This window comes from Streptomyces sp. NPDC088350 (assembly GCF_044753545.1).
Taxonomy (GTDB): domain Bacteria; phylum Actinomycetota; class Actinomycetes; order Streptomycetales; family Streptomycetaceae; genus Streptomyces.
In genome coordinates this window covers 766,298-821,584 of record NZ_JBIVNL010000002.1, presented here as the reverse complement: position 1 = coordinate 821,584, position 55,287 = coordinate 766,298, and the positions used below count along the sequence as shown (strand labels likewise).

The following is a 55,287-nucleotide window of genomic DNA, read 5'->3' as shown; positions in this document are numbered from 1 at the left end:
GCCGAGCAGACGCGTTTGCCGGCGAGGTCCTGCGGGCCGTGGATGTCGTGCTCGTCGGCGCGGACGAGGAGCGACTGGCCGGCCAGGTAGTAGGGGCCGGCGAAGCCGACGAGTTTCTTGCGCAGGTCGTTGATGGTGTAGGTGCCGACGTAGTAGTCGATCTGGCCGTTCTGCAGGGCGGTTTCGCGGTTGGCGGAGGCGATCGTCTTGAAGCGGACGGTCTGCGGGGCGAGGCCGAGGGAGGCCGACATCATCTTGGCGATCTCGATGTCGAAGCCGGAGTAGGTGCCCGTCGCGGGGTCCTTCTCGCCGAGGTAGGGCTGGTCCTCCTTGGCGCCGACGGTGAAGTGGCCGCGCTTCTTCGCCCGCTTCCAGGTCGGCGAGTCGGGGAGCTGAAAGCCGTGCGCCACTTGGTAGTTGGGGAGTTGCCCGGCGGCCGGGCCCTTGACGGGCGGGCTGCCCTCCTTGCCGCAGGCACTCGCGAGCAGCGCGGTGAGCGTGACGACGGCGAACGACACACGGGTGGTACGGGACATGGATCGCACTCCCCCGCTCAGTGCTTGAGGATCTTGGACAGGAAGTCCTTGGCCCGGTCGGTGCGCGGGTTGGTGAAGAACTCCTCGGGGGTGCGGTCCTCGACGACGCGGCCGTCGGCCATGAACACGACGCGGTTGGCGGCGGAGCGGGCAAAGCCCATCTCGTGGGTGACGACGACCATCGTCATGCCGTCGTGGGCGAGTTGGCGCATGACTTCGAGGACTTCGTTGATCATCTCCGGGTCGAGGGCCGAGGTCGGCTCGTCGAAGAGCAGGGCCTTGGGTTCCATGGCGAGGGCGCGGGCGATGGCCACGCGCTGCTGCTGGCCGCCGGAGAGCTGCGCGGGGTACTTGGGCGCCTGGGAGGCGAGGCCCACGCGGTCCAGGAGTTCCAACGACCGCTTGTCGGCGTCCTCCCGCCTGCGCTTGCGGACTTTGATCTGGGCCAGCGAGACGTTCTGCAGGACCGTCCTGTGGGCGAACAGGTTGAAGGACTGGAAGACCATGCCGACCTCGGCGCGGAGCTTCGCGAGGGCCTTGCCCTCCTCGGGCAGCGGCTGCCCGTCGAGCCGGATCGTCCCGGACTCGATGGTCTCCAGCCGGTTGATCGCCCGGCACAGCGTCGACTTTCCCGACCCCGACGGGCCGATGACCACGACCACCTCCCCCTTGCCGACGGTGAGGTTGATGTCCTGCAGGACATGCAGCTCCCCGTAGTACTTGTTGACGTCACGCAGTTCGATCAACGGATCGACGGCCATGCCCAGCCCTACTCACTCTCAGCTGTGTCGTGGTTGCCGCAAACTATCCACACAAGAGCGGAGCCAAGGCACGACACGCACTTTTCGGGCATTAGCCGTATTTAACCTCCAGTTACTCCTCGGCGACCTCGGCGTACAGCTGCGAGAGCTCGGGCACACCACTGGCGGCCCACTCATGACCGGAGGCCACGACGTCGAACTCGCGCCCGGAGACGAGCCGTACGACGGGCTGGCCGTTCGCCCAGATCTCCCAGGCGGCGCCCGGCACCGTGCGCACGATGACGGTCCCCAGATACAGACCGGCGTCGTTGCCGAGCCAGGACAGGGTCTCCTCGTCGTCCCGCCAGCGCGGCACCAGTTGGTCGAGCGCCTCCAACGAGCTTGCGGTGTCGTCGAGTCGGATGCCCTCCCGGGCCGCGTGCGCGCGGAGCAGCTCGCACTCTGCCAGCAGTTCGGCGATGCCCTCGGGGTCGTGAGTACGGTGCTTCTCGCCCCGGTCGCCCAGGAATGGGATGTTCATCCGTCCAGCGTGTCATTCGCACCGCCGTGCGCACCACAGGGCGTCGCCGGTGGCGTGTCAGCACCCCGTCCCGAGCGGGGGAAAGCCCTTCTCCCGAGGGCGGGTTGGCCGGATGGTGGGCGCGATGTCCGCTTCGTACGGTCGGGGTATGAAGCGGACAGGCAAGTTGATGGTGATGTCGTCGGTGGCCGTCGCCCTGATGGTGAGCGGGTCGGTGGCCGCGGAGGCCGCTCCGGTCGCGTCGGTTCGGGCGGCACCCGATACGACCCGGGGGCGGCTGGTGTCGGTCGTCCACCTGCGGACGCTGTCCGCGCGGCAGGTGGCCGCCGAGCTGAAGAGCGACGAGGGCGGTGCCTGGGACACCGGGACCGTCCGCTACGGCGTGGACACGTACCGGGTCGTGTACCGCACGGTGGACGCGAAGGGCCGGCCCACCACCGCCAGCGGGCTGCTGGCGTTCCCGCGCGGTGGTGAACGGCGGCTGCGGACGGTGTCGTTCACGCACGGCACCGAACTCTTCAAGGGCGATGTCGCCTCGGTGTCGGACGAGGTGTGGGGCCAGGCGCCCGCCCTGACCTACGCGTCGGCGGGCTTCGCCGTCGTACTCCCGGACTACCTGGGTCTCGGCCTCGGCCCCGGGCCGCAGGCGTGGATGGACGTGCCCTCCGAGACGACGGCCGCGCTGGATCTGCTGCGGGCCGCGGACTCCTTCGCGCCCGCGGTGGGGCGGCAGTTGGGGCACGAGGTGCTGGCCACCGGTTTCTCCCAGGGGGCGTCGGCGGCGCTCGGGCTGGCGCGGGCGCTGCGGGAGGGGGCCGATCCCCGTTTCCGGGTCGCGGCGGTGGCACCGATCAGCGGTGCGTACGCCTTCCGGGACGTGTCGCTGCCCGCCCTGCTGGACGGGCGGGCGGACCCGAAGGACGGCGTGATCTACGCCGCGCTCGCACTGGTCTCCTTCAACCGGCTCCATCACTTCTACGACAGCCCCGGCGAGGTCTTCCGGGCGCCGTACTCCCGCACGATCGAGGGCCTGTTGGACGGCACGCACACCGGGCAGGAGGTCGTGGCCCGCACCCCGGGCACGATCGACGGGCTGCTCACCCGGCACGGGCGGGCACTGCTCGCGCACCCGACGGGCGGACTGGCCGCCGCGCTGCGGGTGACCGACGGGGTGTGCACGGGCTGGACCCCGCGGGCGCCCGTCCGGCTGTACTACGCCGAGGGCGACGAGCAGGCCGTGAACGGGAACAGCGAGCACTGCCAGGCGTCGTTCCGGGCACGCGGTGTCGGGGTGCCGCTGGTCGACCTCGGCACTCCGGACTACGGCGGCTCCCGCCATCTGGGCTCCCAGCAGGCGGGAACGGCGGCCGTGGTGCGGTGGTTCGTGTCGCTGCGCTGACCGGGCGGGTCTCCTCGGGTCAGACGTCCAGGTCCACGACGACCGGCGCGTGGTCCGAGGCGCCCTTGCCCTTGCGCTCCTCGCGGTCGACGTAGGAGTCGGTGACGGCCTTCGCGAACGGTTCGTTGCCGTAGACCAGGTCGATGCGCATGCCGCGGTTCTTCGGGAAGGCGAGCTGGCGGTAGTCCCAGTACGTGTACGGGTGGTCGTACTTCAGGGGGCGCGGGACCACGTCGGACAGACCCGCGTCGCGCAGGGCGGTCAGGGCGGCGCGCTCGGCGGGGGTGACGTGGGTGAGGCCCTCGAAGGCGGCCACGTCGAAGACGTCGTCGTCCGTCGGTGCCACGTTGTAGTCGCCGAGCACCGCGAACGGGCGGCTGCCGTGGGCGTCTTTCGCGACGGCCGCCTTGAGGGCCTCGAACCACTGGAGCTTGTACGCGTAGTGGGGGTGGTCCACCTCGCGGCCGTTCGGCACGTACACCGACCAGACGCGGACCGGGCCGCAGGTCGCCGAGATGGCGCGGGGTTCCTGGACACCCTCGTAACCGGGGTCCCCGGGAAGGCCCTTGACCACCTCGTCGAGTCCTACGCGGGAGAGCACCGCCACGCCGTTCCACCGGCCGGTCGCGTTGACCGCCGCCTCGTAGCCCGCCTCGCGGAGCTGGTCGAACGGGAACTGCTCCTCGGCCAGCTTGGCCTCCTGGAGGCAGAGCACGTCGGTGCCACTGCTCTCCAGCCAGGCCAGGAGCCTCGGCAGACGGGCGGTGATCGAGTTCACGTTCCAGGTCGCGATGCGCATGACTCACAACCTACCGGGCGGGTCTGACACTCACAGGTCCGCTGCCTCGCCCGGCGCCAGTCGCAGGTGCTCCGCGCCGCCGAGCGCGCCGATCTGGTGGTCGTAGATCGGGCGGGCGAGGTCGGTGAGCAGGGCGTCGTGGATGTCGTAGGCGCGCTGCGGCTTGACCTCGCGGACGTAGTCGATGACCTCGGAGATCTTGCTCCAGGGGGCCATGACCGGGAGCATCAGGGTCTCGACGGTGTGGTCGGGGACGGTGAGGGCGTCGCCGGGGTGGAAGACGCGGCCGTCGTCGATGAGGTAGCCGACGTTGGTGATGCGCGGGATGTCGGGGTGGATCACGGCGTGCAGTTCGCCGTGGACCTGGACGTCGAAGCCGGCCGCCGTGAAGGTGTCGCCGTGGCCGACCGTGTGCACGCGGCCGGGGAAGGCGGCGGAGAGCTGGTCCGCGACCGACTTCAGCGTCCAGATCTCGGCGGCCGGGTTGGCCTCCAGGCCGGCCCGCAGGCGGTCCTCGTTGAAGTGGTCGAGGTGCTCGTGGGTGACCAGGATCGCGTCGGCACCGACCGCCGCGTCCTCCTCGGTGAAGGTGCCGGGGTCGATGACGAGCGCCCGGCCGTCCTTCTCCAGGCGGATGCAGGCGTGCGACTTCTTGGTGAGCTTCATGGGTCCATCCTGCCGTTGCGCGACTCCGGGCGGGCGCCTCAGGGTGGTGCTTTCGGTGCCAGTCTGAAGATCACTCCGTGGGGTTCTGGAGATCACTCCGTGGGGGTCGTCTCCTCGCGGATGACCTGCTGGGCGACCTTGAAGGCGCTGTTCGCCGCAGGCACCCCGCAGTACACGGCCGCTTGGAGGAGGACCTCCTTGATCTCGGCCGGGGTGAGGCCGTTGCGCAGCGCCGCCCGGGTGTGGAAGGCCAGCTCGTCCAGGTGGCCGCCCGCGACCAGCGCGGTGAGGGTGACACAGCTGCGCGAGCGCCGGTCGAGGCCGGGGCGGTCCCAGATCTCGCCCCACGCGTACCGGGTGATGAACTCCTGGAAGTCGCCGGAGAACTCGTCGGCCTGCGCCAGCGCCCGGTCGACGTGCGCGTCGCCGAGCACCTCCCGGCGGACCTTGATACCGGCGTCGTAGGGGTCCGGACGGCCCATGACCTGCGGCGGTACGAGGGGCGGCGGCGCGATCTCGGCGATGGGCGCGAGCTGCGGCGGCGCGGCGGGGAGCGATGCGACCGGGGCCGTCACGACGGCGACCTGCCCGGTGGACGGGTCGTAGGCCGGCTGCCAGCCGGTGGAGAAGTGCCGGACGAGGAGGTCGGTGACGGCGGCGGGCTGCTCGACCGGGACCAGGTGCGAGGCGCCGGGTACGACGGCGAGGCGGGCGTCCGGAATGCCGGCGACCAGGGTGCGGGCCTCGGCGGGGCCGGTGACCTGGTCGTCCGAGCCGACAAGGACGAGGGTCGGCACACCGATGCGGCCGAGTTCGGCCCGTACGTCGAACGCGGCCAGCGCCTCGCACGCGGCGATGTAGCAGCCGGGGTCGGTGGTGCGCACCATCTGCACGGCCCACTCGGTGATCGCGGGCTGCGCGGCGGCGAACCCGCCGGTGAACCAGCGTTCGGGCGAGGTGCGGGCGATGGGGTCGAGCCCGTTGGTGCGCACGATCACCCCGCGCTGGCGGAACTCGTCCGCCGTGCCGAAGCGGGGCGAGGCGGCGATCAGCGCCAGCGAGGCCACCCGCTCCGGGTGACGCAGCGCCAGTTCGAGACCTACGGCCCCGCCGAGCGCGCAGCCCGCGTAGCCGAAGCGCTGCACGCCGAGGGCGTCGAGGGTGGCCAGCAGCCGGTCGGCCAGCTCGGACACCGAGCCGGTCGGGTGGGCGGGCGAGCCGCCGTGGCCCGGCAGGTCGTACCGGAAGACCCGCCACTGTTTCGCCAGTTCGGGCACCTGGCGATCGAACATGTGCCAGGTCGTCCCGAGTGACGGGCCCAGGAGGAGAACAGGGGCGTCTTCGGGGCCGTCGAAGCGGTACTGGAGGGCGGGGGTGTTCATGTCGCTCACCGCTCCAACGTAACCGGCATTTCTTACGGTCCGGTTGTGGGGCCCCCGGTCTCCCCACCTGGCTCCCGCACATCGACGGGGAACCCACACATCGCCTTCACCGGATTTCGGGCGGGGGCGGGGACGGGGAGTCCGTGGTGGGTGGTCTGCGGCTCCGACGGTGGGGGGGGCGTCTGTACGGCTCAGAGTTCGCCGGGTGCGCCCAGGCCGGTGAGGGCGCCGACCGGATCCAGGTCGGGGGTGCCTCGGGGCCACCAGTCCTCGTGGCCCGGTTCCGACTCGTAGGCGTACCACAAGCCGTCGCGGCCCAGGCGGAGTTGGACGTGGCCGTGGGGGTGGGTGAGGTGGTTGTGCCAGGGACGGAAGGCCGGGAGGTCGGCGGCGAGGAGGAGCGGGCGGGCCCGGTCGAAGCGGCCGGCCGGCGGGTCCCAGGGCTCTTCGAGCACCGCGAGGCCCTCGATGCCGCCCTGCCGCCAGGCGGCGACCGCGCGCGCCAGCTCGCCCGGGCCGCGCCCGGTGGCCTTGGCGAGGGAGGCGTAGAGGGAGCGGGTGGTGGCGGTCAGCCCGGAACCGGGGCGGGCGGCGGCGAGCCGTACCGCGTCCTGCCACAGCGTCAGGTCTCCGACCGGGTCCCGGCCGGTGCTCAGCAGCGCGTGCGCGCGGGCGGCGGCGTCGGTCGCCAACTGGTCGAGGGCGAAGGGATCCGGGCCGCCGGGCGCCGCCGGGTACACGGGAGGCTGCTCGGGGTGCGGGGGCGTGGGCAACGGGGGTGGCAGCGGCGGGAGTCGGCGCGGCGCGAGGGCATCGGTGGCCCGCACGCCCGGGAGCGGCGCCGGTTCCTGCTCCTGGGCGGCGCGGGCCGCGCGGGCCGCGTTGCGGCGGGACAGGGCGTCGAGCAGCGGGCGTTCGCCCCGGCCGCGCAGCAGGAGCAGCACGAAGGGGTCGGCGTCGAGGAGACGCGCGGTCTGGTAGCAGAGCGCGGCGGCGTGCTTGCAGGGGTGACCGGAGTCGGGGCAACTGCACAGGGGGTCGAGGTCGCCGGGCCCCGGCAGCAACGGAACGCCGCTCTCCGCAAGGGACTTGGGCATCTCCTTGTCGAGCAGCGCGGCGATGTGTCCCGGCCGGTCGGCGGCGGCGTCCAGGAACCGCTCCCAGTCCGCCTCGTCGAGCGTCCGCAACCGCACCTGCACGCGGTACGGACGCGGGCGGCTGCCCTGCACATACGCGAGCACGAGTCCCGGCGTCACGGTGATCGCGTCGACGTGTCCCTTCTCCGCGTAACTCCGGCCCCGCGCAAGCCGCTTGGCGTCCAGCGCGCCCTCCTCCAAGGCGGTCACCCAGGCGTTGCCCCACCAGGTCTCGGCGAAGCCCGTGCCGGCGTGCGAGGGGAGGGGTGGGAAGGCGGGGAAGGTACGGCGCAGGTCGCTGTCGCGGGAGGGGGAGGCCATCGAGGTGGGGGGTCGGGGGGGCGTGGTCGTAGGGGTGAGGGTGGTCGGGGGGGCGGTGGGCTGCTCTTCCGGGTCGGTACGGTCCGGTGTCCGTACGTCTCGACTCGCTTGACCTGCATGGTCGTTGGCGCCGGGCGGCACCGCGTCGGAGTCCTCGTCCTGGGGCATCCGGAAGGCGTCGGCGACCAGGTCCCGGATCGCACGGGCACGGACGGCTTCGACGCCGTTGGGTTCCTGGGCGCGCGGTCGTGAGGCGAAGGAGGGGCGGGGGCGAGGTGATCGGGAGGACGCGGGCCCGGTATCGGTCCGGACCCGCTGCACCTCGCGTCGGGCCGTTCGCAACGCCTCGCGCGCCGCATCGGCGGGACGGGTTGCCGACTGGTCCGGGGCATCGTCGCCGGCCGCCAGGGCGGGGAGATCGGCGTGGGTGTCCACCGCGTTGGCGGGGACACCGGTCGCGCTGTCCCGGGAGGTGCGTGCGGAGGCGCTCGTGGCGGAGTCGCCGGGCACCTCTTCCGAGGGGCCGGCCACCGTAGCCGCCTCGCGTCGAACCGGCAGCGCTCCGCGCAGCGCCGCGCGGGCGGCATCGCCGGGGCGCGGCACGGACGGCGAGGGACCGGCAGGCGGAGGTGCCTTGACCTCGGTCTCCCCGATCTCCTCGGGATCGCTCGGCATCGGTGCGCGAGCCACCAACTCCCCAGGATCCACCGGGCGTTCCGCACGCTTCTCCGGCACCCTCTCCCGACGCTCACGCGCCGCCCGCAGCGCTTGACGTGCCAGGTCGGCGGGGCGCATCGGTCGTTCGTCGGCCGGTGCGCTCGTCTCCTCCGGCGCCGGTGTCCGAGTCGGCTCGCTTTCGTCTGTCGCAAGTCGTGCGGCCCGCTCCTCCGGCTCGGCTTCGTCCGACTCAAGTCCGGCAGGCTGGTCCGGCGCGCCTTGGCCGGTTGCAAGTCCGGCAGCCTGCGCCGGCTCACTCTCGCCGGACTCACATCCCACGGCTTGCTCCGCTTCAGGTTCGCCCGCCCTGGGCCCGGCAGCCTGACCCGGCGCACCTTCGCCCGCTCCTGGCCCGGCGGCCTGCTCCAGCTCTCCCTCGCCCGTCCCAAGCCCCGCTGCCTGGTCCAGCTCGCTTTCGCCCGCCCCAAGTCCGGCAGCCTGCTGCGGCTCGCGTTCTCCGGACTCACATCCCGCGGCCTGCTCCGCCTCAGGTTCGCCCGCCCCGAGCCCGGCAGCCTGACCCGGCTCTCCCTCACTCGTCCCAAGCCCCGCTGCCTGACCCGGCTCACCTTCACCCGCTCCCGGCCCAGCGGCCTGACCACCCGCCCCGAGCCCGGCGGCCTGATCCAGCTCTCCCTCGCCCGTCCCAAGCCCCGCTGCCTGGTCCAGCTCGCTTTCGCCCGCCCCTGGCACGACAACCCGCTCGGCTTCACCGTTCCCGAGCCCCCCGCCCCGCCCCACCCCCGTCACGACGGCCTCCGCAGCGACACCAGATCCGACAGCTCCCGGTCCGTCAGCTCTGTCAAAGAAGACTCCCCGGAGCCGAGGATCGCGTCGGCCAACGCCCGTTTGGATTCGAGCATTTCGGCGATGCGGTCCTCGACCGTGCCCTCGGTGATGAGGCGGTGGACCTGGACGGGCTGGGTCTGGCCGATGCGGTACGCGCGGTCGGTGGCCTGTTCCTCGACGGCCGGGTTCCACCAGCGGTCGAAGTGGACGACGTGGCCCGCGCGGGTGAGGTTCAGGCCGGTGCCCGCCGCCTTCAGGGAGAGGACGAGGACCGGGGTCGCGCCGCTCTGGAAACGGTCGACCATGCGCTCCCGCTCCGGTACCGGTGTGCCGCCGTGGAGCAGCTCGACCGGGACCGCGCGGGCCGACAGGTGGGAGGTGATGAGGCGGGCCATGCCGACGTACTGCGTGAAGACGATCGCGGAACCGTCCTCCGACAGCAGCGTGTCCAACAGCTCGTCCAGAAGGGCGAGTTTGCCGGAGCGGGCGGCCAGGCGGTCTCCCGTGGCCTGTGCCGCCGTGTGCTCCTCCTTGAGGTACAGCGCGGGGTGGTCGCAGATCTGCTTCAGGGACGTGAGGAGCTTCAGGACCAGGCCCCGGCGCGCGATGCCGTCGGTCGTCTCGATCGCCAGCATCGACTCCCGCACCACCGCCTCGTAGAGCGAGGCCTGTTCGCGGGTGAGCGGGACCGGGTGGTCCGTCTCCGTCTTGGGCGGGAGTTCGGGGACGATGCCCGGGTCGGACTTCTTGCGGCGCAGGAGGAAAGGGCGGACCAGGCGGGCGAGCCGGGTCACCGCCTCCTCGTCCTCGCCGTTCTCCACCGCGCGCGCGTGCCGGGCGCGGAAGGACTTGAGGGGGCCGAGGAGTCCGGGGGTCGTCCAGTCGAGGAGTGCCCACAGTTCGGAGAGGTTGTTCTCGACCGGTGTGCCGGTGAGTGCCACGCGCGCGGGGGTCGGGATCGTGCGCAGTGCCTTCGCCGTCGCCGAGTACGGGTTCTTGACGTGCTGTGCCTCGTCCGCGACGACCATGCCCCACGGCTGCTGGGCCAGCGTGGGCGCGGCCGAGCGCATCGTGCCGTACGTCGTGAGGACGAAGCCGCCCGTCAGGTCCTCCAGGGTGCGGTCCGGGCCGTGGAAGCGGCGGACGGGGACTCCGGGGGCGAAGCGGGTGATCTCCCGCTGCCAGTTGCCGAGAAGGGAGGCGGGGCAGATCACGAGCGTGGGTTCGCGGTGTGCCCGGCGCAGGTGGAGGGCGATGAGGGTGATCGTCTTGCCGAGGCCCATGTCGTCGGCGAGGCAGCCGCCCAGGCCGAGGGAGGTCATGAGGTCGAGCCAGGCCAGGCCCCGGAGTTGGTAGTCCCGGAGGGTCGCCTGGAGACCGGGTGGCGGGTCGGCGGGCTGGATGCCTGCCGTCAGGCGGTCGCGCAGGGTGGCCAACGCGCCCACCGGGACGGCCTCCACCCGCTCGCCGTCGACCTCCGCCGTGCCGGTGAGCGCGACGGACAGCGCGTCGACCGGATCCAGCAGGCCCAGTTCGCGTTTGCGGGCCTTGCGGACGAGGGCCGGGTCGACCAGGACCCACTGGTCCCTCAGCCGTACGACCGGGCGGTGGGCCTCGGCCAGCATGTCCATCTCGGCCTCGCTGAGCGGGTCGCCGCCGAGCGCCAACTGCCAGCGGAACTGGAGCAGTTCCTCGCTCTCGAAGAAGCCCGTCCCGTCGGTCGCCGAACCCGGCGCCGACCGGACCACCGCCGCCGCCGTCAGGTCCTGTGCCAGGTCCCGGGGCCAGTGGACGGCGACCCCGGCCGCCGCGAGCCGGGTGGCCGCCATGCCGAGCAGGTCGCCCAACTCCTCCTCGGACAGGGCGAGTACGTCGGGCACGTCCTGTTCGGTGAGGCGGTCCAGCGGGGGCCAGACGCGCGCGGCCCGGCGTACCGCCAGCGCGGCGTCCACGCGTGCGCGTGGGCCGAAGGCGATGTCCGCCGTGCCCGCCCACAGGGCCGCCGCGTCGACCACGAGGGTCGGGTCGGCGAGGCTGTGCACCTGGACGAGCGCCGCGCCCGCGCTGCGTACCGTCCCGGCGCCGTCGAACAGGTCGTAGGCCGACAGGTCCAGGCGGAGCGAGATCCGCACGCCCGCGTCCATACCGGCGGCGACCTCGGCGGCCCAGTCCTGGGCGCCGGGCAGGCGCTGCGGCGGGCGGGCCGCGAAGGGCATCCCGGAGGTGTACGGCGCGGCGGGGGTGCGGGGCAGGGTGTCCGCGACCGCGTCCAGGAAGGAGCGCATCAGCGCTTCCGGCTCGGGCAGCCGCAGCGGGCCCGGGCCGGGCAGCGGGACCGCGTGGCCCTCGTACGGCAGGGCCGCCGCCACCGCGCGGACGTGCGCGATGTCCTCCGGTTCCAGCGGGCCCGCGCGCCAGGCGTCGTGGCCCGTCGCGGTGAGGCCCGGGAGCAGCCGGCCGCGCGCCGCGAGCCGCAGCGCGTGCAGGGCGGCGGCGCCCCAGCAGGCCGTGGCGGGATGGGCGGCGGGGTCGCGGCGGGCGCGCACGAGCAGCGGCAGTGCCGCTTCGATCGGCAGGGTCAGTGCGGGGGTGGGCCTGCGGCGGACTCCGGCGCCGTGTCGTCGTACGACGGTCAACTCGGTCTGTTCCACGCCCTCTTCGGCTTCGGGGAGTGCGCGCTCGCCGTCGGGGTCCCAGAAGGCGACCCGGCCCTCGCGCGGGACGACCGGGGACGGCAGGAAGACCGCGGCCAGTCGTGTGGAGATCTGCTCCGTGAGTGCCGTGTCCGTCATACGTCCTGTCACCTCCCGCCCGTCAGTCGTGTCAGCTGTCTTCGACTCTACGGGCGGGGTCTGACAATCGGCCCCGGGACCGGCCGGGGCCACCCGCTAGGGGACCGTGCGGGAGACGACGTACACCATGGGGAGGGCCGGGTCGGACAGGTTCACCACGATGTCCTGGGTGGGTGCCGGGTCCTTCTGCTTGTTGACGACGCCCCACCAGGGGCCCGGGCCCGTGAACCTCCAGCCGGTGATCTTCTGGTCGCGGGCGCTGATGGTGATGTCGTTCTTCTTCAGCGTGTCCCGGTTTACGTCGATGCCCGCGAGGAAGGTGTCCAGGCCGGCGTCGGTGGTCTGGAACTGGACGTAGAGGCGGCTGGTCTTCCAGTTGTTGGTCTCGTAGAAGGCGACCTCTTCCGCCGGGTGCGGGACGGGCACCTGGTAGAGGCGCCGCTGCACCTTGGAGGGCCAGCCCACGGTGAGCCCGGTCGCCGAGTACTTGTACTCCTTGTCCTTGCCGCTGTTGCGGCTCTGGTTCGCGGAGATCGCCAGATAGACGGCCGGGACGCCGATGAGCAGCACGATGATGAGCAGGGTGATCGCTCGGCGGCGGGCCTTGTGGCGGGGGTCCTCGGGTGGTCGCGGCGGCTCGTCGCGGGGGACGGCCTGGCGGGGCAGCGACGCGATCATGCCGTGTCCTGGCTGCCGCGCCGGAACTCCGCGAACCGCTCGTAGCGCTCGTACCGCTCGACCCGGCGGCGCTTGGCGCGCCGGAAGCGGCGGGCGACCAGGCGCGCGAGGTCGGCGGCGCCGACCATGCCGGCCTCGGGGCCGAGCTGGGCGCGCACTATGCGGGCCTCGGGGCGGTAGCCGCGGCCCGTGAGCTGGCGCTTGAACGCGTCCCGTGCGGGGCCGATCAGCAGGTCGTCGGCGGCCGAGACACCGCCGCCGATCACGAAGCAGGACGGGTCGAGGGCGGCGGCGAGGTTGGCGATACCGACGCCGAGCCACTGGCCGATGTCCTGGAGCAGCTCGATGCACATCGCGTCGCCCTCGCGGGCCAGCTCGGTGATCATCGGGCCGGTGATCTCGTTGATGTTGCCCTTGACGTGCTCGATGATCCCGTACGCCACCGGGGAGTCGGCCGCGGCCAGCTCACGGGCCTCCCTGACCAGCGCGTTGCCGGAGCTGTACTGCTCCCAGCAGCCGCGGTTGCCGCACGGGCAGCGGTGGCCGCCGGGCACGACCTGCATATGGCCGAACTCGCCGGCGACGCCGTACTTGCCGCGCTTGACCTGGCCGTCCTCCAGGATCGCGCCGCCGATGCCGGTGCCGAGCGTGATCATGACCAGGTGGTCCTCGCCGCGGCCGGCGCCGAAGCGCCACTCGGCCCAGGCGGCGGTGTTGGCGTCGTTGTCCACCAGGACGGGCACGGAGAGCCTGCTCGTGATGCGGTCCCTGAGGGGCTCGTTCCGCCACGACAGGTGGGGCGCGAACAGGACGCGGTTGCGTTCGGCGTCGACCCAGCCAGCCGCGCCGATGCCGACCGCGTGGACGTCGTGGCGGTCGGACAGGTCCAGGACCAGTTCGACGATGGTGTCCTCGACGACCTTGGGGCTCTTGGACTTGTCCGGGGTCTCCGTGCGGAGCTTCTCCAGGATGTTGCCGTCGGCGTCCACGACGCCCGCCATGACCTTGGTGCCGCCGATGTCGATGCCGACCGTGGGCACGCGGGGGGCCGTCAGGTGCGAACGCCGCTCCCGGGTTCCGACGGTACGGAGCGCGGGCGCGCGGCGGGAGCCTATGGGGGCGCTGAAGTTGCCGTAGGTGCTCATCAAGGCCCGATTCTGCCTCACCGTGACACCAGGTGCTGTGCGGGGGCGCGGAGGGGGTGCGGATCGTTGTTCAGTGCGGGTGCATCGTGGCTGGTCGCGCAGTTCCCCGCGCCCCTGAAGAAGGGGCGCTGTAGCGGGCGTCAGCCAATTCGCACTGTCCGGACATTACGACAAATATCACGGACGAAGCGGTGCACTCAGGGACGTACCAGGAGTTGGAACTCGAACGAGTAACGCGTCGGCCGATACGTATGGCTGCCGAATTCCACCGCGCGGCCCGTGTCGTCGAACGTCGTGCGTTGCATGGTGAGGAGTGGGGCGCCCTCCGTCTCGGCCAGCCGCTCGGCCTCCTCCGCCGTCGCGCCGCGGGCGCCGATGGACTGGCGGGCGCTGTGCAGGGTGATACCGGCGGTGCGCATCATCCGGTACAGGCCGGTGGCCTCCAGCTGCGCGCTGTCGAGGTTGAGCAGACCGAGCGGCAGGTGGTTGCTCAGGTACGCCATCGGCTCGCCGTGCGCGAGGCGCAGTCTGTCGATGCGGTGCACCTCGCTGTCCTCGGCCACACCGAGTGCCGCCGCCACCTCGGCGGACGCCGGGACGATGCTGTTGACGAGGACCTTCGTGGCGGGGCGCTGCCCGGCCGCCTCCAGGTCGTCGAAGAGGCTGCTGAGTTCCAGCGGGCGTTTGACCTGGCTGTGCACGACCTGGGTGCCGACTCCTCGGCGGCGCACCAGGAGACCCTTGTCGACCAGTGACTGGATGGCCTGGCGGACCGTGGGCCGGGACAGGCCGAGCCGGGCGGCCAGCTCGATCTCGTTGCCCAGCAGGCTGCCCGGGGTGAGCGAGCCGTGTTCGATCGCGGCTTCCAGTTGTTGGGACAGCTGGAAGTACAGCGGCACCGGGCTGCTCCGGTCCACGCTGAGCTCGAGCGTCACGGTCGGGTCCACTTCTGGTTTCGGCACGGGGCGAGCGTAGCTCTGTGAATGGTTGACGGGAAGTGATGTAGTTCGATTGTCCGGACATACGCATTGACAGCGTGCCTGGTCGGCCCTCAGTTTGTTTCCATGCGCATCGGAGTCATCGGTACGGGCCGCATCGGGACCATCCATGCCAGGACTCTCAGCCGTCATCGTGAGGTCGGTTCGCTGATCCTCACGGACGTGGACCCGGCACGGGCCCAGGAGCTGGCGAACCGGCTGGGGGAAACGGCGGCACCGAGTACGGAGGAGATCTTCAAGTGGGGCGTGGACGCCGTGGTGATCACGACGGCGACCTCGGCGCACGCGGAGCTGATAGGCAGGGCGGCCCGTTCCGGGCTCCCGGTGTTCTGCGAGAAGCCCATCGCTCTCGACCTGCCGGGCTCGCTCCAGGCGATCGCCGAGGTCGAGACCGCCGGAACAGTTCTCCAGATGGGGTTCCAGCGCCGGTTCGACGCGGGGTACACGGGTGCCCGGGAGGCGGTGCGCTCGGGGCGGCTGGGACGGCTGCACACCGTGCGGGCGACGACCTCCGACCAGACGCCTCCCCCGGCCGCCTATCTGCCGATCTCCGGCGGGCTGTACCGGGACGCCCTGATCCACGACTTCGACATGCTGCGCTGGGTGACCGGCCGCGAGGTCGTCGACGTGTACGCGGCCGGTTCGGACGCCGGGCCCGCGATGTTCCGCGAGGCCGGTGACATCGACACGGCCGCGGCGGTCCTCACGCTGGACGACGGCACACTGGCCACGGCGACGGCCTCCCGGCTGAACGGGGCGGGCTACGACGTCCGCATGGAACTCGCCGGGGAACTCGACCAGGTCGTCGTCGGCCTGGACGACCGGACGCCGATCGCGTCCACGGAGCCGACCGGGCCGCCGGCCGCGACCAAGCCGTGGACCGGTTTCCTGGAGCGCTTCGGGCCCGCCTACGAGGCCGAACTGGTCGCCTTCGTCGAGGTCGTGGTCGGCCAGCGCACCAACCCGTGCGACGGGCGCGAGGCCTTGCAGGCACTGCGGATCGCCGAGGCCTGCGAGGTGTCCAGACGCGAGCGCAGACCGGTCCGCCTCGCGGAGATCGCGGGCGCGTACGCGCTTGGTTGAGCGCGCTTGGTCGGGCACGTGCATCGCGGTCGGTCGAGCAGGCGTATCGCCGGGGCGGCCACGTCCGTCGCGATCACGAACTCGCAGTGCGGGCAGGGCAGTTGGTACGGCCGCACCACGTTGGTCTGCACGCTGTCCTTGGCCGCCTCCTTCGCCTCGGGGCAGTAGGAACCGAGGTGCAGCCGCACCCAGGGGTGGCTGGTCGGGGCCATGGCCTGCTTGTCCTCACGGGCGTCCTTGAAAGGCGCCCACCAGAAGTCCACCAAGGCCCGCTCGGCGCCGCGTTCGTAGACCTGCGTGCGGCCGACCCGCTCGCAGACGAAGCAGTCCACGCAGCACTCCAGCCGTGAACTCCAGTGCATGTTGCGGAAGTTGCCGCCGGTGATCGCTCCGGTCGGCTCTGCGGTGATCTCCGCGGTGCGCGGCATCCCCGGCTCCCCTCAGGACGTGTGGATCGGCAGTACCGTGCCCTGGGCGACCGCGCACAGGGCCTCCGTGCCGTCGTCGGCGACCGTGAGGACGTCGCAGCGGACCACGGCCTGGCGACGGCCGGCTCGCACGACCTCGGCGCGGGCGAGCAGGGTACGGCCGGCGGCCGGGCGGACGTACTGGATGGAGAGGCCGCCGGTGAGGATCGCCGGGCCGAGGACCGAGCCGGCGGCGAAGGTGAGCGCGTTGTCGGCGGCGTAGGAGAGAACTCCGCCGTGTACGTAGCCGTTCTGCTGGTGGAGGTCCTCCCTGATGTCGATCTCCAGCGTGGCGGCACCGTCCCCGAAGGCGCTCAGGCGCGCGCCGAGCAGCCTGCTGAAAGGCTGGCTCTCCAGCGCCTTCCGCGCCATGGGCAGGTCGAACTCGACAAGTGCGGTCACGAGGGCGTGCCTCCTAGGGCTTCCACTACGGCTTTCGTCACGGCCTTACCAGCGCACCGGCAGGGTACGCATCCCGCGCATCAGCATGCCCGGGAGCCAGTCGCCGGGCGGGCCGTCCAGGGCGAGGCCGGGGGCGCGCTCCAGGAGGGTGCGTATCGCGGTGCGTGCTTCGAGGCGGGCCAAGGGGGCGCCGAGGCAGTAGTGGATGCCGTGGCCGAAGGCGAGGTGGCCGCGGGCGTCGCGACGGATGTCGAAGCGGTCCGGGGCGGGAAAGCGGTCCCCGTCGCGGTCGGCCGCGGTCAGGCCGACCATGACCGGATCGCCCTCCTCGACGAGGGTGCCGGCGATCTCCAGGGGCTCGGCGGCAAACCGGAACGTGCCGTTCTCCACCGGGCCCTCGTAGCGCAGCATCTCCTCGATCGCGCCGTCGAGGAGGGCCATGTCGGCCCGCAGGGCGGCGAGTTGGCCGGGGTGCGTGAGCAGGGCATGGACGCCGCTGGTGAGGAGGTTGACGGTGGTCTCGTGGCCGGCGATGAGCAGGATGAAGGCCATGCCCCGCAGTTCCCGCGGGGAGAGCCGGTCGCCGTCCTCGGCGGTGGTGCGGATCAGGTCGCTGAGCAGGTCGTCGCCCGGGCCGGCGCAGCGCTTGTCCTCGATCAGGTCGGCGAGATACTCGGCGAGCCGCACGAACGCGTCGTACTCGCTGCCCGAACTGGTCGGCGCGACCGCCTCGTTGGACAGCTTGCGGAACTCCGCGCGGTCCATCTCGGGCACGCCGAGGAGTTCGCAGATCACGGTGATCGGCAGCGGATAGGAGAGCGCGTCGACCAGGTCGGCGCGGCCTGCCGGGAGCATCGCGTCGAGGAGGTCGTCGGTGATCTGCTGGACACGCGGGCGCAGTTCCTCGACCCGGCGCGCGGTGAACGAGCGGGTGATCAGTCCGCGCAGGCGGGTGTGCTGCGGCGGGTCGGCGATCAGCAGGTACTTGCCGATCAGCTCCTCGTCGAGGAACGTCACCCCGATCTTGCCGCCGTCCTTGGCCAGGCGGGGGTCGGTCAGCGCCGCGCGCGCCTCCTCGTACCCGACGATCAGCCAGGTCACGTGGTGCTCGTCCGCCACCGGCAGGCGCACGCGGTGCACCGGGCCCAGCTCGCGCAGCATGGCGTACACCGGATGCGGGTCCCGCCGGAACCCCTCGCCGAACTCCCCCAGGTCGATCACCTCGGTCATGCCTTCCCCCCTCCGGGACGATCCCCCGAGATCTCCCAGCGCAGTGAGAACGCACGGCGTCCGCCGCTAGTGCCCGTCCGACCCGTCCTCTTCGAGCAGGCCGGCGTCGTATGCCAACAGGGCGATCTGTACGCGGTTGTTGAGGTCGAGCTTGGCCAGGATGCGGGAGACGTGGGTCTTGACGGTGGCGACGCTCATGAAGAGGCCGGTGGCGATCTCGGCGTTGGCGAGGCCCTGTCCGACGGCGACGGCGACCTCGCGTTCGCGGTCTCCCAGGGCGGCGACGCGGTCACGCGCGCGTGCCCGGCGGATGTCGGTGGCGCTGCCCGCCGCGTGCTCCATCAGCTGGCGGGTGACCGCGGGCGACAGCACGGGATCGCCGGCCGCGACCCGGCGTACCGCGTCGAGGATCTCGGCGGGCGGGGTGTCCTTGAGGACGAATCCGGCGGCGCCCGCGCGGAGGGCCCGTAGCACCTGTTCGTCGGCGTGGAAGGTGGTGAGGACCACGACCTGGGGCGCGGCACCGCGGGCGCGCAGCCGTTGCGTGGCGGTCAGTCCGTCCACCGACGGCATACGGATGTCCATGAGGACGACGTCCGGGTGGACGCGGTCGACGAGTTCCTCGACCTCACTGCCGTCGGCGGCCTCGCCGACGATCTCGATGTCGGCGGCACCGCCCAGCATGAGGGACAGTCCGGCCCGCACCAGCGGGTCGTCGTCGACGAGGAGCAGTCTGATCGCGGTCATGGGGCTACGTAACCACGACCCCGCGCGCGGAAGCCCCGTCACGCATGCCTCCGTACGACACTCACCCCCACGGCAGCCAGGCTCGCACCCTGAATCCCCCGCCCTCCCCCGGCCCGTGCTCCAGCCGTCCCCCCGCCAGCGTCGCCCGCTCGGTCAGGCCGATCAACCCCTGGCCTGAGCCGGGGACATGGGGGACCTCGCCCTCGGGGGGCGGGTTGTGGACGGCGATCACGAGGCCGTCGCCGGGCGTGCCGGTGACCGTGACCGTGACCTCCGTGCCGGGGGCGTGCTTGCGGGCGTTGGTGAGGGCCTCCTGGGCGACGCGGTAGGCGGTGCGGCCGACCGAGGCGGGGACGGCGGCGGGGTCGGTGACCCGGTTGTCGAGGGTGACCTTCATGCCTGCCTCGCGGGACTCGGCGACGAGCGCGTCCAGGGCGCCGAGGGTGGGCTGGGGGCGGCCCGTGTCGTCGGGTTCGCCGGCGCGCAGGACGCCGATGATCTCCCGCAGGTCCTGGAGGGCCTCGTGGGCGCTCTCCCGGATGACACCGGCCGCCCGCGCGACCTCCTCGCGGGGCGCGTCCGGCCGGAACTCCAGGGCGCCCGCGTGCACGCTCAGCAGGGTCAGCCGGTGCGCGAGCACGTCGTGCATCTCGCGGGCGATGGCCTCGCGGGCGAGCCGCTGGGCCTGCTCGGCGCGCAGTTCCGCCTCGGTCTCGGCGCGCCGGGCGCGGTCGCGCAGGCTGAGCATGAGCTGCCGCTTGGAGCGTACGAACATCCCCCAGCCGATGACGGTGAGCATGAGCAGTTCGGTGAACGCGACCGCGCCGGCGTACGGCAGGTCGGGGTCCGGGCGCAGCCAGTAGAAGAGCGGGGCCAGGGCGAGTTGGACGCCGCCGATCCAGGCGACGTAGCGGAAGGGGCGGTGCACGGCGAGGGTGAACACGGCGACCATGGCGGCGCCGCCGGCCGTGTTCGACACGAAGCCGACGGGGATCATCGCGATCGCGAGGCCGACCGGCCAACGACGGCGCAGCCAGACCGCGCCGCAGGCGAGGACCCCGAACAGCTGGTCCACGACGGCGAGCGGGTGCGGGGTCGCGGTGTCGTGCTTGAGGGTCTGCGCGGCGACCAGGGCGATGACCACGGCCAGCAGGAAGCAGCAGACGTCGACGACCCAGTCGCGTGCGGTACGGCGGGGCCGCCCGCGCCGTTCGACGTCGGGGTCGAGTTCGTCGGCCACGGCGGACGGCAGCAGCCATCGGCGCCCCGCGAACGCCGGCGGTACCTGAGCGGTCCTGTCACCAGTCACGGTCGACAAATCTACGCAGCACCGGGCCCGGTCACCGCGTCGCGACGGCGATCGGCGACCAAAGTCGGGCCGGCGGAGACTTTCGGCGGACATGCCCCGCCCCGCGGCCCATGATCGTGGGGGGAGCCGCGGGGCGGGGGGTGAGCTGTGGTGCAGCTGGGCGATCGGCTCAGCAGCCGAAGTTGATCAGGTTGAACGTGACGTAGTGATCAGCGGTGTAGTAGTCCTCTTGGGTCTTCTTGCCGGTGATGATGCGCCGCGCTCCGCGCGTGGACGAACCGGGCGTCTTGACCGTGTACTCGTGGTAGTACCCGGACGCCTGGCTGGGCAGGACGCCTTCCTGGTTGCGGAAGACGGTGCCGTCCTGCGAGTAGGGGAAGGGGCCGTTCGACGCGATGAGGTCGAGCGTGTCGTATGCCTGGGAGGGCAGGGCGCTGTAGCAGATGCTGCCGACCGCGGCTGCCGCCGGAGTGGCGGTGGCGACGGTACCGCCCACGAGCAGGGCGGACAGGAGCGCGGCTGCGGTGCCGATGCGGGTGACGCGTGGGGGGAATCTCATGTCCCCCATGATGACGCGCGTAGACCGTGGCATGTCAATGACAACTCTGCAGATTTTCCCGTCAAGTCCGATGAGTTTTCCGGGAGTTAACGTGCGGCCCGGCGCCCCCACGCGGTCCCCACGAGGACGAGTACGCCGCCTGCCAGCCCGAACGCGCCGAGCCTCTCGCCGCCGAGCGCGATACCGGCCCCGGCGGCCCACAGGGGTTCGGTGCCGAGCAGCAGGCTGACGCGGGAGGGGGAGGTCCGGCGTACGGCCCACATCTGTACGAAGAAGGCGAACAGGGTGCAGAACGCCGACAGGAACAGCAGTCCGGCCCACTCGCGGGCCCCGAAGTCCGCGGCCGTCTCCCACGGTGTGGTGTCGGCGCCGGCCGACAGGAGCGCGAACACCGCGACGGCGGTGCCGAGTTGGACGGTGGTCAGGGGCAGCGCGTCGGCGCCCCGGACGGACTTGCTGCGGGACATGGCCAGGACGTGCAGGGTGCGGGCCAGGGCCGCGAGCAGCATGAGGAGGTCGCCCAGGGAGGGGCGGCTGAAACCGGCGCCCTGGGTCAGCAGCAGCACGCCGAGCACGGAGAGCGCGGCTGCCCCGAGGAAGGCGCGGGAGGGCCGGGTGTGCGTCACGGCGGCCTCGGCGAGCGGGGTGAAGATCATGGTGAGGCTGATGATCAGGCCCGCGTTGGTCGCCGAGGTGTGGACGACGCCGTAGGTCTCCAGGAGGAAGATCCCGGCGAGGATCAGCCCGAGCAGGGCCGCGCCGCGCCACTGGGCGGCCGTCAGGGCGCGCAGCGCGCGGTGGCCCACGACCGCCAGGACGGGCAGCACGAGGGCGAAGCGCAGGACCAGGACGGCGAGGACCGTACGGGCGGTGGTGATGTCCTTGGCGGCGAGATAGCTGGCGCCCCAGACGACGGCGACCAGCAGGACGGGCAGGTCGGCCTGCCAGGTGCGGCGGGGCGCGACGGCGCGCGGTACGGCGATCGAGGACATGGGGGCGGCTCTCCCGGTCTCCAACGGCTGGGTGGAGACAGCGGCGGCTCCCACTCGGAGCGATCACCGTACCGGCGCGGACCCCCGCTGACTAGGCGTTGTCCGCGTCCGCGTACGAGCCGTACGTCGGGCGGCCCGCCAGGTCGTACGACTGGATCGAGACGCCGGTGCTGGTGACGCGTCCGTCCGTGCGCCGGAAGGCCCTGGGGGCGGTGCCCTCGGGGAACAGGCGCAGGCCGGTGCCGAGGACGACCGGGAAGGTCACCAGGTGGATCGTGTCGAGGAGGTCGAGCTCGATGAGGGAACGGACGAGGGCGCCGCTGCCGTGCACCTGGATCTCGCCGTCGGTGCGCTCCTTGAGGTCGGTGACCTCCTTGGCGAGATCGCCGCCGAGGACGGTCGTGCCGGCCCAGGAGGGGTCGGTGAGGGTCGACGAGGCGACGTACTTCGGCAGGGCGTTCAGCTTCGACGCGATCGGGTCGGCGGGGTCGGTCCTGTCCGGCCAGTACGCGGCGAAGATGTCGTACGTACGGCGGCCGAGCAGATAGGCGCCGGAGCGGTCGAAGACCTCGACCACGAACCGGCCGAAGTCGTCGTCACCGTAGACGAAACTCCAGCCGCCGTGCGCGAAGCCGCCGCGGGTGTCCTCCTCGGGGCCGCCGGGTGCTTGGTAGACGCCGTCGAGGGTGACGAAGACGGTGGAGACGAGCTTGCCCATGTCGGGTGCCTGCTTCCTGGTGCGGGTCCGATGATGTCATCAGCTCAGACCCCTCGGGCCCCCGCAACTCATCGGTCGTCGCTACGGCGTCTCACCCGGCGTGCGTCGAGAACATGCCGCCGGTCGGGCCCTGCTTGTCGCCGCCCCGGGCCTTCTTCAGGGCGTTGGCGAGGCTCTCGATGGTGAGGGACTGGAGGATGACGCGGCCGTTGCCCTCCAGGGTGGCCAGGGAGGGGCCCTCGCCGCCGAACACGGTGTTCATCAGGCCCTGGCGGTTGAGGCCGCCGATGCGCTGGACGCCGTACTGGACGCCCTCCTCGAAGGCGACGAGGCAGCCGGTGTCGACCTCGATACGGCCGCCGAAGTCGGCCGGGTCCAGGTCGATGAAGTTGCCGGCGCCGACGATGATCACGGTGCCGTGCCCGGTGAACTTCTCCAGGACGAAGCCCTCGCCGCCGCTCATGCCGGTGCGCCGGCCCTGGAAGGCGATGGGCTCGATGTGCTGGTGAACAACGTGGGGGTGGGGGTTCTCGGCCCGCTGGACGGGCTGTCCCTCGCGGGCGGCTGCCGCGCGGATGGCGTCCGGCGGGCGGATCATCACGATCGGCTCGTGCATGACGCAACGGGTGCCGGGGCCCGGCGGGACGCTGTACGCGACGAGCAAGTCGGCGCTGGTCGGGCTGTCCAAGGCGCTCGCCCGTGAGCTGGGCGGGCGCGGGATCACGGCGAACATCGTGCATCCGGGACCGACGGACACCGACATGAACCCGGCGGACGGCCCGTACGCGGCCGGTCAGGCGGCGATGACGGCGCTGGGGCGGTTCGGGACGGCGGACGAGGTGGCGTCGATGGTCGCGTATCTGGCGGGGGCCGAGTACGTCACGGGGGCGGAGTTCGCGGTGGACGGCGGACACGCTGCCTGAAACCGCGTGGGGCGCACCGGTGTCGGTGCGCCCCACGCGCGCGTGCCACGTCAGCCGCCCAGCTCCTGATGCCGGGCCGCCAGCGCCGCCGCCCCCTGGTCCGTCAGCGAGCCGAACAACCGCAGGCGTGAGATGCCGCCGTCGGGATAGATGTCCACGCGTGCGTGCGTCCCGATCGCCGGGGTCGGGAGCACGAAGCGGTGGTTGGTGTCGGGCTGGAGGCGGGTGCGCGGGAGGAGTTCCGTCCAGTCGCCGTCTTCTCCGTCGCGTACCGACACCGACGCCCAGCCCGCGCTGTTGCCCTTCAGGTACGCCGTGTCGATCTCGATGGCGCGGATCTGGGACTGGGCGGCCAGGCGGTAGCTGATCCAGTCGTTGCCCCGGTCGCGGCGGCGGCGGGTTTCCCAGCCGTCGTCCATCTTGCGGGAGCGGCCGGGCTGGATGGTGTTGGTGGCGGGTGAGTAGAAGAGGTTGGAGGCGTCCTCGGCACGGCCGCCGTTCTCCAGGGCGACCACGTCGAAGGTGCCCAGCGCCGCCAGCCATGCCGGATCGGCTACGACCTCGCCGTAGACCCGCAGGCGCGCGATGCCGCCGTCGGGGTGCTGGTTGACGCGGAGGTGGGTGAAGCGCTGTTCGACCGAGACGGCGAAGCCGTTCGCCGCGTGGCCGCCGACCGCTGTGCGGGGGACGAGGGTTGTCCACTTCACGTCGCCGGAGAGCAGGTCCTCGGGGGACGGCGAGCCCGGCACCGAGACGCCCTCGACCGACACCGCCTGCGGGTAGTTGCCGCGGAAGTGGGCCGTGTCGACGACGATGCCCCGGACGACGCCGGGCGCGCCGAGGCGGACCAGTGCCCAGTCGTGGTCCTCCGCGGTCGGCCAGGGGTGTTCGGCCGAGGCGCCGCGGCGGCGGCGGGTCTCCCAACCGTCCATGATCTTGCCCTTGTGGCCGAAGTGCTCGGGGTCGAACTCGGCGGGCCCGGGTACGAGGAGGTTCTCGCGCTGGGCGAAGAACTCGTCGTTGGCGGCGATGACTCCGGCGCCGAGCTGCCGGTCGGCGAGGTCGGCGTACTGGGTGAAGGGGAAGTCGGCGGTGCGGTAGTCCGCGTACGGGTCACCGCCTCCGTAGGGGTTCGCGTCGCCGGTGAAACTGGGAATCGCCGTCACAAGGTCTGCCTTTCAGACGTAGGCCGCTGCGGGTGCGGAGGGTGAATCAGGGGGTCCGGGTCAGGAGTTGGCCCTTCGGGTCGGTGAACTCGCCGTCCAGCACGATGCGTTCGCCGCGCAGCCAGGTCGACTTCACGACGCCGCTGAGGGTCTTTCCGGCGTACGCCGTGACGCGGTTGCGGTGCTGGAGGGCCGCCGGGTCCACGGTGAACGTCTCGTCGGGGGCGAGGACCGCGAAGTCGGCGTCGCGGCCCGCCTCGATGGCGCCCTTCTGGTCGAGTCCGGCCAGCCCGGCTGTCCTTGACGACATCCAGCGGACGATGTCCTCCAGGTCGTGGCCCCGCCTGCGCGCCTCCGTCCACACCGCCGCGAGGCTCAACTGGAGGCCGGAGATGCCGCCCCACGCGGTGGCGAAGTCGTCGGTCTTCAGGTCGGCCGTGGACGGTGAGTGGTCCGTCACCACGCAGTCGATCGTGCCGTCGGCCAGCGCCTGCCACAGCAGGTCCTGGTTGGCGGACTCGCGGATGGGCGGGCAGCACTTGAACTCGCTTGCGCCGTCCGGGACTTCCTCGGCCGTGAGGGTGAGGTAGTGGGGACAGGTCTCGACGGTGATGCGGACGCCCTCGGCCTTGGCGGCGGCGATCAGCGGGAGCGCGTCGGACGAGGACAGGTGCAGGACGTGCACGCGCGCACCGAGGCGCTTCGCCTGCTCGATCAGCCCGGCGATGGCCGTGTCCTCGGCGTCGCGCGGGCGGCTGGCGAGGAAGTCGGCGTACTTGGGGCCGCCCTGCTGCGGGGCAGCTTCGAGGTGGTGCGGGTCCTCGGCGTGCACGATGAGCAGACCGCCGAAACCGGCGATCTCGGCCAGGGACAGGGCGAGTTGGTCCTGGTCCAGGTGCGGGAACTCGTCCACGCCGGACGGCGACAGGAACGCCTTGAAGCCGAAGACGCCGGCGTCGTGCAGCGGGCGCAGGTCCTTGACGTTGTCGGGCAGGGCGCCGCCCCAGAAGCCGACGTCGATATGGGCCTTCTCGGCCGCGACCGCCTGCTTCGTACGGAGGTTGTCGACCGTCGTCGTCGGCGGGAGGGAGTTGAGCGGCATGTCGACCAGGGTGGTGATGCCGCCGGCCGCCGCCGCGCGCGTGGCGGTCCAGAAGCCCTCCCAGTGGGTGCGGCCGGGGTCGTTCACATGCACATGGGTGTCGACCAGGCCGGGCAGCAGGACGTCGTCGCCGAAGTCCTCGAACCGTGCCCCTGGCGGGACTTGGGCGTCGTACGGGAGGACGGCCGTGATCTTTCCCCCGGAGACCGCGACCGCCGCCGCGCGCGTCCCCTCGGGAGTGATGACACGTGTGGAGCGCACCACCAGTTCAGCGTCGGACACCCGGACCCCTCTCTGCCACCGTTGTCGCTTCCGTTACTTCCGGGAAACGGGATTTACGTCCACGTAACGGAATTCAACGTTCTGTTGAAGGAGTCTTCACTCCGACTCCCGTACCGTCAAGGGCACACTTCTCCACGATGCGCCTCCCGCGCACACTCTGGATGTTTCCACAAAGCGGAATTACACTTCCGGCAAGCAGAACGTAGCTACGCACAGGCGGGGAGTCAACCGACCCCCGGGTAGGCTTCAGCCCTTCCCGCCCGTGCCGAAAGGAACGCGCCGTGCCGCCGTCCAGCGCCAGCACCACCGATTCCACCAAGTCCGCCACCGGTGGTGTCCAGTCCCTCGAGCGCGCCTTCGACCTGCTGGAGCGGATGGCCGACGCGGGCGGTGAAGTGGGCCTGAGCGAGCTCTCCGCGAGCAGCGGCCTGCCGCTGCCCACCATCCACCGTCTGATGCGCACGCTCGTGGTCTGCGGTTACGTCCGCCAGCAGGCCAACCGGCGGTACGCCCTCGGCCCGCGGCTGATCCGCCTCGGCGAGTCCGCGTCCCGGCTGCTCGGCACCTGGGCCCGCCCCTATCTGGCCCGGCTGGTCGAGGAGACCGGCGAGACGGCGAACATGGCGCTGCTCGACGGCGACGAGATCGTGTACGTGGCGCAGGTGCCGTCCAAGCACTCGATGCGCATGTTCACCGAGGTCGGCCGGCGCGTCCTGCCGCACTCCACGGGTGTCGGCAAGGCCCTGCTCGCCAACACCCCGGACCACGAGGTGCGCGCCCTGCTCGCCCGGACCGGCATGCCCGCCGCGACCGAGAAGACGATCACCACGCCCGACGGTTTCCTCGCGGCCCTGGAGGACGTGCGCCGCCTCGGCTACGCGATCGACGACAACGAGCAGGAGATCGGCGTGCGCTGTCTGGCCGTCTCCGTGCCCGACTCCCCCACCGCCGCCGCGATTTCGATCTCCGGTCCGGCGGGCCGGGTCACCGAGTCGGCGACCGAGAAGATCGTGCCGGTGCTCCAGCAGGTGGCCGGCGAACTGTCGGAGGCGCTGGCCAGCCAGAACCCCGCGTGAGCGCTGTACAGCGCTGGCCCGGCCGGTACACCGACCGGCACGGCGGCGAGGAGATCGTCTTCGAGTCGGACGGCCGGGAGCTGATCCGCACGACGATCCGGGGCGTCCGCTTCGAGGGCAACAGCATGGACGACCTCGGCGCGCCCGGCGGGAACCGTCCGGACGCCTCGTTCACCTTCTTCGACGGGGCGCTGTGCTCCTGCCTCCTGGAGTGGGAGGTGCCGATGCCCGTCGCGGTGGAGGGGCAGGGCGTACGAACGGCGGTGCTGGAATGCGCGTTGCGGCTCGGGGCGCCTGGCGGACCGGGCAGGGGCCTCGACGCGGAGACGCTGACCACCGTCCTGCGTCTCGACGGGCACGAGTACCGGAACAGGGACGGACACGGGGACTTCGAGCCGGCGCTGGAAGACGTCCAGCGTCGCCTTCCGGCGGAAGTCAGGCTCCGGGCCTGTATCGCGTGCGCCTGGTCCGACTACAGCCCGCTCGGCAACGGGCTGATGGCGGGGCTGGCCTGCTTCCGTGACGTCAAGGACCGCTACCGACAGGTGGACGGCAAGTTCGGCCCGACGGGCATCTTCACCCTCTGGGACGAGCGCACCGAGTTCGTCCAGGAGACCTGGCTGTGCGGGGAGTTCGAGCACCGGGCCGGGGACACCGGCTACCGGGGAGCCTTCCCCGCGCCGAACTAGCCCTGCCCGCCCCGAGGTTGCCCGAACAGGTCCACGGCGTTGCGCACGTCCGTCAGACCCCTCGCAAGCGCGCTCACCGAGCCGATCGCGCCGGCGATCAGGAGCAACGAGCGGCGCAGGCGCGGGATTTCGGGGACACCGTCGATCGTCATCGCCGCCAGCGCCGCGAGTTCGTCCTCGGCGATGACACGGTCGGGGAACTCGGCCGGATGCGCGGCCAGTTCGCGGCGCAACCGGGACACCGCGGTCCGCAGTTCCGCCACCCTCGGATCCTCGTCGCTGCCGGTCACTGACCTCTGTCCCAAGCTCCGCAACACAGCTCTCCCCCCTCGCACGTGGTCGTGCGCAAGAACTTTGTGATCCCGCCGCGCACCCCGCAACACTGGTCGGGCGCTGGGGACGCGGGCCAGTAAACGCCACCCGGTACGGGGTGCGCCACTCCACGGACCGAAATTAAGTCGGAGGATTCCGTGCCGTCGCCGCCCGGTCAGGTATGCAGGACGTATGACGCGAAACGAAGACCAGGTCGCCGGGCTGCTGCTCGCCGCCGGTGGCGGCCGGCGGCTCGGCGGGCGGCCCAAGGCGCTGCTGGAACACCGGGGGCGACCCCTTGTGGAGCACGCGGTCGGGGTCCTGCGCGCGGCCGGTCTCACGCGTGTCCATGTGGTCCTGGGGGCGCGTGCCGACGCCGTACGGGAGCGGGCGGAGCTGGCCGGGTGCGTGGTCGTGGAGAACCCGGAGTGGGAGCGGGGGATGGGGTCCTCGCTGCGGGCCGGGCTCGACTCGCTCGCCGGTACGGGCGCGCGGGCGGCGCTCGTGTCGCTCGTGGACCAGCCCGGGATCGGTGCGCAGGCGGTGGCGCGGGTGCTCGCCGGTTTCGAGAACGCGGACTCGCTCGTCTCGGCCGCCTACGACGGGGTACGCGGGCATCCGGTGCTGTTCGGGGCCGCGCACTGGGCCGGGATCGCCGAGAGCGCGACCGGGGACCGGGGGGCGCGGGCGTACCTCAAGGCGCACGCGGACGCGGTCGTGCTCGTCGAGTGCGGGGATGCGGCGGAGCCGTACGACATCGACACTGAGGCGGACCTCGTCCACCTTGAGTGACCGGGGTGGCACCGAGCGCCACTTTGGCTCGATCCGGAGAATCTCGACGTCAACAAACCATTGAACTTCCACGATGAGGAAACTAGTATCCACTGTTCAGAAGCTCCCGACGGCTCCTCGGGTGCTCCCCGCCCTACCCCGGGTCACCTGGCACCCGGTGCCTCGCTCGCCGAAGGAAGTGACAGTTCATGTCCGCACCAGCGCCGTCCTCGCCGGTCGTCGTCGACGCCGAGCCCCTGCCCCGGCAGGAGGAGGTCCTCACGGCCGAGGCCCTCGCCTTCGTGGCCGAGCTGCACCGCCGGTTCACGCCCCGCCGGGCCGGACTCCTCGCCCGCCGGGCCGAGCGCCGCGCGGAGATCGCCCGTACCTCCACCCTCGACTTCCTCCCGGAGACCGCCGCGATCCGCGCCGACGACTCCTGGAAGGTGGCCCCCTCCCCCGCCGCGCTGAACGACCGGCGCGTCGAGATCACCGGCCCCACCGACCGCAAGATGACGATCAACGCCCTCAACTCGGGCGCGAGGATCTGGCTCGCGGACTTCGAGGACGCCTCCGCGCCGACCTGGGAGAACGTCGTCACGGGCCAGCTCAACCTGATCGACGCCTACACCCGCGCGATCGACTTCACGGACCCCAAGTCCGGTAAGTCGTACGCCCTGAAGGGCGACGACGAGCTGGCGACCGTCGTCATGCGGCCTCGCGGCTGGCACCTGAACGAGCGGCACCTCCTTGTCGACGGTGAGCAAGTCCCGGGCGCCTTCGTGGACTTCGGGCTGTACTTCTTCCACAACGCGCAGCGGCTGCTGGACCTGGGCAAGGGCCCGTACTTCTACCTCCCGAAGACCGAGTCGCACCTCGAAGCCCGCCTGTGGAACGACGTGTTCGTCTTCGCGCAGGACTACGTCGGCGTCCCGCAGGGCACCGTCCGCGCGACCGTGCTGATCGAGACGATCACCGCCGCGTACGAGATGGAGGAGATCCTCTACGAACTCCGCGACCACGCCTCGGGGTTGAATGCGGGCCGCTGGGACTACCTGTTCTCCATCGTGAAGAACTTCCGTGACGGCGGGCCCAGGTTCGTCCTCCCGGACCGCAACGCGGTCACGATGACGGCCCCGTTCATGCGGGCGTACACCGAACTCCTCGTCCGCACCTGCCACAAGCGCGGGGCGCACGCGATCGGCGGCATGGCGGCATTCATCCCGTCCCGTCGTGACGAGGAGGTCAACAAGGTCGCGTTCGAGAAGGTCAAGGCGGACAAGGACCGTGAGGCGGGCGACGGTTTCGACGGGTCCTGGGTGGCCCACCCGGACCTGGTGCCGATCGCCATGGCCTCTTTCGACGCGGTGCTCGGCGACCGGCCGAATCAGAAGGACCGGCTGCGCGAGGACGTCGACGTCAAGGCAGCCGACCTGATCGCCGTGGACTCGCTGCACGCGAAGCCGACGTACCCGGGGCTCGTCAACGCCGTTCAGGTGGGCATCCGTTACATCGAGGCATGGCTGCGCGGGCTCGGTGCCGTCGCCATCTTCAACCTGATGGAGGACGCGGCCACCGCCGAGATCTCGCGCTCGCAGATCTGGCAGTGGATCAACGCGGACGTCGAGTTCGAGAACGGTGAGAAGGCGACTCCCGAGCTGGCGCGCAGGATCGCCGCCGAGGAGCTGGAGAACATCCGCGCCGAGATCGGCGCGGACGCCTTCGCCGCGGGCCACTGGCAGCAGGCCCACGACCTGCTCCTGGAGGTCGCGCTCGACGACGACTACGCGGACTTCCTGACGCTGCCCGCGTACGAGCAGCTCAAGGGCTGATCTTCAACTCGCCGGCACAGCGGTTCACTTGTCCGAGTGGCCCAGGGACTTTCCCGGGGCCACTCGGTCGCGTACGAGCTTCTTCACGGCCGTGGGCTCCGGGAAGCCCTGTTCGCGGCGGTCCCACACGACTTCGTCGTTGACGCGGACGACGAAGACGCCACCGGTGCCGGGCTTCAGGGACAGTTCCGTCAGCTCGGTCTCGAAAGTGGTCAACAGCTCCTGCGCCAGCCAGGCGGCGCGCGGCAGCCAGCGGCACTGGGTGCAGTACTCGATCTGAACTCGCTGGGTCATCCGAGGTGTACCGACCAATCCTGTTCCGCCGCCGGTCTGCCGTGCAGGTCGGGGACCCGCTTGAGCCAACTCGGGCGGCCCTGCTGTGTCTTCGCCGCGCGGAGGGCCTCCTCGGCGGCGAGTTCCTCCCGGCTGGGGAAGTCGGTGGGGAGCCAGGCCGCGGAGGCCCGCACGCGCGCGTGGAGGTAGGCGACGTACGCCTCCCGGACGGCGTCGGGGGTCGCGAAGCCCGGTTCGTCGGCCAGCCAGGAGTCCGGCACCTCCGCCGCGATGCCGCGCAGCAGTTCCTCGGTCACCCGGGGGGCGAGTTCGGCGTCGGCGGTCCGGGTGTCGGGGGTGTGGTTGCCGAGGGCGTGGTGGCGGAAGTCGTAGGCCTTCGTGGGGTCGGCGCCGTCCCAGCGGTGGTGGAAGACGAGGGCGGCGCCGTGGTCGATGAGCCACAGGCGCGGGGGTGCGATGCCGAGCGTCGGCCAGATCATCAGGTTCGAGCTGTGGACCGTACGGTCGACGTTGACGGTCAACGCGTCGAGCCAGATGACCTTCCCGGCCTCCAGCGGGTCGACCGTGCAGCGCGCGGCGACCTCCGGGGTGAAGTCCCGCGCCCCCGGCAGAAAGTCCATGCCGAGGTTCAGGCCCGCGCTCGCACTGTGCAGGTCCCGTACCTCCTGGTGGGGCTCCTCGTCGGCGATCTCCGGGTCGAAGTGCACGAGCACCAGCTCGGGGAAACGGAGTCCGAGGGCACGGGCCAGCTCCCCGACGATCACTTCGGCGACCAGTGCCTTGCGGCCCTGCGCGGAGCCGGTGAACTTGACGACGTAGGTCCCGAGGTCGTCGGCCTCGACGACTCCGGGGACGGAACCGCCGGAGCGCAGGGGCTCGACGTAGCGGGTTGCCGTGACCTCTCTCATGACGTGAGCATAGTGACCAGGTGTGACGGCCGGGACGGCGCGGTTCAGCGCCAGGAGGGGTGGCCCTCCGGGGTGGTGCCGGTGGTGAGCCTGCGTATGCCCGTGCCGTCGGCACGGACGGCCCAGATCGCCGGCTGGTCGAAGGGGCCGCGGACGAACGGCACCCACGTGCCGTCCGGGGACCGGACCGGGTCCATCTCCTGGGCGGCCGTCCGCACCAGGGTCCGGTCCTCCGTGCCGTCCGTCCTGACGATGTGGATGTCTCCGCCCGTGCTGACCCCGTTCTCGCTCGTCGAGCGACTGGAATCAGCCGCGAGGTCCGCCGTTCCCGGCCATCAGTCCAGGTGTTCCGCTCATGACGCCATCGGGTTCGGAACGGTTCCCCTCCCGCCCGCGACCTCACCCCGCCAGCGGGTTCGGCAACGGCAGATAGCGGGCGTCGGCGCCGTCCGCGCCGGTCCAGCGCAGCAGCAGGTTGGTCTTGCCCGGCAGGGTGGGCGCGGCGAGGAGCGCGGCGGCCTCGGGGAGGTCGTGGCGGGCGAGTTCGGCGCGGACGGCGGGCCAGGGGTCCAGCCCGGGGTGGCGTTCGGCGAGGACCCCGGCGATCTCGACGAGGTGGTTGACGACGAGGCAGTACACCAGCCGCTCCCACCCGGCGGCCCGGTCCACGTCCGTCAGCAGCTTCACGCCCTCCGCGTCCCGGTACAGCGCCTGCGCGGGCATGCCGTCCGCGTCGACGGCGACCAGCGTGTTCTGCAGATGTGCTTCGAGGACGACGCCGTGGTCCGCGAAGGCGGTGAGCGCGGGCGGTACGACCTGCCGCAGATACGCCTCCCACCAGGCCCCCGGGTCGGCCGTGACGGAGAGCGGGTCGCCGGCGAAGCCCTCCACCAGCCCCGCCGCGAGCAGCGGGGTCGTGCCGGGCAGGAGGTGGTCGCGCAGGCCGTCGCGGACCATGACGGCGAGTTCCTCGAAGGCGAAGTCGGCGGTGCGGTAGCCGCGGTCGCTCAGCCAGCCGGCCGGGCCGCCCATCGCCGCGAAAGCGTCCCGGACCGCCGTGTCGGTGCGCCGGAGTTTCAGCAGGTCGTGGCGCCAGAGCCGGCGTACGTCGTTGGTGATGCGCACGTCGAGGCTGAACTTGAGAAACAGGTCCTCGGCAGGGCCGTACACCGTACGGATCGCCGCCGTCGGCCAGACCGGGGTCCCGGTCCGGCCGAGCCGGATCAGCCGGCCGTCCGCGAAGGCCTCCGCGAGGCCGCCGCCGACGAGGTCGAGCTGCCAGGGGTGGGCGGGCAGCAGCCGGTAGCCGGGCGGGGCCGCGCCGAGGGTGTCCAGGGCCGATACGTCCCCCTCCTCCACGACCGCGTCCTCGCGCAGCCCCAGCAGCACCAGCGGGAAGCGCGCGTACGCCTCCGGGGCGTAGGGCAGCCAGCCCGCGACGGGGCCGCCGCCTCGCGCCTTGGGGGCGGGATGGTAGGGATGGCCGGTGATCAAGGACTGTTCGGAGCGGAGATACGGGTCGCCGGGCGCCGTCGCACTCGCGCGTGCGGTGAGCAGCGCGGCGACGGCGTCACGGCTGTCCGCCATCTCGGCGGGCAGTTCGTGGTGGGACACCCCGGTGTGCCGGGTCAGTTCCTCGGCGACGAGTTTCACGAGTTCGGTGTGGTCGACCCGCCGCCAGCCGCCGTCCGCGTACACCTCGGGCTCGGCGGGCCGCCGCTCGCCGCGCACCCGCAGCAGCCGACCGCTGCCCGGCAGCCGGTACACCCGTCGCTCCCCCGCGTCCGGCAGCGGCCGGGCCACCTCCCGCAGCAGACAGTTGAGCAGGGGCGCCGCCGCGTACGCGTCGGCGCGCTCCGCCACGTCGGCGCCCGGAGGTGTGAAGTCGACGCGATCCATTCGTTCCCCAAGTCCGTGTCCTGCGATCGCGATCAGTATGTCTCTCGTCGTCACCGACCAAGACGCCCCGTCCGCACCCGAGGAGTCGACCGTGGACCGTCCCCCGCTTCCCGAGGCCGAGGTCGCCGAGGAACTCGCCGCCGTACGGCCCGACCTCCTGCAACGGTACGCGGCCGAACTGCCCGGCGCCCGTGCGGCGGTCCTCACCCGGCTGTGGCGGGCCCTCGCCCACGAACCCCTGCCGTGGATCGTCGGCCGGACCCCGGGCCTGTTCCTCCGGCTCTCCGGCGGCCGGACGCTGCACGGCCCGCCCGCCGATCCCTACGCGACCGACGCGTACGTCACCGTCGTCCATCTCGACGGCGTGGCCTACGACGATCCGGCGCGGCTGATGACCGACCTCACCGTGCCGCACGGGACCGCCTTCGCGGTCGAACTCGGGCACAGCGTCGCCTCGTTGGCGCTGTCGCGGGCCAACCAGCCCGCCCGCTCGGAGGAGTGGCCGGAGCACGACTGGGAGTGGGAGCAGCGGATCGTCGACGGGCATCCCTTCCACCCCAACTGCCGTTCCCGGCCCGGGTTCTCGGTGGCCGAGCAGCTCGCGTACGGGCCCGAGCACCGGCCCGTGGTGGAGCTCGGGTCGGTGCCGGTGCGGGCGGAGGAGTGTCTGCTGACCGGGGTGTGGCCGGACGAACTGCGCGACGCGGGAAGGCTGTTGATCCCGGTGCATCCGTGGCAGGCGGCACACGTGCTCAAGCGGGCGGGAGACCGTCCGGTGGAAGCGCATCCGCTGATGTCCCTGCGGACGCTCGCCCTGGCCGAGGGTCCGCACGTCAAGACCGCGCTGAGCGCCCGGCTGACGTCCTCGGTGCGGGACATCTCCGTCTACTCGATCGGTCTGTCGGCGGCGCTGTCGGCGTTCGGGGCGACCCTGGCGACGCGCTCGGACGGTCTGTTGCACGTCACCCGCACGCTGGGCGCGGCGACGGCCAACTCCCCCGATCTGGCGGCCGTGTTGCGGGAGTCGCCGCAGACGTACGCGGCCACGGAAGCGGGCGAGCGGGTTCTGCCGGTGGCCGCTCTCGCGACCACCGGCCTGCCCCGATCGCCCGTATGGCTGGCCGAGTTCACGCGCCTCGCCCTCGTCGTCTGTCTGCGGCTGCTGGAGTCCGGTGTGGCCCTTGAGGCGCACGGTCAGAACCTGCTGGTGGTGCTGTCCCGTTCGGGTGCCCCGGTACGCCTGGTCTACCGCGATCTCGCCGACATCCGGGTCAGCCCCAAGCGCCTTGCCCGGCACGGGATTCCGGTCCCGGAGCTGAGCGGACGGATCGTCACGGACGACGAAACGACCCTGCGGCGCAAGCTGTTCGGCTCGCTGGTGGCGGGCGCGCTCGCGGGCACGGCGGGTTCCGGTACGGCGCTCAGGGCGGCGCTGGCGGCGGTCGTACCGGATCTTCCGCGGACGCCCGACCTGCGCGCACTGCTCGAACAGCCGCTGCCGGCCAAGGCGTTGACCCTGATGCGGCTGTCGCCGGAGCTGCCCGGGGACCAGTGGACCGGGCTGCCGAACCCGCTCGTTTTGGAGCCCGGTCCCTCTGATCAATAGGATCCGGCGATGATCACAAGACAACGGCTGGCGGCGGGGATCTGTGCCCTGCTCGCCACCCTCACGGCCGGGGTCGCCTTCCCGGCCGGAGCGGTCGCCGACGAGACGGACTCCACGGCCTCCCCCAAGGTCGAACTCGTGCTGGACGTCAGCGGTTCCATGAGCGCCAAGGACATCGACGGCGGCTCCCGGATGGCCGCGGCGAAGCAGGCGTTCAACGAGGTGCTCGACGCGACACCCGAGGAAGTGCAGCTCGGCATCCGCACACTGGGCGCCAACTACCACGGCAACGACCGGAAGACGGGCTGCAAGGACACCGCGCAGCTGTACCCGGTGGGCACCCTGAACCGCACCGAGGCCAAGACGGCGGTGGCGACGCTCACCCCGACCGGCTGGACGCCGATCGGTCCGGCGCTGCTGAAGGCGGCGGACGACCTGAACGGCGGTGACGGCACCCGTCGTATCGTCCTGATCAGCGACGGCGAGGACACCTGCCAGCCGCTGGACCCGTGCGAGGTGGCCCGCGAGATCGCGGCCAAGGGCATCGGCCTGACCATCGACACCCTGGGTCTGGTGCCGGACGCCAAGACCCGCGACCAGCTCAGCTGCATCGCGGACGCGACCGGCGGCACGTACACCTCCGTGCAGCACAAGGAGGAACTCTCCGACCGGGTGGGCCAGTTGGTGGACCGGGCGGCCGACCCGGTGGTGACCCCGGTCGCCACCGAGGGCGCGGCCCAGTGCGCCGGCGCTCCGACCCTCAAGTCCGGTCTGTACACGGACCGCGAGGAGTTCGGCAGGCAGCGGTTCTACCGCGTGGACGTCAACCCCGGTCAGGAGCTGCGTGCTTCGGTGAGCGTGGGCGCGGACCGCGAAGTGAACCCGGACTACGGGGTGTTGCTGCGGGCGGTCACCGTGCACGGCCGTGAGATCGTGCGCGGCGAGGGCACGGGCAACGGGCGTACGGACGTCATCTCCACCGGGCTGCGCTACCCGAAGGCGGAGAGCGACGACGACAACGCGCCGGCCGAGACCGTGTGTCTCCAGGTCACCAACTCCTTCTCGGCGGCCTCCGGCGTGAAGACCACCCCCGGTCTGCCCCTCGAACTGACCGTGGACGTGGTGGACGCGCCCAGCCAGGCGAGCGACGTGGCCTCCTTCGGCCTCGGGCGCGGCTGGTGGCTGCTCGGCGCCCTCGTGCTGACCGGCTTCGTGGCGGGTCTGCTCTGGGGCTGGGTGTCCCGCTGGCGTGTCGCGGTCTGGAGGACCAACTGATGCGGATCACACGTGCGTTGAGCGTCGCACTGCTCATGACCGGACTGGCCTCGGTCCCCGCGGCGGCGGACTCCTCGCCGTCCGCGAGCCCTTCTTCCTCCGACGACGGTTCGGCCCCCACCCAGGCCGGCACCTCCTTCCGTGCGGCCACGGAACTCGACCAGGGCCAGACGGGCACCGCGAGCGGTTCCACGGGCGACTACCTGTACTGGTCGTTCGCCGCGGACGCCGGTCAACGCCCCACCGTCAAGGCGACGGTGAAGCTGCCGGACACGCACGCCGGGGAGACCTGGCAGCTCGACGTGTACGACGGGCTGCGGCGCCGTCAGGCCTGCCAGTACGGGGCCGCGACGCGCACCGCCGCGCAGGGCACCGCCTCCCTGGACCTGGCGTGCACGCTGCGTACCGTCCGCGCCTGGTCCGAGACGTGGGCCAACGACCCGTTGCCCGGCACGTACTACGTCCGGCTGACGGTCGTGGACCTCCAGTCCTCGGACCTGGGCCAGCCGGTGAGCACCGAACTGCGGGTGGACTCCAAGGACATCGGCGGTGCGGCGGCGGTGGACGGCTCTCTGACGCAGCCGCTGACGCCGGGGATCGCGGCCAAGTCGGCTTCGGACAAGGCGAGTTCGTCGTCCACATCGGCCGCGCTGTCGAGCATCGAGCCCGACGGCGGCTGGTCCTCCGGCTGGTGGTCCGACCGCTGGGTGTGGACCGCAGTGGGCGGTGTGCTGGCCGCGCTCGCGGGGATCGGCGGGTACGCGCTGACGCGTGGCTCGGGACGACCGCGCAGGGTTCCCCCCGCCATGTGACGGTTCCTCAGAAGGCCCGCTTCCGGCGGGCCTTCTGCCCTGCGGGGCCGCTTCTCACGCCTCCCGCAGCGCCTTCGCGAGCGTGCCGACGCCGCTCACCTCGATGCGCCCGGCGCGCACCGCGTCGGCCACGCTCAACTCCCCCTGGGCGACGGCCGTGCAGGTGTCGACGTCGAGCACGAGACGGGCGTCGGGCTCCCGGGGCGCGGCTCCATCGCCGTAGACCGGGCCGTCCCCCTCCGCGCCCACATGCAGGTGGAACTCGCCTTCCTCCAACCGGACTTCGACGAGCCCCTCGCCCTCCAGCGCCCGCAGCAGGGGCAGCGCGAACCAGTGGGCGCGTACCGCGTCCGTGGAACGCCGCTCGCCCAGTTCGGGCGCACCCCAGGCGCCGAGGGCCTGGAGCACGGGCAGCAACTCCCGCCCCCGACCGGTGAGTTCATACACATACACGGCACCGGGAGGCGGCAGTCTCCGCCGGGTCGTCAGCCCGTCCCGTTCCATGTCCTTGAGCCGTGAGGCGAGTACGTCCGTGCTGACACCCGGCAGATCGGCGTGCAGGTCCGTGTAGCGGCGCGGGCCTGCGAGGAGTTCGCGGACGATCAGCAGGGTCCAGCGGTCGCCGACGAGGTCGAGCGCCCGGGCCGCGGAACAGTACTGGTCGTAGCTTCGGCGAGGTGACATGCGACGCAGTCTAGACATGTTGTTGGACTTTCCAAGCTCACACTTGGTAAAACCAAGCAACACACGAAGCCGATGGGGCGAGGGCGCAATGGAGTTCCGGCAGTCGAGCAAGCTCAGCGAGGTCTGTTACGAGATCCGCGGTCCGGTGATCGAGCACGCCAACGCACTGGAGGAGGCGGGCCACAGCGTCCTGCGGCTGAACACCGGCAACCCCGCGCTCTTCGGCTTCGAGGCGCCCGAGGAGATCCTCCAGGACATGATCCGGATGCTCCCCCGGGCGCACGGCTACACGGACTCGCGCGGCATCCTCTCCGCCCGCCGCGCGGTCGCCCAGCGCTACCAGACCCTGGGCCTGGAGGTGGACGTCGACGACGTGTTCCTGGGCAACGGCGTCTCCGAGCTGGTCTCCATGGCCGTACAGGCACTGCTGGAGGACGGCGACGAAATCCTCATCCCCGCCCCGGACTTCCCGCTCTGGACGGCGGTGACGACCCTCTCCGGCGGCAAAGCGGTCCACTACCTCTGCGACGAACAGGCCGACTGGTACCCGGACCTGGACGACATGGCGGCGAAGATCACCGACCGCACCAAGGCCGTCGTCATCATCAACCCGAACAACCCCACCGGCGCCGTCTACCCCAAGGAGATCGTCGAGGGCATCCTCGACCTCGCCCGCCGGCACGGCCTGATGGTCTTCGCCGACGAGATCTACGACCAGATCCTCTACGACGACGCCGTGCACCACTCGGCCGCCGCGCTCGCCCCCGACCTGGTCGTCCTCACCTTCTGCGGCCTGTCGAAGACGTACCGGGTGGCCGGCTTCCGCTCGGGCTGGCTGGTGGTGACGGGCCCGAAGCAGCACGCGAAGAACTACCTGGAGGGCCTGACGATGCTGGCCTCCATGCGGCTGTGCCCCAACGCGCCCGCGCAGTACGCCATCCAGGCCGCGCTGGGCGGCCGTCAGTCCATCCGCGACCTGACCGTGCCCGGCGGGCGGCTGTACGAACAGCGCGACGTGGTGTGGGAGAAACTCAACGAGATCCCGGGGGTGTCCTGCGTGAAACCGAAGGGCGCGCTGTACGCGTTCCCGCGGCTCGACCCCAAGGTGCACAAGATCCACGACGACGAGAAGTTCGTCCTGGACCTGCTGCTGCGGGAGAAGATCCAGGTGGTCCAGGGCACGGGCTTCAACTGGCCGACCCCCGACCACTTCCGCATCCTCACGCTCCCGTACGCGGACGACCTGGAGGCGGCGATCGGCCGGATCGGGCGGTTCCTGGGCGGGTACCGGCAGTAGCGGCCCGCTTCCCGCCGCCGTGACAGATACCTTCGCGGCGCCCTGGGTAGCTCCTCCGCATGACGGACCGCCCTTTACTGCTCCTCGACGTCGACGGCCCCCTGAACCCGTACGGCGCCCGGTTCCTGCGCCACCGCGGCTATGTCACCCGGCGGCTGTGGCCGGCGAACTGGTCGGCCCGGCAGAAACCGGGCTCCCGGCGACTGCGGCGGGGCCTGCGGGTGCGCCTGCACCCCGGGCACGGCGAGCGGATACTGGCGCTGCCGTACGAGCCGGCCTGGGCCACCACCTGGATGCACGAGGCCAACGAGATGATCGCACCGGTGATCGGGCTGCCCGGCGACCTTCCGGTCATCGAGTTCACCGACCTGTTCGCCAAGGCTCCGGACGGCCTCTACTGGAAGACCCGGCAGATCGTGGCCTGGGCGGCGGGCCGCCCGTTCGTCTGGGTCGACGACCTGGTCACCGACCTGGACGTACGGCATGTCGAGGAGCACCATGACGGGTCGGCGCTCCTCCTCAAGGTGGACCCGCGCAGGGGTCTACGGGAGAGCGATTTCGCGACGCTGGAGCGGTGGGCCCATAGCCTGTGAGGTATGGGTGATCTTTTCCTCGTACGGCACGGAGAGACCGAATGGTCCCGGTCGGGGCGGCACACCGGCTGGACCGATGTCCCGCTGACCGCGAAGGGACGGGAGGAGGCACACGGTCTCGTCCCGCTGATCCGTTCGCACCGGGTCGGCGCCGCCTTCGTCAGCCCCTTGCAGCGGGCCCGGGAGACCGCCGAGCTGATCGGCCTGACGGACGTACGCATCGATGTGGACCTCCGGGAGTGGGACTACGGCGGCTACGAGGGGATCACGACCGTCGAGATCCAGCGCACCCGGCCCGACTGGTTCCTGTTCACGGACGGGGTCGCGCCCGGGCCGCCGGACCATCCCGGGGAGAGCCCGGAGCAGGTGGGCCTGCGCGCCGACCGCGTGCTGTCCAAGGCGGACGCGGCCCTCGCCAACACCGAGGGCGTGGTCGTCCTGGTGGCACACGGCCATTTCCTACGGGTGCTCACCGCGCGGTGGCTCGGGCTGCCGCCGTCGGACGGGGCGCTGTTCCAGCTCGCGACCGGGACGCTGTGCCGGCTGGGCACGGAACACGGGCGGCCGGTCATCGCCGCGTGGAATGTCAGACCCCCGTCGTAGCCTTCGAATGAGCCGCGGACACCCATGACGCGGCGGGGAGGAGCACGCCGTGACACGACCGCCGACCGCCCCGCAACGGCGTGTCATCGACGCCGCCGATCCCGTCTCCGGGCGGCTGCGGGGTACGGAGGCGCAGCTCGCCGCGCTGGTGAGGCGGGGGCTCGCGTTCCGGCACCCGCGCCCGCCGCACGACCACTTCCTGACGCCGGCGGGGCACCGCATACGAGAGACGGCGCCGGAGATCCCCGAGCCCGTCGTGGAGGCCCCCGCGACCGCCGGGGTGTTCGCCGCGCGCATCGGCGGCGAGGAGACGACGGACCGCACCGGTCCGGCCCGTACGCGTGAGGTGCACAGCGCCTGGCAGGGACTGCTGGAGCTGCGCCGGATGACCAATCGCGACAGTTCCGTGGACCGGCCGTGCGGCTGGGAGCGGACGCATCTGGTGCAGGCCGCCGCGCTCGCCCTGGAGGCCGCCGGGCACCAGCCCGCCGGGCGGGACGCCGAGGGCTACCGGGTGCGCGCGACCCCGCAGCCGGAGGCCGTCGCCGTGCGCGACCCGGACGGGGAGGCGCTGCGCGCCTGCGCGGGGACGCTGGAGCAGGCGGGCTGGCAGGTGAGCGAGCACAACGAGCCGCGAACGGGGGCGAGTTATCTGCTGGCATCGCCGCGACGGACCTGACGGACATGCCAAGATCGGTCGAGCAGATCGTCCATCAGTGCGAGATATCGGTGCGAGATATCAGCACGAGAAGGGAACGCAGTGAGCGAGCCGTTTTCCGTCCCGGTGACCGTCCGCGGATACGAGACCGACGCCCTCGGGCACCTCAATCAGAGCGTGTACCTGCAGTACGCGGAGCACGCCCGCTGGGCCCTGCTCCAGGCCGCGGGAGTGGGCCAGGCCGAGTTACTCGCCCAGGGGGTCGGACCGGTCGTCCTGGAGACGACCGTCCGCTACCTCCGCGAGCTGCGCGCGGGCGAGGACGTCGAGGTGAGCTGTGTCTTCGAGTGGGGCGAGGGCAGGACGTTCCGGATCCTGCAGACGATCACCAAGACGGACGGCACGGTCTCGGCGGAGGTCGCGTCGGTCGGCGGGCTGCTGGCCCTCAAGGAGCGCAGGCTGGTCGCACAACCGCGGGATCACTTCAAGCAGTTGACGACGGAGCCGGGCCTGTTCGGGCTCTGAACGGCGACTACTCCGACCCGCGCCGGGTGTCGTAGGCCGCGCGGGACTCGGCGATGTAGACCCGGTTGCGCTCCGCCCAGTCCGTCAGCCGTTGCAGGGTCTCGTGCAACTCCTCGGCCACCGGGGTGAGTTCGTACTCGACCTTCGGCGGCACCGTCGGGTACACGGTGCGGGTGACCAGGCCGTCGCGACCAGGATCTGCACGCTCCATTTCCCGGAGACCCTGTCAAGAACTTCACGGACCGGGCACGCGTGCGCGTTCACGACCTGGACGGTAACACCGGTGTTCCCTCGGGACATCGCAACGGAGAACCATGGAGGCCACAGGCCATGTCGACCCTGTCCGAGTCACCGCCGCGAGCGCTGGAACGAACATACTCCCGCTGGGCGTCCCTCGTCGTCCTGTGCGCGGGGACGCTGATGACGATCCTGGACGGCAACATCGTCACGGTCGCCATGCCGGCGATCCAGAACGACCTCGGTTTCTCGGGGCCGGGGCTCGCCTGGGTCGTCAACGCCTAGCTGATCCCGTTCGGCGGACTGCTGCTCCTCGTCGGCCGGCTGGGCGATCTGGTGGGCCGCAAGCGGATGTTCGCGGCGGGGCTCGCCGTGTTCACCGCGGCTTCCGTGCTGTGCGGGGTCGCGACCAGCCAGGGGATGCTGATCGCGGCGCGTGCGGTGCAGGGTGTCGGCGGGGCGATGGCCTCGGCGGTCGTCCTCGGCATGCTGGTCGCGCCCGCGCGGCGGGAGCCGCATATTCGATACAGCCCGGAACCGCGTGAACAGGCCCGCGCCATCGCGGTGTTCAGCGCGGTCGGCGCCGGGGGCGGGGCGCTCGGCACGTTCCTCGGCGGGGCGCTCACCCAGACCCTGAACTGGCACTGGATCTTCCTCATCAACCTGCCGATCGGGATCGTGGCATGGCTCGCCGCCGTCCGCGTCCTCGCTCCGGAGCAGGGCGCCGGGCTCGACAGCGGCGCCGACTATCCGGGGGCCGCGCTGGTCACCGGCGCACTGATGCTCACGGTGTACGTCATCGTCGGCACCGGGGGCCGCGGCCTCACCGCGACCCTCCTCCTGGCCGCCCTCGCCCTGGCCCTGTTCGTGGCGTTCACCCTCCGCCAGGCCCGGTCCGCGCGCCCACTCCTTCGCCTCCGCCTGTTCCGCTCCCGGCTGCCGGCCGGGGCGAACGCCGTCCAGATCCTGATGATCGGCACGATGTTCGGCTTCCAGTTCATCGGCGCGCTGTACGTCCAACGCGTCCTGGGCTTCAGCGAGTTGCTCACCGGTACCGCGTTCCTGCCGGCGCCGGTCGTGATCGGCGTCCTGATGCTGGGCCTGTCGGCACGGACCATCGGCCGCTTCGGCGCGTACCGGGTGCTGCCGGCCGGGCTGGTGCTGATCATCGCCGGGATGGCCCTGCTGGGCCGGGCCCCGGCCGACGGCTCCTACCTCACGGACGTGCTGCCCGCGCTGCTCCTGCTGGCCGCCGGATTCGCCGCCGCGATGCCCGCGCTGACCGGGCTCGCCATGTCGGGGGCCCGTGAGGAGGACGCGGGACTCGCGTCCGGGCTCTTCAACACGACCCAGGTGGTGGGCGGTTCACTGGGACTGGCAGTGCTGTCCACGTTGGCGGCGAGCCGGACCGACGGACTGCTCGCCCAGGGCACGGAGTTGATCCCGGCGACGGCGGAGGGGTACCAACTCGCGTTCCGTACGGGTGCGTTGATCGCGGGCGGGGCGCTGGTCCTGGCGGCGGGGATGCTGCGGGGGCGCGAAGCCGTACGGCGGGCGCACGGGTGACGCCCCGGCCGTACCGCGGACGCTGTCGGCGAATCCACGGGCGGCCGGGTCCCAGTTCCGCGAATGTGACACTCCGGGTAGGAAGTGTCACAATTTCGGCGACACCATCCCGGACCTCCGGCACGGACTCACCGTGGCCCGGATCGCCTGGACGGAATCGGCCAACGGCATCCGTACCGCGGAGGCGCGCACCACGCCCCCGCGGGCACCCAGGTCACACCTCCCCGAACATCTCCCGGTGGTCCTCGACCCACTCCTGATAGGTCCGCGCCGGGCGCCCCAGCACCTCTCGTACGTCCTCGGTGACGACCTCGTTGCCGCCGTCGCGGACGTACGCCCTGCTGATCTCGGAGGCGTCGATGAACGTGTCGTCGAAACCCCGCCCGAGCAGATATTGGCGCTCGTCGAGCTGTACACGAAGCGGGCCCCGGGCAATGTCCTCGCCGGCTATCTGCCCGCGCTGCGCGCCGTCGACGGCACCGCCTCGCACAAGGGGTTGGCCCCCGGGTTTCCCCGCCGCCTGGCGCAAGGCCGCGAAGACGTCCGCCGCGTTCCGCGAGGCGCAGCGCGACGAGCGGGACCCCGGCACGGACGCCCGCGTCCGGGCGATGAAGCAGGAGGCGGCACACAGCGACGTGACCCGGGTCGAGACGGCCCAGCGGGTGTTCCTGAAGAAGGGCGACCTCGACCTGGACACACCGCTCAAGTGGAAGGTGTACGGCGACAGTTACGAGATCGGCTGACCGGTGAGGGGTACTGCCTCGTGCGGGACCAGGACGGAACCCGGTACCGGGTGCGGGTACGGCCGTTCCGGGGCGCGCACGATCCGTGCACGCCCCGGCCGCGGCCACCGGTCGAGGGCCGTCCCCCTCAACCGGAGCTCTTCAACTCGTCGCCTCGGTAAGGAGATTGGCGCCGGACCGGATCAGCCCTGCGCGGCGACGCGCGCCAGCCGCCGGGCCTCTTCCCGCGTGGAGCGGGCGATCGCGTCCTCGTCGACGTGCAACAGCCGGTTGTTCTCGACGATCTGACGGCCGTTCACGAAGGAGGCGGTGACGGGGGCCGCGGCGCCGAAGACCAGCGCGGTCACCGGGTCGGCGATCGAGGCGTGGGCCAGGGTGTCCAGGTTCCACAGCACCAGGTCGGCCAGCTTGCCCGGTTCCAGGGAGCCGATCTCGCCTGCGCGGCCCAGGACCTGGGCACCGCCGTACGTTCCGAGGCGCAGTGCCTGGCGGGCGTTGAGGGCGGCTTCGCGGTGGGCGCCGAGGCGGTTGATGAGGAGGGCGTTGCGCAGTTCGGTGTGGAGTTCGCCGGACTCGTTGGACGCGGTGCCGTCGACGCCGAGGCCGACCGGGACGCCGGCGGCGAGCATGTCGGGGACGCGGGCGATACCGGCCGCGAGCCGGGCGTTGGACGAGGGACAGTGGGCGACACCGGTCTTCGTACGGGCGAAGGCGGCGATGTCGGAGTCGTTCATGTGGACGCAGTGCGCCATCCACACGTCGTCGCCGAGCCAGCCGGTGGACTCGAAGTAGTCGGTCGGGCCCATGCCGAACAGCTCCTTGCAGAACTGCTCCTCCTCGACCGTCTCCGAGCCGTGCGTGTGCAGCCGTACACCGAGCCGGCGGGCCAACTCGGCGCCCTGCCGGAGCAGTTCGGTCGAGACGGAGAACGGTGAGCAGGGGGCCACGGCCACCTGGGTCATCGCGTCGAAGGAGGCGTCGTGGTGCTCGCGTACCGTCGCCTCGGTCGCGGCGAGGGCACCCTCCAGGGTCTCGACGGCGAAGTCCGGGGGCAGTCCGCCGTCCTTCTCGCTGCGGTCCATGGAGCCGCGGGCCAGCGTGAAGCGGACGCCCATCTCGCGGGCGGCGCCGATGATGGCGCCGGAGAGGTCGCCGGAGCCCTTCGGGAAGACGTAGTGGTGGTCCATCGCGGTGGTGACCCCGCCGCGCGCCATCATCGCGAGGGAGCCCTGCGCGGCGGCGCGGACCATCGGCTCGTCGATGCGCGCCCAGGTCGGGTACAGCGCGACCAGCCAGTCGAAGAGGTTGTGGTCGGTGGCCAGGCCCCGGGTGATCCACTGGTAGAAGTGGTGGTGGGTGTTGACCAGACCGGGGGTCACCAGGTGGCCGGTGGCGTCGATGCGCCGGACCACGTCGGCGAGTCCCTCGGGCGCCCTGCCCGCACCGAGCGACTCGATGCGGTTGCCGGCGATGACGACATGTCCGGTGGCGTACTCGGTGTCGGCGGCGTCCACCGTCGCGATCGCGCAGTTCTCGATGACGACGCGCTGAATCATCGTTACCATCGTTCGTTCCAACTTCCTTGCTTCTGTCCCGAGTTCGCGTCAGAGGTTGGTGACATCCACCGGGATCCTCGGCTCGCGGCCGTCCCGCAGGACGGTCGCCTCGATCAGGCCGTAGGGCCGGTCGGCGGCGAAGTACACAGCGCCGTCTTCGGTCGCGTTCTTCAGCCCGAACGGCTCCAGGTCCACAAGGAAATGGTGCTTGTTGGGGAGCGAGAAGCGGACCTCGTCGATCTCGTCGCGGTTCTCGATGATCCGCGAACCCATTTGGTAGAGGGTCTGCTGGAGCGAGAGGGAGTACGTCTCGGCGAAGGCCTGGAGCAGGTGCTGCTTCGTCTGCTCGTAGGACTCCTCCCAGTCCGGCATCTCCTGTGCGTCGTCGGACCAGTTGAAGCGCCAGCGGGCGGACACCTCGGTCGCCAGGATGCGGTCGTAGGCCTCGGGCAGCGTCGTGTACTTGTCCTTGACGTAGCCCCAGAACTCGGAGTCCGTCGAGTTGAGGACCGTCAAGTCCTTGAGCCCGGAGACGACTTCCCAGCTCCGGCCGTCGTACGTGATCTGGGTGAGCCGGGTCTCCTGGCCCTTGCGCACGAAGGAGTGCCCCCCGGTCGTGCGCTCCCAGGCGTACTCCTCGATGCGGATCCGCGCGGTCTTGATCGGCTCCTGGCTGGTCACGAAGTGCCGGGCGAGGTGGATGCCGAACTGCTCGGCGGACTCGATGCCGTGCTCCTTGGCGAACGCGTACACCGTGTTCTTGGTGGTGTCGGTCGGCAGCACGTTGGCGTTCGAGCCGGAGTAGTGGACCTCGTCCATGTCGCCGCTGAGCGACACGGACACGTTGAGGTCCTTGATGTGGTGGGTGGCGCCGTCCCGCGTGATCCTGACGACTCGGTTCTCGGCCTTGCCGTACTGGTTCTGTCCCAGGATGGTCGGCATAGCTAGCTCCCTCGGTATACGGAGTAGCCGAACGGGTTGAGCAGCAGCGGTACGTGGTAGTGCTCGCCGGGGTTCACGGCGAAGGTGATCGCCACTTCCGGGAAGAACACTCCGGTCGCACCGCTGTCCCGGTTCGCGGGGGCGTCCTGCTGCGCATCGGCTTGCTTGTTCTCTGAACGCTGCTTGTTCTCTGAACGCTGCTTGTTCTCTGAGCTCTGCCTGTTCTTCGAACTCTCGAAATACGGCTCCACCGCGAAGTCGAGCCGCACGTGTGTGGTGCCCGCCGGCAGCGCCGGCAGGTCCTTGCACCGCCCGTCCGCGTCGGTCGCGGAGCCGCCGAGCGCCTGCCAGTCCCCCAACGTGCCGCTGCGGGCCGCGAGTTGGACGGCGACGCCCTGGGCCGGGCGGCCGACGCTGGTGTCCAGGATGTGCGTGGACACCGAGGCGGTGGTGCTGGTACTCATGCCGTCTCTTCCTCTACGAGCTTGGCCAACCGAATGCGGTTGATCTTCCCCAACTCGACTCGGACGATCTCGCGTTCCCGCTCCGGCGAGTTGCCGATCCGTTCCTTGACGGCGTCACGCATCTGCTCGCCGGTCCGACCGGTGGCGCAGATCAGGAAGACATGGCCGAACCGCTCCTGGTACGCCAGGTTGAGGTCCAGCATCTCCGCCCTGAGCTCCTCGGAGGCGCCCGCCATGCCGCGCTGTTCACGGGCGGAGGTGGGGTCGCCGGGCTTGGGGCGGCCGATCGGCGGATGCCCGGCCATCGCCTCGGCCAGGTCACCCTCTGCCAGCTCCGCCATCGCGGCGTCGCTCGCGGAGTAGAGGTCCTCGGGTCCGGCGTACGGCCGGGCGGCGAGCAGCCGCCGCGCCCACGCCGTGGAGGCACACGCCTCAAGGAGGACGGCGAGCGCCGCGTCCTCCTCCAGGACGTTGAACCGGGCGAGGCCCGGCGGCGGCGTGGAAGTCGAAGTCACCGGAGCCTCCGTGGCCTAGTGCTGAACGGGCTGGCAGTAGCTAACGCCCTCGACAACACTACGTCAACACTTTGTTGAAAATTCCGGGTAACAAAGCCCCGGAAACCCCTGAAGCGCAGGTCAGGCGTCTTTCTCACGGTTCAGGTAGTTGTACACGGTGAACCGGCTGACCCCGAGGGCGCTCGCGACGGTCTCCACACCGTGCCGTACGGAGAAGGCGCCACGCGCCTCCAGTATCCGTACGACCTCCTGCTTGGCCTTGCGGTCCAGGTCCGCGAGGGGCTTGCCCCGCTTGCGCTCCATGGCGGCCAGGATGTGGTCCAGCGAGTCCGCGAGCTGCGGCAGGCGTACGGCGACCACGTCGGCGCCCTCCCAGGCGAGCACGACGTCGTCGGGACCGGCCTCGTCGGGCGGGAGCATCTCGCCGCCCATGGCGTCGACCAGCGGTTTCACGGCCGAGATGAACGGCTCGTCCCCGACGCCGGTCACCGGTCGCCCTCCCCGACGACGTTGAGCTGGAGCGAGATCCGGGTGGCACCGGCCTCCAGGGTCCTGCGCAGCACGGCGTCGACGGCGGTGAGCACCGCGTCGATGCCGCCCTCGGCCGTGTTGCCGAACGGCCCGACATCCACGGAGTCCAGCTCCGCCGCCTCGATGACCTCCCGGGCGACCACCGCGTGCGCGGGCGCCTCGTCGAGATCGAAGGGCTCTGTCGTGAACTCCACTCGCAATCGCACGCGCACAACCTAACGCGCGGTGTCGTTTTCCGCCGAGCCCCCTTGACAAGCTCCGACACCCGACGGCAATCTTCCATTAAGCAGAAACAATATTCCGCAATACGGAATATCAATCTCCAGTCGATCTCAACACCTCGACACGGAAGGGAGCGCGGCCCCCGATGGGATTCGCAGACCAGCGCTTCAACGTCAACCTGTCGATCCTCTTCACCGAACTCCCGCTCCTGGAGCGCCCCGCGGCAGCCGCCGCGGCCGGCTTCGGCGCGGTCGAGCTGTGGTGGCCCTGGGTCGACTCCCCCACCCCCGAGCGGTCCCAACTCGACGCGCTCAGGCGGGCGTTGGAGGACGCGGGCGTCCGGCTCACCGGCCTGAACCTCTACGCCGGGCAGCTGCCGGGCCCGGACCGCGGCGCCCTGTCGGTCCCGGGCGCGGAGTCGGAGCGGTTCCGCGCGAACATCGACGTGGCCGCCGACTTCGCCCACTCGGTCGGCGCCACCGCGCTCAACGCGCTCTACGGCAACCGCGTGGCCGGCGTCGACCCGGCCGAGCAGGACGCGCTCGCGCTGGAGAACCTGGTCCTCGCGGCCCGCGCCGCCGACCGGATCGGCGCGGTCCTGCTGATCGAGGCGCTCAACAAGCCCGAGTCGCCGCTCTACCCGCTCGTCAGCGCCCCCGCCGCCGTGGAGGTCGTCGACAAGGTCAACGACGCGACCGGCCTCGGCAACGCGCGCTTCCTCATGGACCTCTACCACCTGTCCATGAACGGCGAGGAACTCCCGTCCGTGATCGAGGAGTTCGCGGCGAAGACCGGCCATGTGCAGATCGCGGACAACCCGGGCCGCGGCGCCCCCGGCACCGGCACGCTCCCCCTCGAAGACCTCCTCGACCAGCTGCGGAAGGCCGGTTACGACGGCTGGGTGGGCCTGGAGTACAAGCCCGGCGACCGTCCGAGCGCCGAGGCCTTCGACTGGCTGCCCCGCTGACCTTCCCCGAAAGGCATCTCCCATGAGCAACCTCCCCAAGATCGCCTGGATAGGCCTCGGCATCATGGGCTCCCCCATGTCCGAGAACCTGCTCAAGGCCGGTTACGACGTCACCGGATTCACCCTGGAACAGGACAAGCTGGAGCGCCTGGCCGCCGCCGGCGGCACCTCGGCGGGCTCGATCGCCGAGGCCGTGCGGGACGCCGACGTGGTGATCACGATGGTGCCCGCGTCCCCGCAGGTCGAGGCCATCGCCTACGGCCCCGACGGCATCCTGGAGAACATCCGCTCCGGCGCCCTGCTGATCGACATGTCGTCGATCACCCCGCAGACCTCGGTCGACCTGGCGAAGGCCGCCGCGGACAAGGGAGTTCGGGTTCTGGACGCCCCCGTGTCCGGCGGCGAGGCCGGCGCGGTCGAGGCCGTACTGTCCATCATGGTCGGCGGCGCTCGGGCCGACTTCGACGAGGCGCGGCCGATCTTCGACGCGCTGGGCAAGACCATCGTGCTGTGCGGTCCGCACGGCTCCGGGCAGACCGTGAAGGCCGCCAACCAGCTGATCGTCGCCGTCAACATCCAGGCGTGCGCCGAGGCCGTGGTCTTCCTGGAGAAGTCGGGCGTGGACCTGACGGCCGCCCTCGACGTCCTGAACGGCGGGCTGGCCGGCTCCACGGTGCTGACGCGGAAGAAGGACAACTTCCTCAACCGGGACTTCAAGCCGGGCTTCCGTATCGACCTGCACCACAAGGACATGGGCATCGTCACGGACGCGGCCCGCAACGTCGGCGCCGCGCTGCCCGTGGGCGCCGTGGTGGCCCAGTTGGTCGCGTCGCTGCGCGCCCAGGGCGACGGCGGCCTCGACCACTCGGCGCTGCTGCGCGCGGTCGAGCGCCTCTCCGGCGCGCGCCTCTGAGACTTCCGGGCGGCGCCGTCGCTGACAACTGTCCTGTCGCGCCCAGGCGTTGGCGCCGCCCGGAATCATGCCCAGCAGTTCGACAACAGACGGCCCGTGTGTGCCGGACGACCCGGATGAGGGGTGGTCTTCGGCACCCCGCGGGCAGGGCCAGGACCGCGGCGGAGTGCGAGCCAGTGCGGTGGTGAAGGTTCCGAGGCCTCCTTCCCGACCTGAGGGAGGGAGCACCCCGGTCCCGTCGTACCCGCCGCGGTCCCAGCCGAACGCCTCTGCGGAGGCCCCCGACCCCGTCCGGCGGCGCGAACGTCCTGTCGCGCCCGGCCTCGCGCCGTCGGACGGCCACCACGACGAGCGCCGGACACGGACGATCCCGTATCCGGCGCTCCTCGGCGTTTCCGGGTGCGGAACCGTCGTACGCGCAGCAGCCTGAAGGCATGGCACATCCACCGGAACACCCGCACGTCGTGGTGCACCCCCCGGCCCTGGACGGCTCGCGCCGGGTCACCACCGGCGACGAGACCCTCGGCATCGCCTCCCACCTGGACGATGTCGTCGAGATCCTGCGCCTGGCCGACCTGGACCGGATCGAGGTCGAGGAGAGCGACCTGATCGAGTGGCAGGGCGGCGGGCCCGAGGACTGGCCCGGCCTGTCGGAACACCACGACCAGTGAACCTCAAATAAACCTCTGAACCTCTCCCGCGGGGCTTCAACCACCCCTGAACATGGGCACATTCGTCGCACGAGGCCCGCCGGCACGGGGGCGGCGGGCCTCGGCTGGTCGCCCCCGCGCGGCGGAGCCGCATATCGACACAGCCCCGCGCCCCTTTGGTCGGCGCTTCGCGCCTTCCGAACAAAGGGGGGCGGCCCATCCCACCGGATGAGCCGCCCCCCTGCACGCGCGCCGTGTCTCAGCTCCTCAACGCCCTTGTCGACGTCGGGGCATGACCCGGCTCCGTGGCGATCTCCTCGAACTCCACCACCGCACTGATGTCGTTCGTCCTGCTCATCGCGATGTTGGTGACGCGTTCCAGGATCGCCTCGACGACGACCGGGACGCGGAACTCCGCGGCGAGCTTCTTGGCCTGTTCGAAGGCGGTGGCGAGTTCGGCGGGGTCGGTGACCCGGATGGCCTTGCAGCCGAGTCCCTCGACGACCTTGACGTGGTCGACGCCGTAGACGCCCAGCTCGGGTGAGTTGATGTTCTCAAACTCCAGGTTGACCTGGAAGTCGATGTCGAGGCCGAGCTGCGCCTGCCGGATGAGGCCCAAGTAGGCGTTGTTCACGAGGACATGGACGTACGGGATCCGGTGCTGCGCCCCGACCGCCAGTTCCTCGATCATGAACTGGAAGTCGTAGTCGCCGGAGAGGGCGACGACGGACGCCTCGGGGTCGGCCTTGGCGACGCCGAGCGCGGCCGGGATCGTCCAGCCGAGGGGGCCCGCCTGACCGCAGTTGATCCAGTGGCGCGGGCGGTAGACGTGCAGCATCTGGGCGCCGGCGATCTGGGAGAGGCCGATGGTGGAGACGTACCGGGTCTCCGGGCCGAAGGCCTTGTTCATCTCCTCGTAGACGCGCTGCGGTTTGATCGGGATGTCGTCGAAGTGCGTACGGCGCTGGAGAGTCGACCTCCGCTCCTGTGCCGAGGCCGCCCAGGCGGAGCGGTCGGGGAGTCGGCCCGCCGCCTTCAACTCCCTTGCCACCTCGACGAAAAGCTCCAGCGCCGCCTTCGCGTCGGACGCGATGCCGTAGTCGGGAGCGAAGATCCTGCCGATCTGGGTGGGCTCGATGTCGACGTGGACGAACTTCCGTCCGGCCGTGTAGACGTCCAGTTTGCCGGTGTGGCGGTTGGCCCAGCGGTTGCCGACGCCGAGGACGAAGTCGGACTCCAGGAAGGTCGCGTTGCCGTAGCGGTGCGAGGTCTGGAGGCCGACCATGCCGGCGTTCAGCTCGTGGTCGTCGGGCAGGACGCCCCAGCCCATGAGGGTCGGGACGACCGGGGTGCCGGTCAACTCGGCGAACTCGACGAGGAGTTCGGCCGCGTCGGCGTTGATGACTCCGCCGCCCGCGACGATCAGCGGGCGTGAGGAGGCGTTCAGCATCCCGATCGCCTTCTCGATCTGGGCGCGGGTCGCGGTCGGCCTGTAGACCGACAGCGGTTCGTACGTCTCCGGGTCGAACTCGATCTCGGTGAGCTGCACGTCGATCGGCAGGTCGATGAGGACCGGGCCGGGGCGTCCTGAGCGCATCAGGTGGAAGGCCTGCTGGAAGACGCCGGGGACCTGGGCCGCCTCCAGGACGGTGACCGCCATCTTGGTCACCGGTCCCGCGATCGAGGCGATGTCGACGGCCTGGAAGTCCTCCTTGTGGATCACGGCGGTCGGGGCCTGGCCCGTGATGCAGAGGATCGGGATCGAGTCGCCGGTAGCGGAGTAAAGGCCGGTGATCATGTCGGTGCCGGCGGGGCCCGAAGTGCCGATGCAGACACCGATGTTGCCCGGGCGGGTACGGGTGTAGCCCTCGGCCATGTGCGAGGCGCCCTCGACATGCCGGGCGAGGGTGTGGTGGATACCGCCGGCGGCCTTGAGGGCGGCGTAGAAGGGATTGATCGCCGCGCCCGGGACACCGAACGCGTCGCTGACGCCCTCGCGCTTGAGGATCTCGACTGCCGCGCGGGCAGCGGTCATACGAGCCATGGAGTACTCCTGCTTCGGCTGTCGGATTCGCATCACCGTCGCGCCCCGCGGTGAAAACCAGGACTTCCACATTGTGGAATCTAAATTCTGCTATCTGGAAGTAATGTAAGTGGAGGGGGCAAGGCCGTCAAGAGAGGGACAAGCAGGGGTTTCCAGGAGGACGATGGGGCGCATGTCCGAGAGCGTGCCGGTGCGCTGTCCGGCCTGCCGACGTGAACACGTCTACGCCGCACCGTCGTATCCCTGTGTCTGCGGGGCCCCTGTCACCCCGCCGCTGGATCGGCGCGGCGTGGCGACGGTCGTGAACCACCGGGTGTGGGACGAGGACTGGATCGCGGTGCGCTGCGCGGCCTGCGGTCGCCTCGACGAGTGGCCGTACCCGGAACTGGGCTGCCCCTGCGGGACCCTGCTGCGGATTCCGGTCGCGGGAGAGGAACCGCCGGCCGAACCCACGACCGAACCCGCGGCGCAACCCGCCGCGCGGGTCACCAGGGCCGGCACCGACGTCCGGGGCCGGCCCGCCTTCCAGCCCGTCACGATCCGCACCGCGCGCGACGCGGTCACCGCCGCCGCGCTCTATCTGCGCTGGCTGGGCTACCGGGACATCCGCCGCGCCGACCAGCGGCCCCCGTCCGGCATCGGGCTCGCCGCCCGCGGCATCCTGGCGCAGGTCGACCCGACCGTGCGCCCGGCCTCACTGCGCGACGTGGAGTGCCTGTGGCTGACCGCCATGACGGAATCCACCGGCTGCGTCTACTTCTCCCTCGCGGGCTACGCCGACGACGCCCACGCCCGCGCCGACGAACTCGGCATCCCCCTGTTCGTCCTCGACCTCACGGGCACCCCCCAGCCGGTGAACGAACTGGCCGACGAGCTAGAGGCGAAGGGCTGTTAGTCACCCCTCCCGCACAGCCCCCTCCCGCAACTCGACCTTCCGCACCTTCCCCGACACCGTCATGGGAAAGGCGTCCATGATCCGGAGCGCGCTCGGAATCTTGTAGTGCGCCAGCCTGCCCTCGCAGAAGCCGCGCAGCTCCTCCAGCGTCGGCGGGTCCCCGGGATCGCGCGGGATCACGCAGGCCAGGACCTCCTCGCCGTAGCGCTCGTGCGGGATGCCGACGACCTGGACGTCCGCGATCTTCGGGTGGGTGTAGAGGAACTCCTCGATCTCGCGCGGGTAGATGTTCTCGCCACCCCGGATGATCATGTCCTTGATACGGCCGACGATCTCGACGTAGCCGTCCTCCCGTATGACCGCCAGGTCCCCCGTGTGCATCCAGCGGCCCGCGTCGATCGCCTCGGCGGTCTTCTCGGGCTCGTTCCAGTAGCCGAGCATCACGCTGTAGCCGCGCGTGCACAACTCCCCTGCCGTGCCCCGGGGTTGGGTCACTCCGGTCGCCGGGTCGACGACCTTGACCTCCAGGTGCGGCAGGACGCGGCCGACCGTGCCGGTGCGGTGTTCCAGGTCGTCGTCCCTGCGTGTCTGGAGCGAGACGGGGGACGTCTCGGTCATGCCGTAGCAGATGGACACCTCCGCCATGTGCATCTCGGCGACCACCCGTTTCATCACCTCGACCGGGCACGGCGAGCCCGCCATGATGCCGGTGCGCAGCGAGGAGAGGTCGTAGGTGGCGAAGTCGGGGAGGTTCAACTCCGCGATGAACATGGTGGGGACGCCGTAGAGGGAGGTGCAGCGCTCCTGCTGGACCGCCTTCAGGGTCGCCGCCGGGTCGAAGGACGCGGCCGGGATCACCATGCACGCGCCGTGCGAGGTCGCCGCCAGGTTGCCCATCACCATGCCGAAGCAGTGGTAGAAGGGCACGGGGACGCAGATCCGGTCCTGCTCGGTGTAGGCGATCAACTCACCCACGAAATAACCGTTGTTGAGGATGTTGTGGTGGGAGAGGGTGGCGCCCTTGGGGAAGCCCGTCGTACCCGAGGTGTACTGGATGTTGATGGCGTCGTCGCAGGACAGTTCGGCGCAGGCGGGCGGCGCGTCACCCGTGCTCCGGCTCAGCAGCGCGTCCCAGCTCGGGTCCCCGATGTACACGACCTCGCGCAACTCCGGGCACGCGCCCCGCACTTGGTCGACCATCGCCCGGTAGTCACTGCTCTTGTGGCTGACCGAGGCGAACAGGACCGAGATCCCGGCCTGTTTGAGGACGAACTCGACCTCGTGGGTGCGGTACGCCGGGTTGATGTTCACCATGACCGCGCCGATGCGGGCGGTGGCGTACTGGACGAGCACCCACTCGGCGCAGTTGACCGCCCAGATCCCCACCCGGTCGCCCTTGGCGACCCCGCTCGCGAGCAGCGCGGACGCCAACCGGTCGACATCGGCGGCGAATTGGGCATACGTCCAGCGCCGCCCGGACGGCACGTCGACCAGCGCCTCGCGGTCGGGCCACGCGGCGACCGTCCGGTCGAGGTTGGCGCCGATGGTGTCGCCGAGGAGTGAAGTCCCGCTGGTTCCATGGCTGTACG

54 protein-coding genes and 4 pseudogenes (2 of these 58 only partly in view) are annotated in these 55,287 nt (G+C 71.2%); 21 read left to right on the top strand and 37 right to left on the bottom strand.

Features of this window, described 5'->3' with window-relative positions:
• The 3 genes from ACIQBL_RS08820 to ACIQBL_RS08810 form a co-directional block, all read right to left on the bottom strand.
• Positions 1-536, bottom strand: the 5' portion of a protein-coding gene (locus tag ACIQBL_RS08820) for a glutamate ABC transporter substrate-binding protein (protein WP_401938443.1). 376 nt of this gene lie to the left of the window's left edge; the window shows 536 of its 912 coding nt (coding positions 1-536); the start codon lies at positions 534-536; the stop codon falls past the left edge of the window.
• 17 nt (positions 537-553) lie between these two features.
• A complete protein-coding gene (locus ACIQBL_RS08815; protein ID WP_401938441.1) occupies positions 554-1,297 on the bottom strand; it encodes an amino acid ABC transporter ATP-binding protein in 744 nt (247 codons plus the stop codon).
• Positions 1,298-1,409: 112 nt separating this feature from the next.
• Entirely contained in the window at positions 1,410-1,817 is a 408-nt protein-coding gene (locus ACIQBL_RS08810) for a DUF6278 family protein (RefSeq protein WP_401938438.1), read from the bottom strand.
• Between the two features lie 148 nt (positions 1,818-1,965).
• Between ACIQBL_RS08810 and ACIQBL_RS08805 the strand changes: the two genes are divergently transcribed.
• The gene (locus ACIQBL_RS08805) at positions 1,966-3,216 is read left to right on the top strand and encodes a lipase (protein WP_401938436.1); all 1,251 of its coding nucleotides are present in this window, start codon (positions 1,966-1,968) and stop codon (positions 3,214-3,216) included.
• 19 nt (positions 3,217-3,235) lie between these two features.
• On the opposite strand, the gene ACIQBL_RS08800 is transcribed toward ACIQBL_RS08805, so the two are convergent.
• The 8 genes from ACIQBL_RS08800 to ACIQBL_RS08765 form a co-directional block, all read right to left on the bottom strand.
• A complete protein-coding gene (locus ACIQBL_RS08800; protein ID WP_401938433.1) occupies positions 3,236-4,015 on the bottom strand; it encodes an exodeoxyribonuclease III in 780 nt (259 codons plus the stop codon).
• 30 nt (positions 4,016-4,045) lie between these two features.
• On the bottom strand, positions 4,046-4,681 hold the full coding sequence (locus tag ACIQBL_RS08795) for an MBL fold metallo-hydrolase (protein ID WP_401938431.1): 636 nt from the start codon (positions 4,679-4,681) through the stop codon (positions 4,046-4,048).
• Between the two features lie 92 nt (positions 4,682-4,773).
• Positions 4,774-6,063: a 4-carboxymuconolactone decarboxylase gene (pcaC, locus tag ACIQBL_RS08790; RefSeq protein ID WP_401938948.1), complete on the bottom strand. Its 1,290-nt coding sequence runs from the start codon at positions 6,061-6,063 to the stop codon at positions 4,774-4,776.
• Positions 6,064-6,254: 191 nt separating this feature from the next.
• A complete protein-coding gene (locus ACIQBL_RS08785; protein ID WP_401938429.1) occupies positions 6,255-8,315 on the bottom strand; it encodes an SWIM zinc finger family protein in 2,061 nt (686 codons plus the stop codon).
• Positions 8,316-8,983: 668 nt separating this feature from the next.
• Positions 8,984-11,818 carry an SNF2-related protein gene (locus tag ACIQBL_RS08780; RefSeq protein WP_401938426.1) on the bottom strand — a complete coding sequence of 945 codons (2,835 nt, stop codon included), beginning with the start codon at positions 11,816-11,818 and terminating at the stop codon, positions 8,984-8,986.
• 96 nt (positions 11,819-11,914) lie between these two features.
• Positions 11,915-12,496 carry a sugar kinase gene (locus ACIQBL_RS08775; protein WP_401938424.1) on the bottom strand — a complete coding sequence of 194 codons (582 nt, stop codon included), beginning with the start codon at positions 12,494-12,496 and terminating at the stop codon, positions 11,915-11,917.
• Positions 12,493-13,641 (bottom strand): ROK family glucokinase, encoded by a 1,149-nt coding sequence (locus ACIQBL_RS08770; protein WP_401938422.1) that lies wholly within the window; start codon positions 13,639-13,641, stop codon positions 12,493-12,495. The genes ACIQBL_RS08775 and ACIQBL_RS08770 overlap by 4 nt, the downstream gene beginning before the upstream one ends.
• Before the next feature lie 197 nt (positions 13,642-13,838).
• On the bottom strand, positions 13,839-14,576 hold the full coding sequence (locus tag ACIQBL_RS08765) for a GntR family transcriptional regulator (RefSeq protein ID WP_401938947.1): 738 nt from the start codon (positions 14,574-14,576) through the stop codon (positions 13,839-13,841).
• Between the two features lie 129 nt (positions 14,577-14,705).
• Here ACIQBL_RS08765 and ACIQBL_RS08760 point away from each other — a divergent pair, with 129 nt between their 5' ends.
• Positions 14,706-15,722 (top strand): Gfo/Idh/MocA family oxidoreductase, encoded by a 1,017-nt coding sequence (locus ACIQBL_RS08760; protein ID WP_401938421.1) that lies wholly within the window; start codon positions 14,706-14,708, stop codon positions 15,720-15,722.
• Positions 15,723-16,162: 440 nt separating this feature from the next.
• On the opposite strand, the gene ACIQBL_RS08755 is transcribed toward ACIQBL_RS08760, so the two are convergent.
• The 8 genes and pseudogenes from ACIQBL_RS08755 to ACIQBL_RS08720 all read right to left on the bottom strand — a co-directional run.
• The gene (locus ACIQBL_RS08755) at positions 16,163-16,561 is read right to left on the bottom strand and encodes a PaaI family thioesterase (protein ID WP_401938944.1); all 399 of its coding nucleotides are present in this window, start codon (positions 16,559-16,561) and stop codon (positions 16,163-16,165) included.
• A 75-nt stretch (positions 16,562-16,636) separates the two neighbouring features.
• The gene (locus ACIQBL_RS08750; RefSeq protein WP_401938420.1) at positions 16,637-17,821 is read right to left on the bottom strand and encodes a cytochrome P450; all 1,185 of its coding nucleotides are present in this window, start codon (positions 17,819-17,821) and stop codon (positions 16,637-16,639) included.
• A gap of 66 nt (positions 17,822-17,887) precedes the next feature.
• Positions 17,888-18,568: a response regulator gene (locus tag ACIQBL_RS08745; RefSeq protein WP_401938417.1), complete on the bottom strand. Its 681-nt coding sequence runs from the start codon at positions 18,566-18,568 to the stop codon at positions 17,888-17,890.
• A gap of 61 nt (positions 18,569-18,629) precedes the next feature.
• Positions 18,630-19,886 carry a sensor histidine kinase gene (locus ACIQBL_RS08740; protein ID WP_401938414.1) on the bottom strand — a complete coding sequence of 419 codons (1,257 nt, stop codon included), beginning with the start codon at positions 19,884-19,886 and terminating at the stop codon, positions 18,630-18,632.
• A 160-nt stretch (positions 19,887-20,046) separates the two neighbouring features.
• Complete coding sequence (locus tag ACIQBL_RS08735; RefSeq protein ID WP_401938412.1) at positions 20,047-20,436, bottom strand: ribonuclease domain-containing protein; 390 nt, start codon at positions 20,434-20,436, stop codon at positions 20,047-20,049.
• Positions 20,437-20,522: 86 nt separating this feature from the next.
• Positions 20,523-21,428 carry a DMT family transporter gene (locus tag ACIQBL_RS08730; protein WP_401938410.1) on the bottom strand — a complete coding sequence of 302 codons (906 nt, stop codon included), beginning with the start codon at positions 21,426-21,428 and terminating at the stop codon, positions 20,523-20,525.
• 91 nt (positions 21,429-21,519) lie between these two features.
• Positions 21,520-22,146: a dihydrofolate reductase family protein gene (locus ACIQBL_RS08725; protein ID WP_401938407.1), complete on the bottom strand. Its 627-nt coding sequence runs from the start codon at positions 22,144-22,146 to the stop codon at positions 21,520-21,522.
• Between the two features lie 91 nt (positions 22,147-22,237).
• A pseudogene (locus ACIQBL_RS08720) lies at positions 22,238-22,636 on the bottom strand (AIM24 family protein); the annotation flags it as partial.
• A gap of 124 nt (positions 22,637-22,760) precedes the next feature.
• Between ACIQBL_RS08720 and ACIQBL_RS08715 the strand changes: the two are divergent.
• Positions 22,761-23,069, top strand: a complete 309-nt coding sequence (locus ACIQBL_RS08715; RefSeq protein ID WP_401938405.1) for an SDR family oxidoreductase — start codon at positions 22,761-22,763, stop codon at positions 23,067-23,069.
• Between the two features lie 50 nt (positions 23,070-23,119).
• Here ACIQBL_RS08715 and alc read toward each other — a convergent pair whose 3' ends face one another.
• Positions 23,120-24,235, bottom strand: a complete 1,116-nt coding sequence (alc, locus tag ACIQBL_RS08710) for an allantoicase (RefSeq protein ID WP_401938402.1) — start codon at positions 24,233-24,235, stop codon at positions 23,120-23,122.
• A gap of 46 nt (positions 24,236-24,281) precedes the next feature.
• The gene (gene allB, locus ACIQBL_RS08705) at positions 24,282-25,619 is read right to left on the bottom strand and encodes an allantoinase AllB (RefSeq protein ID WP_401938400.1); all 1,338 of its coding nucleotides are present in this window, start codon (positions 25,617-25,619) and stop codon (positions 24,282-24,284) included.
• 281 nt (positions 25,620-25,900) lie between these two features.
• Between allB and ACIQBL_RS08700 the strand changes: the two genes are divergently transcribed.
• Together ACIQBL_RS08700 and ACIQBL_RS08695 are read left to right on the top strand one after the other, a co-directional pair.
• Positions 25,901-26,695, top strand: coding sequence for an IclR family transcriptional regulator (locus ACIQBL_RS08700; RefSeq protein WP_401938397.1), 795 nt, complete (start codon positions 25,901-25,903; stop codon positions 26,693-26,695).
• Positions 26,692-27,384 carry a DUF6304 family protein gene (locus ACIQBL_RS08695; RefSeq protein ID WP_401938396.1) on the top strand — a complete coding sequence of 231 codons (693 nt, stop codon included), beginning with the start codon at positions 26,692-26,694 and terminating at the stop codon, positions 27,382-27,384. The genes ACIQBL_RS08700 and ACIQBL_RS08695 overlap by 4 nt, the downstream gene beginning before the upstream one ends.
• Here ACIQBL_RS08695 and ACIQBL_RS08690 read toward each other — a convergent pair.
• Positions 27,381-27,701 (bottom strand): DUF5955 family protein, encoded by a 321-nt coding sequence (locus ACIQBL_RS08690; RefSeq protein ID WP_033279463.1) that lies wholly within the window; start codon positions 27,699-27,701, stop codon positions 27,381-27,383. The genes ACIQBL_RS08695 and ACIQBL_RS08690 overlap by 4 nt on opposite strands.
• 187 nt (positions 27,702-27,888) lie before the next feature.
• Between ACIQBL_RS08690 and ACIQBL_RS08685 the strand changes: the two genes are divergently transcribed.
• A complete protein-coding gene (locus ACIQBL_RS08685; RefSeq protein WP_401938394.1) occupies positions 27,889-28,488 on the top strand; it encodes an NTP transferase domain-containing protein in 600 nt (199 codons plus the stop codon).
• Between the two features lie 188 nt (positions 28,489-28,676).
• On the top strand, positions 28,677-30,299 hold the full coding sequence (gene aceB, locus ACIQBL_RS08680) for a malate synthase A (RefSeq protein ID WP_401938392.1): 1,623 nt from the start codon (positions 28,677-28,679) through the stop codon (positions 30,297-30,299).
• 24 nt (positions 30,300-30,323) lie between these two features.
• Here the strand turns inward: aceB and ACIQBL_RS08675 are convergent, their stop codons facing one another.
• The 4 genes from ACIQBL_RS08675 to ACIQBL_RS08660 form a co-directional block, all read right to left on the bottom strand.
• Entirely contained in the window at positions 30,324-30,593 is a 270-nt protein-coding gene (locus ACIQBL_RS08675) for a SelT/SelW/SelH family protein (RefSeq protein ID WP_401938390.1), read from the bottom strand.
• Complete coding sequence (locus ACIQBL_RS08670) at positions 30,590-31,501, bottom strand: HipA family kinase (protein ID WP_401938387.1); 912 nt, start codon at positions 31,499-31,501, stop codon at positions 30,590-30,592. Before ACIQBL_RS08670 ends, ACIQBL_RS08675 begins: the two co-directional genes overlap by 4 nt.
• A gap of 44 nt (positions 31,502-31,545) precedes the next feature.
• Positions 31,546-31,719, bottom strand: coding sequence for a hypothetical protein (locus ACIQBL_RS08665; RefSeq protein WP_401938385.1), 174 nt, complete (start codon positions 31,717-31,719; stop codon positions 31,546-31,548).
• A 181-nt stretch (positions 31,720-31,900) separates the two neighbouring features.
• Positions 31,901-33,400 carry an IucA/IucC family protein gene (locus ACIQBL_RS08660; RefSeq protein ID WP_401938382.1) on the bottom strand — a complete coding sequence of 500 codons (1,500 nt, stop codon included), beginning with the start codon at positions 33,398-33,400 and terminating at the stop codon, positions 31,901-31,903.
• A gap of 91 nt (positions 33,401-33,491) precedes the next feature.
• On the opposite strand from ACIQBL_RS08660, the gene ACIQBL_RS08655 reads away from it, so the two are divergent.
• From ACIQBL_RS08655 to ACIQBL_RS08645, 3 genes are read left to right on the top strand one after another with little or no spacing between them, the layout of a single operon-like run.
• A complete protein-coding gene (locus ACIQBL_RS08655; RefSeq protein WP_401938380.1) occupies positions 33,492-35,006 on the top strand; it encodes an IucA/IucC family protein in 1,515 nt (504 codons plus the stop codon).
• A 9-nt stretch (positions 35,007-35,015) separates the two neighbouring features.
• Complete coding sequence (locus ACIQBL_RS08650) at positions 35,016-36,281, top strand: VWA domain-containing protein (protein ID WP_401938377.1); 1,266 nt, start codon at positions 35,016-35,018, stop codon at positions 36,279-36,281.
• On the top strand, positions 36,281-37,093 hold the full coding sequence (locus tag ACIQBL_RS08645; RefSeq protein ID WP_401938375.1) for a hypothetical protein: 813 nt from the start codon (positions 36,281-36,283) through the stop codon (positions 37,091-37,093). The genes ACIQBL_RS08650 and ACIQBL_RS08645 overlap by 1 nt, the downstream gene beginning before the upstream one ends.
• Before the next feature lie 54 nt (positions 37,094-37,147).
• On the opposite strand, the gene ACIQBL_RS08640 is transcribed toward ACIQBL_RS08645, so the two are convergent.
• A complete protein-coding gene (locus ACIQBL_RS08640) occupies positions 37,148-37,777 on the bottom strand; it encodes a winged helix-turn-helix transcriptional regulator (RefSeq protein ID WP_401938372.1) in 630 nt (209 codons plus the stop codon).
• A gap of 88 nt (positions 37,778-37,865) precedes the next feature.
• Between ACIQBL_RS08640 and ACIQBL_RS08635 the strand changes: the two genes are divergently transcribed.
• The 5 genes from ACIQBL_RS08635 to ACIQBL_RS08615 all read left to right on the top strand — a co-directional run bounded on the left by ACIQBL_RS08635 (position 37,866) and on the right by ACIQBL_RS08615 (position 41,453).
• Positions 37,866-39,074 carry a pyridoxal phosphate-dependent aminotransferase gene (locus ACIQBL_RS08635; protein WP_401938370.1) on the top strand — a complete coding sequence of 403 codons (1,209 nt, stop codon included), beginning with the start codon at positions 37,866-37,868 and terminating at the stop codon, positions 39,072-39,074.
• A 59-nt stretch (positions 39,075-39,133) separates the two neighbouring features.
• Positions 39,134-39,667: an HAD domain-containing protein gene (locus ACIQBL_RS08630; protein WP_401938368.1), complete on the top strand. Its 534-nt coding sequence runs from the start codon at positions 39,134-39,136 to the stop codon at positions 39,665-39,667.
• A gap of 3 nt (positions 39,668-39,670) precedes the next feature.
• Complete coding sequence (locus tag ACIQBL_RS08625; RefSeq protein ID WP_401938365.1) at positions 39,671-40,270, top strand: histidine phosphatase family protein; 600 nt, start codon at positions 39,671-39,673, stop codon at positions 40,268-40,270.
• A 49-nt stretch (positions 40,271-40,319) separates the two neighbouring features.
• Positions 40,320-40,949 carry a hypothetical protein gene (locus ACIQBL_RS08620; RefSeq protein WP_401938363.1) on the top strand — a complete coding sequence of 210 codons (630 nt, stop codon included), beginning with the start codon at positions 40,320-40,322 and terminating at the stop codon, positions 40,947-40,949.
• An 81-nt stretch (positions 40,950-41,030) separates the two neighbouring features.
• Complete coding sequence (locus ACIQBL_RS08615; protein ID WP_401938360.1) at positions 41,031-41,453, top strand: acyl-CoA thioesterase; 423 nt, start codon at positions 41,031-41,033, stop codon at positions 41,451-41,453.
• 7 nt (positions 41,454-41,460) lie between these two features.
• On the opposite strand, the pseudogene ACIQBL_RS08610 reads toward ACIQBL_RS08615, so the two are convergent.
• A pseudogene (locus tag ACIQBL_RS08610) lies at positions 41,461-41,753 on the bottom strand (winged helix-turn-helix transcriptional regulator).
• Positions 41,754-41,783: 30 nt separating this feature from the next.
• On the opposite strand from ACIQBL_RS08610, the pseudogene ACIQBL_RS08605 reads away from it, so the two are divergent.
• Positions 41,784-43,256, top strand: a pseudogene (locus tag ACIQBL_RS08605) (MFS transporter).
• A gap of 214 nt (positions 43,257-43,470) precedes the next feature.
• On the opposite strand, the gene ACIQBL_RS08600 reads toward ACIQBL_RS08605, so the two are convergent.
• Positions 43,471-43,746, bottom strand: a complete 276-nt coding sequence (locus ACIQBL_RS08600) for a hypothetical protein (protein WP_401938966.1) — start codon at positions 43,744-43,746, stop codon at positions 43,471-43,473.
• Here ACIQBL_RS08600 and ACIQBL_RS08595 point away from each other — a divergent pair.
• A pseudogene (locus tag ACIQBL_RS08595) lies at positions 43,648-43,999 on the top strand (chitosanase); the annotation flags it as partial. The gene ACIQBL_RS08600 and the pseudogene ACIQBL_RS08595 sit on opposite strands and share 99 nt — an antisense overlap.
• Before the next feature lie 182 nt (positions 44,000-44,181).
• Here ACIQBL_RS08595 and ACIQBL_RS08590 read toward each other — a convergent pair.
• From ACIQBL_RS08590 to ACIQBL_RS08565, 6 genes are all read right to left on the bottom strand, one after another.
• The gene (locus tag ACIQBL_RS08590) at positions 44,182-45,555 is read right to left on the bottom strand and encodes an 8-oxoguanine deaminase (RefSeq protein ID WP_401938357.1); all 1,374 of its coding nucleotides are present in this window, start codon (positions 45,553-45,555) and stop codon (positions 44,182-44,184) included.
• A gap of 48 nt (positions 45,556-45,603) precedes the next feature.
• Complete coding sequence (gene pucL, locus ACIQBL_RS08585) at positions 45,604-46,497, bottom strand: factor-independent urate hydroxylase (protein WP_401938355.1); 894 nt, start codon at positions 46,495-46,497, stop codon at positions 45,604-45,606.
• A gap of 2 nt (positions 46,498-46,499) precedes the next feature.
• Positions 46,500-46,961, bottom strand: a complete 462-nt coding sequence (locus tag ACIQBL_RS08580) for a hydroxyisourate hydrolase (protein ID WP_401938354.1) — start codon at positions 46,959-46,961, stop codon at positions 46,500-46,502.
• Complete coding sequence (gene uraD, locus ACIQBL_RS08575) at positions 46,958-47,476, bottom strand: 2-oxo-4-hydroxy-4-carboxy-5-ureidoimidazoline decarboxylase (RefSeq protein WP_401938351.1); 519 nt, start codon at positions 47,474-47,476, stop codon at positions 46,958-46,960. Before uraD ends, ACIQBL_RS08580 begins: the two co-directional genes overlap by 4 nt.
• A gap of 120 nt (positions 47,477-47,596) precedes the next feature.
• Positions 47,597-47,965, bottom strand: a complete 369-nt coding sequence (locus ACIQBL_RS08570) for a helix-turn-helix domain-containing protein (protein WP_401938348.1) — start codon at positions 47,963-47,965, stop codon at positions 47,597-47,599.
• Positions 47,962-48,213, bottom strand: coding sequence for a thiamine-binding protein (locus tag ACIQBL_RS08565; protein WP_401938346.1), 252 nt, complete (start codon positions 48,211-48,213; stop codon positions 47,962-47,964). The genes ACIQBL_RS08570 and ACIQBL_RS08565 overlap by 4 nt, the downstream gene beginning before the upstream one ends.
• 161 nt (positions 48,214-48,374) lie before the next feature.
• On the opposite strand from ACIQBL_RS08565, the gene ACIQBL_RS08560 reads away from it, so the two are divergent.
• From ACIQBL_RS08560 to ACIQBL_RS08550, 3 genes are all read left to right on the top strand, one after another.
• Entirely contained in the window at positions 48,375-49,196 is an 822-nt protein-coding gene (locus tag ACIQBL_RS08560) for a TIM barrel protein (protein WP_401938343.1), read from the top strand.
• Positions 49,197-49,218: 22 nt separating this feature from the next.
• Positions 49,219-50,109, top strand: a complete 891-nt coding sequence (locus ACIQBL_RS08555; protein WP_401938341.1) for a 2-hydroxy-3-oxopropionate reductase — start codon at positions 49,219-49,221, stop codon at positions 50,107-50,109.
• A gap of 434 nt (positions 50,110-50,543) precedes the next feature.
• Entirely contained in the window at positions 50,544-50,780 is a 237-nt protein-coding gene (locus ACIQBL_RS08550) for a hypothetical protein (RefSeq protein WP_401938338.1), read from the top strand.
• A gap of 238 nt (positions 50,781-51,018) precedes the next feature.
• On the opposite strand, the gene gcl is transcribed toward ACIQBL_RS08550, so the two are convergent.
• Positions 51,019-52,803 (bottom strand): glyoxylate carboligase, encoded by a 1,785-nt coding sequence (gene gcl, locus ACIQBL_RS08545; RefSeq protein ID WP_401938336.1) that lies wholly within the window; start codon positions 52,801-52,803, stop codon positions 51,019-51,021.
• Between the two features lie 163 nt (positions 52,804-52,966).
• On the opposite strand from gcl, the gene ACIQBL_RS08540 reads away from it, so the two are divergent.
• Positions 52,967-53,698, top strand: a complete 732-nt coding sequence (locus ACIQBL_RS08540; RefSeq protein ID WP_401938333.1) for a hypothetical protein — start codon at positions 52,967-52,969, stop codon at positions 53,696-53,698.
• Here ACIQBL_RS08540 and ACIQBL_RS08535 read toward each other — a convergent pair whose 3' ends face one another.
• A protein-coding gene (locus ACIQBL_RS08535) for an AMP-binding protein (RefSeq protein WP_401938942.1) crosses the window boundary here: on the bottom strand, positions 53,699-55,287 show its 3' portion. It continues 7 nt past the right edge of the window; the window shows 1,589 of its 1,596 coding nt (coding positions 8-1,596); its start codon lies beyond the right edge, outside the window; its stop codon occupies positions 53,699-53,701.

Excerpts from the sequence above, each read along its gene's own strand:
- ACIQBL_RS08815 (WP_401938441.1), bottom strand. The coding sequence starts at position 1,297 with ATGGCCGTCGATCCGTTGATCGAACTGCGTGACGTCAACAAGTACTAC.
- ACIQBL_RS08810 (WP_401938438.1), bottom strand. The coding sequence starts at position 1,817 with ATGAACATCCCATTCCTGGGCGACCGGGGCGAGAAGCACCGTACTCAC.
- ACIQBL_RS08805 (WP_401938436.1), top strand. The coding sequence starts at position 1,966 with ATGAAGCGGACAGGCAAGTTGATGGTGATGTCGTCGGTGGCCGTCGCC.
- ACIQBL_RS08800 (WP_401938433.1), bottom strand. The coding sequence starts at position 4,015 with ATGCGCATCGCGACCTGGAACGTGAACTCGATCACCGCCCGTCTGCCG.
- ACIQBL_RS08795 (WP_401938431.1), bottom strand. The coding sequence starts at position 4,681 with ATGAAGCTCACCAAGAAGTCGCACGCCTGCATCCGCCTGGAGAAGGAC.
- pcaC (WP_401938948.1), bottom strand. The coding sequence starts at position 6,063 with ATGAACACCCCCGCCCTCCAGTACCGCTTCGACGGCCCCGAAGACGCC.
- ACIQBL_RS08785 (WP_401938429.1), bottom strand. The coding sequence starts at position 8,315 with ATGCGCCCCGCCGACCTGGCACGTCAAGCGCTGCGGGCGGCGCGTGAG.
- ACIQBL_RS08780 (WP_401938426.1), bottom strand. The coding sequence starts at position 11,818 with ATGACGGACACGGCACTCACGGAGCAGATCTCCACACGACTGGCCGCG.
- ACIQBL_RS08775 (WP_401938424.1), bottom strand. The coding sequence starts at position 12,496 with ATGATCGCGTCGCTGCCCCGCCAGGCCGTCCCCCGCGACGAGCCGCCG.
- ACIQBL_RS08770 (WP_401938422.1), bottom strand. The coding sequence starts at position 13,641 with ATGAGCACCTACGGCAACTTCAGCGCCCCCATAGGCTCCCGCCGCGCG.
- ACIQBL_RS08760 (WP_401938421.1), top strand. The coding sequence starts at position 14,706 with ATGCGCATCGGAGTCATCGGTACGGGCCGCATCGGGACCATCCATGCC.
- ACIQBL_RS08755 (WP_401938944.1), bottom strand. The coding sequence starts at position 16,561 with ATGGCGCGGAAGGCGCTGGAGAGCCAGCCTTTCAGCAGGCTGCTCGGC.
- ACIQBL_RS08750 (WP_401938420.1), bottom strand. The coding sequence starts at position 17,821 with ATGACCGAGGTGATCGACCTGGGGGAGTTCGGCGAGGGGTTCCGGCGG.
- ACIQBL_RS08745 (WP_401938417.1), bottom strand. The coding sequence starts at position 18,568 with ATGACCGCGATCAGACTGCTCCTCGTCGACGACGACCCGCTGGTGCGG.
- ACIQBL_RS08735 (WP_401938412.1), bottom strand. The coding sequence starts at position 20,436 with ATGAGATTCCCCCCACGCGTCACCCGCATCGGCACCGCAGCCGCGCTC.
- ACIQBL_RS08730 (WP_401938410.1), bottom strand. The coding sequence starts at position 21,428 with ATGTCCTCGATCGCCGTACCGCGCGCCGTCGCGCCCCGCCGCACCTGG.
- ACIQBL_RS08725 (WP_401938407.1), bottom strand. The coding sequence starts at position 22,146 with ATGGGCAAGCTCGTCTCCACCGTCTTCGTCACCCTCGACGGCGTCTAC.
- ACIQBL_RS08715 (WP_401938405.1), top strand. The coding sequence starts at position 22,761 with ATGACGCAACGGGTGCCGGGGCCCGGCGGGACGCTGTACGCGACGAGC.
- ACIQBL_RS08685 (WP_401938394.1), top strand. The coding sequence starts at position 27,889 with ATGACGCGAAACGAAGACCAGGTCGCCGGGCTGCTGCTCGCCGCCGGT.
- aceB (WP_401938392.1), top strand. The coding sequence starts at position 28,677 with ATGTCCGCACCAGCGCCGTCCTCGCCGGTCGTCGTCGACGCCGAGCCC.
- ACIQBL_RS08675 (WP_401938390.1), bottom strand. The coding sequence starts at position 30,593 with ATGACCCAGCGAGTTCAGATCGAGTACTGCACCCAGTGCCGCTGGCTG.
- ACIQBL_RS08670 (WP_401938387.1), bottom strand. The coding sequence starts at position 31,501 with ATGAGAGAGGTCACGGCAACCCGCTACGTCGAGCCCCTGCGCTCCGGC.
- ACIQBL_RS08660 (WP_401938382.1), bottom strand. The coding sequence starts at position 33,400 with ATGGATCGCGTCGACTTCACACCTCCGGGCGCCGACGTGGCGGAGCGC.
- ACIQBL_RS08650 (WP_401938377.1), top strand. The coding sequence starts at position 35,016 with ATGATCACAAGACAACGGCTGGCGGCGGGGATCTGTGCCCTGCTCGCC.
- ACIQBL_RS08645 (WP_401938375.1), top strand. The coding sequence starts at position 36,281 with ATGCGGATCACACGTGCGTTGAGCGTCGCACTGCTCATGACCGGACTG.
- ACIQBL_RS08640 (WP_401938372.1), bottom strand. The coding sequence starts at position 37,777 with ATGTCACCTCGCCGAAGCTACGACCAGTACTGTTCCGCGGCCCGGGCG.
- ACIQBL_RS08635 (WP_401938370.1), top strand. The coding sequence starts at position 37,866 with ATGGAGTTCCGGCAGTCGAGCAAGCTCAGCGAGGTCTGTTACGAGATC.
- ACIQBL_RS08630 (WP_401938368.1), top strand. The coding sequence starts at position 39,134 with ATGACGGACCGCCCTTTACTGCTCCTCGACGTCGACGGCCCCCTGAAC.
- ACIQBL_RS08625 (WP_401938365.1), top strand. The coding sequence starts at position 39,671 with ATGGGTGATCTTTTCCTCGTACGGCACGGAGAGACCGAATGGTCCCGG.
- ACIQBL_RS08590 (WP_401938357.1), bottom strand. The coding sequence starts at position 45,555 with ATGATTCAGCGCGTCGTCATCGAGAACTGCGCGATCGCGACGGTGGAC.
- pucL (WP_401938355.1), bottom strand. The coding sequence starts at position 46,497 with ATGCCGACCATCCTGGGACAGAACCAGTACGGCAAGGCCGAGAACCGA.
- ACIQBL_RS08580 (WP_401938354.1), bottom strand. The coding sequence starts at position 46,961 with ATGAGTACCAGCACCACCGCCTCGGTGTCCACGCACATCCTGGACACC.
- ACIQBL_RS08560 (WP_401938343.1), top strand. The coding sequence starts at position 48,375 with ATGGGATTCGCAGACCAGCGCTTCAACGTCAACCTGTCGATCCTCTTC.
- ACIQBL_RS08555 (WP_401938341.1), top strand. The coding sequence starts at position 49,219 with ATGAGCAACCTCCCCAAGATCGCCTGGATAGGCCTCGGCATCATGGGC.
- ACIQBL_RS08550 (WP_401938338.1), top strand. The coding sequence starts at position 50,544 with ATGGCACATCCACCGGAACACCCGCACGTCGTGGTGCACCCCCCGGCC.
- gcl (WP_401938336.1), bottom strand. The coding sequence starts at position 52,803 with ATGGCTCGTATGACCGCTGCCCGCGCGGCAGTCGAGATCCTCAAGCGC.
- ACIQBL_RS08540 (WP_401938333.1), top strand. The coding sequence starts at position 52,967 with ATGGGGCGCATGTCCGAGAGCGTGCCGGTGCGCTGTCCGGCCTGCCGA.